At 47.6% G+C, this 57,671-nt stretch carries 48 protein-coding genes and 1 other RNA gene (1 of these 49 running past the window's edge); 28 read left to right on the top strand and 21 right to left on the bottom strand.

Annotated elements, in window-relative coordinates; all coding sequences use genetic code 11:
* Positions 1-506: the 3' portion of a DUF4862 family protein gene (locus JAO78_RS15005; protein ID WP_226752180.1), read on the top strand. 469 nt of this gene lie to the left of the window's left edge; only the last 506 of its 975 coding nucleotides appear in the window; its start codon lies beyond the left edge, outside the window; it ends in the stop codon at positions 504-506.
* 53 nt (positions 507-559) lie between these two features.
* Positions 560-1,579, top strand: coding sequence for a zinc-binding alcohol dehydrogenase family protein (locus JAO78_RS15000; protein WP_226752179.1), 1,020 nt, complete (start codon positions 560-562; stop codon positions 1,577-1,579).
* A 49-nt stretch (positions 1,580-1,628) separates the two neighbouring features.
* Here the strand turns inward: JAO78_RS15000 and JAO78_RS14995 are convergent, their stop codons facing one another.
* From JAO78_RS14995 to recQ, 3 genes are all read right to left on the bottom strand, one after another.
* On the bottom strand, positions 1,629-2,234 hold the full coding sequence (locus JAO78_RS14995; protein ID WP_226752178.1) for a YkgJ family cysteine cluster protein: 606 nt from the start codon (positions 2,232-2,234) through the stop codon (positions 1,629-1,631).
* Between the two features lie 111 nt (positions 2,235-2,345).
* Positions 2,346-3,539 carry a 7TM-DISM domain-containing protein gene (locus JAO78_RS14990; RefSeq protein WP_226752177.1) on the bottom strand — a complete coding sequence of 398 codons (1,194 nt, stop codon included), beginning with the start codon at positions 3,537-3,539 and terminating at the stop codon, positions 2,346-2,348.
* Between the two features lie 38 nt (positions 3,540-3,577).
* Positions 3,578-5,377 carry a DNA helicase RecQ gene (recQ, locus tag JAO78_RS14985; protein ID WP_226752189.1) on the bottom strand — a complete coding sequence of 600 codons (1,800 nt, stop codon included), beginning with the start codon at positions 5,375-5,377 and terminating at the stop codon, positions 3,578-3,580.
* A gap of 142 nt (positions 5,378-5,519) precedes the next feature.
* On the opposite strand from recQ, the gene JAO78_RS14980 reads away from it, so the two are divergent.
* Complete coding sequence (locus JAO78_RS14980) at positions 5,520-5,972, top strand: thioesterase family protein (RefSeq protein ID WP_226752176.1); 453 nt, start codon at positions 5,520-5,522, stop codon at positions 5,970-5,972.
* A gap of 100 nt (positions 5,973-6,072) precedes the next feature.
* Positions 6,073-6,750, top strand: a complete 678-nt coding sequence (locus tag JAO78_RS14975; RefSeq protein WP_226752175.1) for a DUF599 domain-containing protein — start codon at positions 6,073-6,075, stop codon at positions 6,748-6,750.
* A 62-nt stretch (positions 6,751-6,812) separates the two neighbouring features.
* Here the strand turns inward: JAO78_RS14975 and dolP are convergent, their stop codons facing one another.
* Genes dolP through JAO78_RS14955 form a run of 4 tightly spaced genes read right to left on the bottom strand, consistent with a single transcriptional unit; the run spans position 6,813 to position 10,208 of the window.
* Positions 6,813-7,379: a division/outer membrane stress-associated lipid-binding lipoprotein gene (gene dolP / locus JAO78_RS14970; RefSeq protein ID WP_226752174.1), complete on the bottom strand. Its 567-nt coding sequence runs from the start codon at positions 7,377-7,379 to the stop codon at positions 6,813-6,815.
* A gap of 1 nt (position 7,380) precedes the next feature.
* Positions 7,381-7,968, bottom strand: coding sequence for an SIS domain-containing protein (locus tag JAO78_RS14965; RefSeq protein WP_226752173.1), 588 nt, complete (start codon positions 7,966-7,968; stop codon positions 7,381-7,383).
* 11 nt (positions 7,969-7,979) lie between these two features.
* Positions 7,980-8,324 (bottom strand): YraN family protein, encoded by a 345-nt coding sequence (locus JAO78_RS14960; RefSeq protein ID WP_226752172.1) that lies wholly within the window; start codon positions 8,322-8,324, stop codon positions 7,980-7,982.
* A 6-nt stretch (positions 8,325-8,330) separates the two neighbouring features.
* The gene (locus JAO78_RS14955; RefSeq protein ID WP_226752171.1) at positions 8,331-10,208 is read right to left on the bottom strand and encodes a penicillin-binding protein activator; all 1,878 of its coding nucleotides are present in this window, start codon (positions 10,206-10,208) and stop codon (positions 8,331-8,333) included.
* Positions 10,209-10,268: 60 nt separating this feature from the next.
* Between JAO78_RS14955 and rsmI the strand changes: the two genes are divergently transcribed.
* Complete coding sequence (gene rsmI, locus JAO78_RS14950) at positions 10,269-11,120, top strand: 16S rRNA (cytidine(1402)-2'-O)-methyltransferase (protein WP_226752170.1); 852 nt, start codon at positions 10,269-10,271, stop codon at positions 11,118-11,120.
* A 7-nt stretch (positions 11,121-11,127) separates the two neighbouring features.
* Here rsmI and JAO78_RS14945 read toward each other — a convergent pair whose 3' ends face one another.
* Positions 11,128-12,201, bottom strand: a complete 1,074-nt coding sequence (locus JAO78_RS14945) for an alpha/beta hydrolase (RefSeq protein WP_226752169.1) — start codon at positions 12,199-12,201, stop codon at positions 11,128-11,130.
* Between the two features lie 184 nt (positions 12,202-12,385).
* Here JAO78_RS14945 and rnpB point away from each other — a divergent pair.
* An RNA gene (gene rnpB / locus JAO78_RS14940) (RNase P RNA component class A) lies at positions 12,386-12,766 on the top strand.
* A gap of 63 nt (positions 12,767-12,829) precedes the next feature.
* Here the strand turns inward: rnpB and JAO78_RS14935 are convergent.
* A complete protein-coding gene (locus tag JAO78_RS14935) occupies positions 12,830-15,673 on the bottom strand; it encodes a TonB-dependent receptor (RefSeq protein ID WP_226752168.1) in 2,844 nt (947 codons plus the stop codon).
* A gap of 197 nt (positions 15,674-15,870) precedes the next feature.
* On the opposite strand from JAO78_RS14935, the gene JAO78_RS14930 reads away from it, so the two are divergent.
* Together JAO78_RS14930 and JAO78_RS14925 are read left to right on the top strand one after the other, a co-directional pair.
* A complete protein-coding gene (locus JAO78_RS14930) occupies positions 15,871-17,265 on the top strand; it encodes an SH3 domain-containing protein (RefSeq protein ID WP_226752167.1) in 1,395 nt (464 codons plus the stop codon).
* A gap of 11 nt (positions 17,266-17,276) precedes the next feature.
* Positions 17,277-18,383 (top strand): dipeptide epimerase, encoded by a 1,107-nt coding sequence (locus JAO78_RS14925; protein ID WP_226752166.1) that lies wholly within the window; start codon positions 17,277-17,279, stop codon positions 18,381-18,383.
* A gap of 367 nt (positions 18,384-18,750) precedes the next feature.
* Here the strand turns inward: JAO78_RS14925 and JAO78_RS14920 are convergent, their stop codons facing one another.
* On the bottom strand, positions 18,751-19,596 hold the full coding sequence (locus JAO78_RS14920) for a MurR/RpiR family transcriptional regulator (RefSeq protein WP_226752165.1): 846 nt from the start codon (positions 19,594-19,596) through the stop codon (positions 18,751-18,753).
* Between the two features lie 359 nt (positions 19,597-19,955).
* Between JAO78_RS14920 and mraZ the strand changes: the two genes are divergently transcribed.
* From mraZ to lpxC, 16 genes are all read left to right on the top strand, one after another.
* Entirely contained in the window at positions 19,956-20,420 is a 465-nt protein-coding gene (mraZ, locus tag JAO78_RS14915) for a division/cell wall cluster transcriptional repressor MraZ (protein ID WP_226752164.1), read from the top strand.
* Entirely contained in the window at positions 20,421-21,362 is a 942-nt protein-coding gene (gene rsmH / locus JAO78_RS14910; RefSeq protein ID WP_226752163.1) for a 16S rRNA (cytosine(1402)-N(4))-methyltransferase RsmH, read from the top strand. It abuts the gene before it with no gap.
* Positions 21,359-21,667: a cell division protein FtsL gene (gene ftsL / locus JAO78_RS14905; protein WP_226752162.1), complete on the top strand. Its 309-nt coding sequence runs from the start codon at positions 21,359-21,361 to the stop codon at positions 21,665-21,667. The genes rsmH and ftsL overlap by 4 nt, the downstream gene beginning before the upstream one ends.
* Positions 21,664-23,415: a penicillin-binding transpeptidase domain-containing protein gene (locus tag JAO78_RS14900; RefSeq protein WP_226752161.1), complete on the top strand. Its 1,752-nt coding sequence runs from the start codon at positions 21,664-21,666 to the stop codon at positions 23,413-23,415. The genes ftsL and JAO78_RS14900 overlap by 4 nt, the downstream gene beginning before the upstream one ends.
* Positions 23,405-24,862 carry a UDP-N-acetylmuramoyl-L-alanyl-D-glutamate--2,6-diaminopimelate ligase gene (locus JAO78_RS14895; RefSeq protein ID WP_226752160.1) on the top strand — a complete coding sequence of 486 codons (1,458 nt, stop codon included), beginning with the start codon at positions 23,405-23,407 and terminating at the stop codon, positions 24,860-24,862. Before JAO78_RS14900 ends, JAO78_RS14895 begins: the two co-directional genes overlap by 11 nt.
* Positions 24,859-26,238 (top strand): UDP-N-acetylmuramoyl-tripeptide--D-alanyl-D-alanine ligase, encoded by a 1,380-nt coding sequence (locus tag JAO78_RS14890; RefSeq protein ID WP_226752159.1) that lies wholly within the window; start codon positions 24,859-24,861, stop codon positions 26,236-26,238. Before JAO78_RS14895 ends, JAO78_RS14890 begins: the two co-directional genes overlap by 4 nt.
* Positions 26,232-27,314 (top strand): phospho-N-acetylmuramoyl-pentapeptide-transferase, encoded by a 1,083-nt coding sequence (gene mraY / locus JAO78_RS14885; RefSeq protein WP_226752158.1) that lies wholly within the window; start codon positions 26,232-26,234, stop codon positions 27,312-27,314. Before JAO78_RS14890 ends, mraY begins: the two co-directional genes overlap by 7 nt.
* A 4-nt stretch (positions 27,315-27,318) precedes the next feature.
* Complete coding sequence (murD, locus tag JAO78_RS14880; protein ID WP_226752157.1) at positions 27,319-28,647, top strand: UDP-N-acetylmuramoyl-L-alanine--D-glutamate ligase; 1,329 nt, start codon at positions 27,319-27,321, stop codon at positions 28,645-28,647.
* Positions 28,644-29,846, top strand: coding sequence for a cell division protein FtsW (gene ftsW, locus JAO78_RS14875; RefSeq protein ID WP_236128900.1), 1,203 nt, complete (start codon positions 28,644-28,646; stop codon positions 29,844-29,846). Before murD ends, ftsW begins: the two co-directional genes overlap by 4 nt.
* Positions 29,839-30,924, top strand: coding sequence for an undecaprenyldiphospho-muramoylpentapeptide beta-N-acetylglucosaminyltransferase (gene murG / locus JAO78_RS14870; RefSeq protein WP_226752156.1), 1,086 nt, complete (start codon positions 29,839-29,841; stop codon positions 30,922-30,924). Before ftsW ends, murG begins: the two co-directional genes overlap by 8 nt.
* The gene (gene murC / locus JAO78_RS14865; RefSeq protein ID WP_226752155.1) at positions 30,921-32,375 is read left to right on the top strand and encodes a UDP-N-acetylmuramate--L-alanine ligase; all 1,455 of its coding nucleotides are present in this window, start codon (positions 30,921-30,923) and stop codon (positions 32,373-32,375) included. The genes murG and murC overlap by 4 nt, the downstream gene beginning before the upstream one ends.
* On the top strand, positions 32,372-33,283 hold the full coding sequence (locus tag JAO78_RS14860) for a D-alanine--D-alanine ligase (RefSeq protein WP_226752154.1): 912 nt from the start codon (positions 32,372-32,374) through the stop codon (positions 33,281-33,283). The genes murC and JAO78_RS14860 overlap by 4 nt, the downstream gene beginning before the upstream one ends.
* Before the next feature lies 1 nt (position 33,284).
* The gene (locus tag JAO78_RS14855; protein WP_226752153.1) at positions 33,285-34,043 is read left to right on the top strand and encodes a cell division protein FtsQ/DivIB; all 759 of its coding nucleotides are present in this window, start codon (positions 33,285-33,287) and stop codon (positions 34,041-34,043) included.
* Positions 34,040-35,275, top strand: a complete 1,236-nt coding sequence (gene ftsA / locus JAO78_RS14850) for a cell division protein FtsA (RefSeq protein WP_226752152.1) — start codon at positions 34,040-34,042, stop codon at positions 35,273-35,275. Before JAO78_RS14855 ends, ftsA begins: the two co-directional genes overlap by 4 nt.
* A gap of 26 nt (positions 35,276-35,301) precedes the next feature.
* Positions 35,302-36,465, top strand: a complete 1,164-nt coding sequence (ftsZ, locus tag JAO78_RS14845) for a cell division protein FtsZ (protein WP_226752151.1) — start codon at positions 35,302-35,304, stop codon at positions 36,463-36,465.
* Between the two features lie 146 nt (positions 36,466-36,611).
* Entirely contained in the window at positions 36,612-37,523 is a 912-nt protein-coding gene (gene lpxC, locus JAO78_RS14840) for a UDP-3-O-acyl-N-acetylglucosamine deacetylase (protein WP_226752150.1), read from the top strand.
* Between the two features lie 241 nt (positions 37,524-37,764).
* Here the strand turns inward: lpxC and JAO78_RS14835 are convergent, their stop codons facing one another.
* Positions 37,765-38,238 (bottom strand): DUF721 domain-containing protein, encoded by a 474-nt coding sequence (locus JAO78_RS14835; RefSeq protein ID WP_226752149.1) that lies wholly within the window; start codon positions 38,236-38,238, stop codon positions 37,765-37,767.
* A gap of 220 nt (positions 38,239-38,458) precedes the next feature.
* On the opposite strand from JAO78_RS14835, the gene secA reads away from it, so the two are divergent.
* A complete protein-coding gene (secA, locus tag JAO78_RS14830; protein ID WP_226752148.1) occupies positions 38,459-41,179 on the top strand; it encodes a preprotein translocase subunit SecA in 2,721 nt (906 codons plus the stop codon).
* Complete coding sequence (gene mutT / locus JAO78_RS14825) at positions 41,163-41,570, top strand: 8-oxo-dGTP diphosphatase MutT (protein WP_226752147.1); 408 nt, start codon at positions 41,163-41,165, stop codon at positions 41,568-41,570. Before secA ends, mutT begins: the two co-directional genes overlap by 17 nt.
* 186 nt (positions 41,571-41,756) lie before the next feature.
* On the opposite strand, the gene yacG is transcribed toward mutT, so the two are convergent.
* The 7 genes from yacG to JAO78_RS14790 all read right to left on the bottom strand — a co-directional run bounded on the left by yacG (position 41,757) and on the right by JAO78_RS14790 (position 48,537).
* Entirely contained in the window at positions 41,757-41,996 is a 240-nt protein-coding gene (gene yacG / locus JAO78_RS14820; protein WP_226752146.1) for a DNA gyrase inhibitor YacG, read from the bottom strand.
* 190 nt (positions 41,997-42,186) lie between these two features.
* The gene (gene zapD, locus JAO78_RS14815) at positions 42,187-42,939 is read right to left on the bottom strand and encodes a cell division protein ZapD (RefSeq protein WP_226752145.1); all 753 of its coding nucleotides are present in this window, start codon (positions 42,937-42,939) and stop codon (positions 42,187-42,189) included.
* Positions 42,936-43,574, bottom strand: coding sequence for a dephospho-CoA kinase (gene coaE / locus JAO78_RS14810; RefSeq protein ID WP_226752144.1), 639 nt, complete (start codon positions 43,572-43,574; stop codon positions 42,936-42,938). The genes zapD and coaE overlap by 4 nt, the downstream gene beginning before the upstream one ends.
* Positions 43,571-44,449 (bottom strand): prepilin peptidase, encoded by an 879-nt coding sequence (locus JAO78_RS14805; protein ID WP_226752143.1) that lies wholly within the window; start codon positions 44,447-44,449, stop codon positions 43,571-43,573. Before JAO78_RS14805 ends, coaE begins: the two co-directional genes overlap by 4 nt.
* Positions 44,446-45,678, bottom strand: a complete 1,233-nt coding sequence (locus JAO78_RS14800) for a type II secretion system F family protein (protein ID WP_226752142.1) — start codon at positions 45,676-45,678, stop codon at positions 44,446-44,448. Before JAO78_RS14800 ends, JAO78_RS14805 begins: the two co-directional genes overlap by 4 nt.
* A gap of 47 nt (positions 45,679-45,725) precedes the next feature.
* Entirely contained in the window at positions 45,726-47,426 is a 1,701-nt protein-coding gene (gene pilB, locus JAO78_RS14795; protein ID WP_226752141.1) for a type IV-A pilus assembly ATPase PilB, read from the bottom strand.
* 277 nt (positions 47,427-47,703) lie between these two features.
* A complete protein-coding gene (locus tag JAO78_RS14790; protein ID WP_226752140.1) occupies positions 47,704-48,537 on the bottom strand; it encodes a substrate-binding periplasmic protein in 834 nt (277 codons plus the stop codon).
* Positions 48,538-48,726: 189 nt separating this feature from the next.
* Here JAO78_RS14790 and JAO78_RS14785 point away from each other — a divergent pair, with 189 nt between their 5' ends.
* Entirely contained in the window at positions 48,727-49,539 is an 813-nt protein-coding gene (locus tag JAO78_RS14785) for an HDOD domain-containing protein (RefSeq protein ID WP_226752139.1), read from the top strand.
* Between the two features lie 308 nt (positions 49,540-49,847).
* Positions 49,848-51,776: an alpha-amylase family glycosyl hydrolase gene (locus tag JAO78_RS14780; RefSeq protein ID WP_226752138.1), complete on the top strand. Its 1,929-nt coding sequence runs from the start codon at positions 49,848-49,850 to the stop codon at positions 51,774-51,776.
* Positions 51,777-51,962: 186 nt separating this feature from the next.
* Here the strand turns inward: JAO78_RS14780 and JAO78_RS14775 are convergent, their stop codons facing one another.
* The 3 genes from JAO78_RS14775 to JAO78_RS14765 form a co-directional block, all read right to left on the bottom strand.
* A complete protein-coding gene (locus JAO78_RS14775; RefSeq protein ID WP_226752137.1) occupies positions 51,963-53,189 on the bottom strand; it encodes an MFS transporter in 1,227 nt (408 codons plus the stop codon).
* A gap of 195 nt (positions 53,190-53,384) precedes the next feature.
* Entirely contained in the window at positions 53,385-54,410 is a 1,026-nt protein-coding gene (locus JAO78_RS14770; RefSeq protein ID WP_226752136.1) for a LacI family DNA-binding transcriptional regulator, read from the bottom strand.
* 135 nt (positions 54,411-54,545) lie between these two features.
* The gene (locus JAO78_RS14765) at positions 54,546-56,978 is read right to left on the bottom strand and encodes a TonB-dependent receptor domain-containing protein (protein WP_226752135.1); all 2,433 of its coding nucleotides are present in this window, start codon (positions 56,976-56,978) and stop codon (positions 54,546-54,548) included.
* Between the last annotated feature and the right edge of the window lie 693 nt (positions 56,979-57,671).

Here is a 57,671-nt window from a genome sequence, read left to right as displayed (position 1 = left end):
TGGTAGAGCATTGTGATGCCTTAATCGACAGCCATGCGCCGTCTAAAGGGTTTTTAAGTTTAACCGATGAGTTAAGCGTGTTATCTGAACTGAATGCCACCCAAGCGCCAGAGCTACCGCTAGGCGTTGTGATTAACTGGGGCCGTTCAGTGTTAGAAACACGGCAGCCCGACGGCGCCTTACAGCATATCGCCGCAGCCAAAGCCCAGGGCTTGCTCGCCGGCGTGATGTTCTCGGGTATTTCTGATCAAGCCACCGAATATGGCGCTTGGCGAGACAGCCATCAACCGGCACAAACGAATGATTTAGTGGCGTTTGGTGAGCCGGGTTCTTGGTTAACTGAGCAAGCAGTGGCAGACACCTTACAAGCTTGCCAAGGGGTTAATTTAGCAGTACTGGGTTTAAAAATAGGCATTCGCCCACACAGCGCCGATTTAACCTTACGGCTGAATTATTTGCGGGCACAGCTTGGTATGCTGCAACGGCAGGTGGCGCTTTGTCGCTGAAGCTTGGCACACTGAATTTCAGTTACTCAATTTGATAAAAAGCAGAGGGATATATGAAAGCGATTGGCTATCAACACTCACTAGCAATTAGCGATGCGGCAGCATTATTGGATATTGAAGTACCGCAACCGGTGGCCAGCGGCCATGATGTATTGGTGAAGATCGCTGCGATCTCGGTTAATCCGGTAGATACAAAAATTCGGCAACGTGTCACACCGCCAGCCGGCGAATATAAAATTTTAGGTTGGGACGCAGCGGGTGAGGTTGTTGCTGTTGGCGAAAAAGTACAGCATTTTGTGCCGGGCGATAAAGTTTATTACGCCGGAGCGCTGCAGCGATCAGGCTCGAATGCAGAATATCAGCTAGTGGATGAACGTATTGTCGGCAAAATGCCGGCGAACCTCAGTTATGCAGAAGCGGCAGCTTTACCCTTAACGGCGCTAACGGCCTGGGAAATGTTGTTTGACCGCCTAGATATTGCTACGCCTAGCTTAAAGCATCCGAAACCGGTGTTACTGGTGGTAGGGGCTGCCGGTGGTGTCGGTTCGGTATTGTTGCAACTGGCGCGTCAATTAACCACGGTAACGATTGTCGCGACGGCTTCCAGAGCAGAAACACAAGCCTGGGTGCGAGAGATGGGCGCGCACTATGTAATTGATCACAGTAAGCCGTTGTTAGCGCAGTTGCTGGCGCTGGGTATTGATGCCGTCAGCCATGTGGCGAGTTTAACCCATACAGATGCCCACTATGCAGAGTTAGTGAAAGCGCTGGCACCTCAAGGTAAGCTGGCATTGATTGACGATCCGGTCGGTGGCTTGGATATTATGCCGTTGAAGCAAAAAAGTATTTCTCTGCATTGGGAGTTTATGTTTACCCGATCGTTATTTGCTACTGCCGATATGCAGGTACAACATCAGATATTAACCGATCTCGCCAAGCTGATTGAACAAGGCCAAGTCAAAAGCACATTACAGCAGCAGTTTGGCACCATCAACGCGGCTAACTTACGTAAAGCGCATGCCCTATTAGAAAGCGGTAAAGCCATGGGTAAGATTGTTTTAGCGGGGTTTTAAACGTCAGACCTGACACAGCACAAAGCTTTGTCAGGTCTGAATTAAGGCATTAGGCTATTTGTAAATCAGTACTGAAACTACTGTAATAGGATTTAAATAGCACTTTTTCTAGCGCCATAAACAAGGCTTGATTGATCGGATAATGCTTATTACCCAATTCATAATCTAGCTCGTTTACCTGCTCTTTGGCTGACATCATCATCGGTGGCGGATGCTCAGTCAGCATAATCAGGTGTTGTTGGTACTTTTCTGCTTTATCACTTTTGATCGTTTTACATACCGAAAGTGAGGTTTTGCCCATTTTGTCACGGTATCCTGCCGCACCAAAAACTCGGCAAATACTAGGCCGCTGCTGATATACAGTGCATTGCCCTTGCTTGCCATCAAACGATAGCCGCTGGTAAAAAAAGCAACCAGAAACTTCTGGTAACTCTTCGAGTTGTGTCAGTGTTTGCTCGGCTTTACCCTGATCAAACAGGTGTAATGCCAGCGGTAACATTTCTAGCACGGTCGCTTCAATAGTGGGTTGAGTGCAGCACTCACCACAGCTACTACGACAGCTTAAACCGCTGTCTTGCTGATAACTGGAAAATGTGTCCGCCATTTCGCCATACACAGCCTCAACACGACGCGATAACTCACGCAGTCGTTGCATTTAAGACTCCGAACGAAATAACTAAAGAATAGTCGATAGAAACGGCGATTTGCCGCGTCGTCATTCTAGGGTGCTATGGCCTCTGTCTGCAAGAGGTAGTTGAAAATATAGTCAAAGATCACGACGGGCAAACTGTAAACGTGCTTTGGGAATATGCAGTAATAAAAAAGTGGAGATGGTCAAAACAAACAATAAGCTAGTATTAAGCCACTGCACGAAGTTGGCCATGTAACTAAGTTGCAGAAGTAATAACTGCAAGGTAGCCGCCACCGCTAGTAAGGAAAACCGTGGCGTGTAGCGGACCTGCGTGGTCAAACTAATAAATAATGCCTGCAACAACGTGATACTTAACACTAAGGTCATACAGATAAACAAGAGTTTAAGCTTCATGGGGCCCGAGGCAAATAACGGGCTAAACAATAGTAACAAGGCCAGCAAGAAACTGCCGCTATTCAGCCATAAACCATAGCCTGAACTTTGTCGAAGTAAACTAAAACGGGCAAACAAGCTTAAGCAAGCTAAGCTCGCCCCAACACTAATGTAAATAAATACCGCGTTCATTTCCGGATGTAATGGCCATAAGCGACTAAAGGCTTGGCCATTAAGCGTAATTAGCACTAATAAAAAGGCCAGATAGAACCCCGCTAAGGCATACAGTGCCGGTTGATGTTGCTGTACACCCCGGCACAGTGCTAGCAAGACCAGTAACAGCAGGGCGCCATTAATCATACTGTCTTGTTGTAACTGCTGCAGGCTTGCTTCGAGCAGCGGTGCAAGCGAAGAAATGCTTAATTCGGTTCCTATCATGGCGGCATCTTCTAGCTTAATTAACACACTGGTTTGCTCTGCAATGTCAAAGCGCAGCGGTTGTGAAAAGCTGTAAAGCGGCAAGGGCCGCTCACTAAATGGAAATGCGCTACCGCTGCGCCCCAGAAATTGCACGCTAGGGATGTCGGTGGCTACTTTATAAAAACTGACTTTATCGACGGCGAGAAAATGATAGCTCAGCACCGCATCCCACGGTTCAGGGTATGGGTTTTTAATTTTGGCTAACAGCCAAACGGCTTGTTGTGCGGTGATCCTAAGGGTATTTTGTTGAGGGGTTAGCGCGGTAAAGTTATGAAATAACGCGGGGTCGGCGACCAGTTCATTGGCCGACAGTGACACATCGGTGATTTGATACTGTAGCTCGGTTAACCGATGCGGTTGTTGCTGAATAATATCCAAGGTACCGGCAGCATGAACGCTGCAACATAGGCTTAAGCATAACAAGGCGATGCGGGCTAAGGTCAGAAAAGGTGACAAGCTGTGAACCTCAGGTTAAAAAATAGGATATTTGCTTACTACTCTAGCAGAGGGTTACGGCTATCAGCCAGATAATCCCCAATTTCGGTCATAAAATCTTTGCCATACCGACTTAGCTTAGTAAAGCCGACGCCTGATACGGCGAGCATGGCGGCGTTATCGGTGGGTAGTTTGTGGCACATATCAATCAACGTTGCGTCGCTAAATACCACAAAAGGTGGCACGTCATCGCGCTCCGCTATGGCTTTGCGTAGTGTTCGCAGGCGGGCAAATAATACCTTGTCATGTTTTTGTTGGCCAAGCTTCGCCGGCGTTTTACTGCTGGCTTGAAGGCGAGGCACAGCCAGTTGCAGTGGGTGTTCACCTCGCAGCACTGGGCGTGCCGCGGGCAATAAACGTAATACCGAATGCTGAGTAATATCTTGCTGTAACAAGCCAAAGTGAATGAGTTGTCGAAAAATACTTAACCAATAATCATGGCTGAGTTGTTTACCGAGGCCCCAGGTAGAGAGTTTGTCGTGCCCAAGCTCCTGAATTTTATGATTTTGACTGCCGCGTAGCACTTCAATCACATGGTGCAGGCCATAGTTTTGGCCTACCCGATAAACACAAGACAACGCCTGTTGCGCGGTTTGGGTACCATCAAATTGCTGTGGCGGGTTTAAGCAAATATCACAGTTGCCACAGGGTTGTTGTCGCGCTTCGCCAAAGTAATTTAATAACACCAGTCGGCGGCACGTTTGCGCTTCGGCAAAAGCGGCCATTGATTGAAAGCGCTGCCACGCCACTTCTGCGCGTTGCGGGTTATCTTCGGCTTCCAACCAGCGTTTCATTCTGGCGATATCAGCCGGATCAAATAACAGCAGCGCTTCTGCTGCCACGCCATCTCGTCCTGCGCGCCCCGTTTCTTGGTAATAAGCTTCAATAGTGCGGGGGAGTTCAAAATGCACCACAAAGCGAATATTCGGTTTATTAACACCCATGCCAAAGGCCACGGTAGCCACAATAATGCTGATATCATCACGTTTAAAGGCGTCTTGTACCTGGTCACGTTGGGTTGCGTCATAACCTGCATGATAAGCGGCCACGCGAAAGCCCCGCTCGGCTAATTGCGCGGTTAACTCATCTACTTTACGCCGCGAACTACAGTAAATAATGCCGCTGTTATTTTCTTGTTGTTTCAGATAAGCCAGCAACTGTTCTAATGGCCGAAACTTCTCTTGTACCGTGTAGCGAATATTCGGACGATCAAAACTGCCGCGATAAATCAGTGGGTTGTTTAGATCGAGTTGTTGCAAGATATCTTGCTGAGTACCAGGATCAGCGGTAGCGGTTAAGGCCATCACCGGAGTATCAGGAAAACGCTGTTTTAATTGGGCTAAAGCCATGTAGTCAGGGCGGAAATCATGGCCCCACTGCGAAATACAGTGCGCTTCGTCAATAGCAAATAAGCTCACCCCTACTTCTTGTAAACGAGCAATGAAATTGGGTTGCAACAAGCGTTCGGGGGCGACATACAATAATTTCAAACGGCCGTCGTACAGCTGCGTAAAGACCTCTTGCACGGCGTCGCGGCTTAAACTGCTATTGATAAATTCGGCCGCAATACCATTGGCTTTTAACGCATCAACCTGATCTTTCATCAGAGACATTAACGGCGAAACGACTAACGTCACTTTAGGTAGGTGTAGAGCCGGTAATTGATAACAAAGTGATTTACCACCACCGGTTGGCAGTAATACAAAGCAATCACGTTGTTGCATCGCCGCACCAATAATTTCAGCCTGACCTTCACGCCAGGTGTCATAACCAAAGGTTTGTTTTAGGGCGGGTAGCATTTGCTCAAGCACGCGGTGTAGATCTCCGGTCAAAAAGAGGCGTATTGTAAGCAGAAATGCCGCAAAGTTATACCCCAGTGGGCTTTGCACTGAACAACAGAGGCAGTACACTGACAAAAACCTTTAAGAATAAGACGATTACATGACCCCTGAACAATTGGTGCCTTACATTGCTAGCGTTTTCAATGAAATGCCTTTTAATAAACTTATCGGTTTAACCGTAACACGCTTTGATGAGGAAGTGGCTGAAGTACGTTTTAATTGGGCAGAGCAACTTATTGGCAACCCGTTACAGCAAATTTTGCATGGCGGCGTGATTGCTTCGGTACTGGATGTGGCAGGGGGGCTGATGGCCGTATCCAGTGCCTTAGGTCGCGTGCAGCAAGTTGCGCCAGAGCAGTTGCACGAACGTTTCGGTAAAATGAGCACTATTGATATTCGCACCGATTACTTAAGGCCGGGCCGTGGCAACGTTTTTATTGCTAGCGCCAGAGTGATCCGTGCTGGCAATAAAGTGGCAGTTTGTCGTATGGAACTGCATAACGAGCTGGGTATTCATATCGCGTTGGGTACCGGTACTTATCTAGTGGGGTAGTTGCAAAGTTTGTTTACGCATAAGTCTTAATAAAACAGTCTTAAGGCACACTGTGCTTTCGTTATATTATGCACAAAGTTAAAACACGAAGGAGCGTCAAGTGCTGAGCTTATTAGATATTATCGCCTTAGTTTGGTTTAGTTTAGCTTGGGGAGGCTACACACTCTACGCGAAACGCCGCGCGAAAGTGGTGAGTTGTTTGTCATTTGAGCTGCGCCGTAAGCGAAACCATTGGATGCAGCAGATGTTACGGCGTGACAATAAGATGGCGGATGTCGGGCTTATTTCTACCCTTGAGCGCAACGTGACCTTTTTTGCTTCGAGTTGTTTGTTAATTATGGCCGGTTTGCTAACGGTGCTGACATCGAGTGAACGCTTAAAGACTATGCTGAGCGGGCTGATCCCGTGGAGCGCGCAAACCGAAACACAAATTCAAATTAAGATTTTGTTATTAGCACTGATTTATGTGTTCGCCTTTTTCCAATTTACCTGGTCATTACGCCAATACGGTTTTTGTGGGGTATTAATTGGTGCAGCGCCAGATGGACGCGAGATGGCGACAGAAGAACAAGATTTGTATACCAGCCGTACGGCCAAGGTGATTGATCAAGCCAACCACTCGTTTAACTATGGCTTGCGCGCCATCTATTTTTCGCTAGCGGCGCTGACCTGGTTTATTGATAGCAGTTTGTTTATGGGTGCAACTGTGGTGGTGGTATTGATCTTAAAACACCGAGAGTTTCATTCTAAGGTATTAAAAGCTCTGCAGCAGTGCTAAGGGGTTAAAGCAAACGCCATCGCTTATCATATAAATAAGCGGTGGCGAGTGATTAATTCCGCTTATTGCGGGCTTTCAAAGGCTTTAATAACCCGAACCACACCTTCGACATTACGGGCAATATCAACCGCTTTATCTGCTTCAGGCCCACCGACTAGCCCCATTAAAAACACTTCAGCGTTTTCGGTAACCACTTTGATGTTTAAACCACTAACATCATCATCGGCTAACAACTTACTTTTTACTTTAGTGCCAATCCAGCTATCGCGGGTGCGGGTGGTCAGTGAGGTATTGTTGCCAAGGCGAATTTGGTTATGCACCATTTTTACGCTGGCTATATCTTGCACTAAACGTTGTGCTTGCTCGCGAACTTGCTCGCTTTTGGCTTGGCCGGTGAGCAAAATCACGCCATTGTAGCTCGTCACATTCAGATTACTGCCTTTAGCGGTGATGTCGTTATCACCTAATGCCCGGCGTGCTTTTAGCACTATACCGTTATCATCAATTTGCGAACCTAAAGTGCGGCGATCATTAGCGGCGGTCACCGCGGTTGCGCCTCCGGCTACCACGGCTGCAGCACAACCTTGTAGTAATAGAATAGCAGCTAAAACACTGGCTAATTTCATCATATTAAAACTCTCCTTGCTGTGGAAACAGCGTCATATCGATCAATTCACAAAGGCAGTGTAGTAAAAAGGTGTAACATTCAATCACCCGTGCCGGACGGTGTGCCGGCACTTTTAATTCAACATCTTGTTGATTTAATAACCCGGATAAATCACTGCTGTTATCTACCGTGAGGGCAATTACTTTCATATCGTTGGTCAGTGCCGCTTCGGTTGCACGGATCAGACTTTGTTCTGCACCATTAAGTGAAATCACCACTAAAATATCCGCAGCTTGACCTAGCGCTTTCACTTGCCTCGCTAAGTAATCATGATTTTGTTGGTTAGCCGGTTGCAGGCTAGAGTGATCCGCTTGTAAAGCAAAAGCCGGTAAACACGGGCGCTCGGTTTCAAATTGATCCAATAACAGTTGGGCAAAATGGCTGGCTAAATTAGCGCTGGCCCCTTCGCCACAACAAATCACCTTACCGCCATTAATCAGCGTTTGCACTATCATTAGCGCACCGCTTTCAATAGGGCCAGCTAACGCTTCGCTGGTGGCGATCATGGTTTGGATATTTTCACTAAACAGGTGTCTGATATGTTCTTGCATCCGGGGTCCTGCTAACTAAAGGCATTTTGCAGCCAGTTATACTGATAGGGCGCTTGCCCTTCAATGGCTACTACATCTATGCGACAAGGCTGTTGGCTAAGTCGATGCTGCTGTTGATAATACTGTACGGCTTTTAATACTTTTTGTCGTTTGGCTGGCGTAATGGCGGCTAATGCCCCACCAAACGCTGTACTTGACCGATATTTTACCTCAACGAACACCCAGTAAGGGCCATGGCGCATAATTAAATCAATTTCACCGAGCTTACAGCTAAAGTTCTGTTGTACCAAGCTCAGGCCTTGTTGCTGCAAAAATTGCAGCGCCAAGGCTTCATATTGCTGACCAAGCTCGTTCATGCGGGCTTACGGCTCTTGCACTGCAACCAAACGGTTGCTGCGGTAACTGCCCCAGCTTAATTGCCGGCTAATACTGCCATCGGCGTTGACAGTAAGTCGGCCAGTAAAACCGGGATGGCTTAAACTGGGTAATTGTTGCTGTTGCTTTAGGCTGCCAATAATGTGATAGGCGTCATAGCCCATTGCGAATAATCGCTGCAGGGTTTCATCCTGCTCGCTAAATAATTCAAGGTATTGCTGCCGAACCTTTTGACTGTGCTGTTCGTTTAACAACCAAGGCGTTTCGGTAAACGTGAGGCCGTTGAGATCGCGTAAATCATTAGCATCACCGCCGGCGCTGTAGCTGCGAGAACTGGCGTAAATAGGCAGCTTTGGCGCGGTTTGCATCACCGAGACATCGACAAAAGGTTTAAACATTCTGGTTTGCACCGGATCGGCAAGTAAATAAATAGCATCAATATCTAAGCGGCTATGCGCTTCACTTTCCACACTGCCAGGAATTAAACCGGAGATCAGCCGAATACGCTCGCGGCTGCTGTCTGTTTCTAATAACCGGGTAATTAAAGCTTCTAATTCAGCTTTGGCTTCAAATTGGTAGCTCTCGGGTGCCTCATGGCCCAGAGCTTGCCATTGTCGGGTAAAGTGTTGCTGCATACGCTGACTAATGACATTACGTGAGCTGATGATCACAGGCCGCTTATAATTTTTTTGCGCAAACAATTGCACCATTTGCGCCGCTTCATCTTCCAAATTCAAAGCAAAGTAAAAACGGTCAGGTTGCGCCGGTAATTGACTGTCACGGCTGTTTAAAAACAAGGTTGGGTAAGTCCAATCGGCTTGTTTACTGACTTGTTCTACCTGATCTTTTAACAGTGGGCCAATCACAAAGTCGATTTGTTTCGCTGCTAATTGCTGTTGAATGTCGGCAACCGATTGCTGACTATCAATAAACAGCAATTCACGAGGTAAGCTGTTATCCGCGCTGGTAGCGGCCAGTAAGCCATATTGAATCGCTTTTGCATGTTGCTGAAATTGACCACTAAGCGGCAATAATACGGCGATACGCTGTGGTTGATAAGGCGTTAGGGCCAATTGCTGTTGTAAAGCCTTTGGTAATTGCGACAAGCTTGGTAACTGCGGATAACGTTGTTGCCATTCGGTTAGCGCATTGTTTAATTGCTCGGGGTTGCCCAGCTTATTGCGTACCACTTCTAATAAATTGAGCCAACCGCGCGCGCGCTGGCTTGCACCCACTTGTAAGTTGGTGAGTTCGCTATGACTTAAAGCACTGAGCTGCGGCCATAACTGTTCATGTAATTCAGCATAGCTGTCTAGTAGCGTAGGGTTGTTGCCGAGCATCTCATCTAGTTGCAATAAACTGCGGGCTGCAGCGTAAGCGCGCTGTTGCTGTTGATACAGTTTGGCACTGGACCATAAAAAGGCGGCTTGATCGCTCGGCGCGAGTTGTGTGCGGTTAGTTTGCTCAATCAGTTGTTCGGCTAACGCCAGCTCGTTATGTTGCAGATAAGCTTGTAACAACAGCACCTGATTACGCTGGCGGATCAGCGCACTGTCGCTTTGGCGTAAGGTATCGGTAATGGCTAAGGCCAATGCGCTGTTTTGCTCTAACAAGGCGGCTTCGGCGGCTTTTAATAAGCGAATTTGTTGCGCTTCGCCTTGATAAGTTGCGGCTTGGGCTAACAATTGCTCAGCCGAAAGCGTTGCCGGTTCGGGGGTTTCGTCTTTGGCTAGCTCGGTAATCAGCTCGCGCTCAGTCGTGCTACTTTGCTGCGGAATGGTTTGCGCACAGCTGCTGACTAAGGCGGCCAAGGTTAAAATAAATAGCGGCTTAAATTTGCTGGTTTTCACAATGCACAGTACCATAGAGTTTTCGTGGTGTTATCTTACTGACACAACCCGTTAAGCTCAAATAATTAGCGAAATATGACCAAACAAAGCGGTTCTCTTTATGTTGTGGCCACGCCGATAGGCAATCTGGCTGATATTAGCCAGCGGGCGATAGCTACCTTACAGCAGGTTAGCTGTATCGCAGCTGAAGATACTCGGCACAGCGGCAAGTTATTACAACACCTTGGTATCAGCAATCGATTGCTGGCTTTACATGATCACAATGAAAAACAACGCGCCGCCAGCATTATTGAAAAATGCCTTGCTGGTGAAGATGTTGCGTTAATTTCTGATGCCGGCACGCCATTGATCAGTGACCCTGGTTACAGCCTAGTGCGTTTATGCCGTGAAGCCGGTGTACCCGTAGTGCCGGTTCCAGGTCCTTGTGCCTTGATTACCGCCTTGTGTGCTGCCGGTTTACCGACCGATAAATTTCAATTTATTGGCTTTTTAGCCGCCAAATCGAGCCAACGGCAAAAGCAATTAGCCGATGTTCCGGCCAATGCTGGCACCATTATTTGTTACGATACGGCACGGCGTATTTTAGATACTTTAGATGACGTTGCTGCAGTACTAGGTGCTGAGCGGCAACTGGTGTTAGCGAAAGAGCTGACCAAAACCTTCGAGCATTTTGCCTATGGCAACGCCGCGCAAATTCAGCATTGGTTGCGCGAAGAACCACAGCGCTGCCAAGGTGAAATGGTGTTAATGATTGCCGCCGAAGCCGAAAAGCCGGCTTCAGAGATCAGCGCAGAGGCGCAGCGTACGCTGCAACTGTTGTTAGCAGAGTTACCGCTCAAGCAAGCCGCGGCGTTAACTGCGCAAATTCATAACGAAAAGAAAAATGTGTTATATCAATTTGCCCTAGGGCTGAAAAGCCCTGATTAAATGCGGCTCAAAAGTAGTAGAGGTTGCGTGCTGCGTCAAAGGTCAGGCTGTCTTCGGCAGTCTGGCCGTTAAAGGCTAACTGAAAAAAACTGCGCACTTGCGAATTCTCCAGTGGCTTACCTTCAAAGTAAGCATGCGAAGTACCGACATGGGCCTGCCCGGTAAAATTAATGTAGGTGGCGGTTTTAGATTCTAAGCAGCGTAGGTAATGCCCTAAACGCGCTTTTTGTTTCTCACCCATTTTCATGCGCGATGCCCGTAGCGCACTATCATGTTCATTCAACGTGATATACAAACGATTGCGGCACTGAATATTATCTACCCAGTTAGCGTGCCCCGCGTTGTTCGTATCTGCGGCCACCATCACAATATTATCGAAAATTAACTGATCACCGGCATAAACGCTGGAGCTTAACAAATGTTTGTACAGATAATTGCCCATACTGTGTAGCATCAAATTAATGGTAAAGGGGCAGCGCGCAGCGGCCGCGGCCGTAAAATAGCGATCCCACTTTTCAGCGTCATCACCAAATTTTGCCTCGGTAGTTTGTTCTAATTGTTCGACATAATCGGCATGCAGTTGCTGCACAATACTTTGTAAACGTTCTAGCACCCGGTTAAGTGCGCCAACTGAGGCCAGCGCATCGCGTTTGTCGCTCTTATAACTTAAAACACCTTGTACACCGCCACCATTCGCAGGCCAGCTAAAAATCACCACTTCCAAATTATAGTTTTGCTCAAGCTGTTCTGCGCGATCGAGCACCGAGGCTAAATCGTTATTAAAGCCATGCACATACAACATGAGGTGGCGCGAGGGGGTGTAGGTTTTCAGTTTACTGACCAATTGCTTGGCAACGTATTCACTGGCAAACATGCTGTCTTGCTCTTGGGCTTTTTTGGCGCTAACGGCTTGTCCTGTGGCATTCACTCGATCCGGAAAGACATTGATGTGCCATTTGCTATTCACGCGGCTGGCTTCAGCTAAACGTAATTCATTCGGGCCTTCTGCGGGTTTGTCGCCAAAGGCGGTTTTTACGGTGGTTTTGCCTACATTCACGCGCCGATTGGTAATAATAAACATGTTGGCTCCTTATTGAACTAAGGTAGCGAATAAGGCTGGGAGTCGCTGTTGAGGGGACGTTATCGGGTTAACTATAGTTGCCCATGGCGGCTTTGCCATCGAATGATGGCACTTAATGCGAGCATTTGTGTTGCAACAGGCAAATATGCTGTTGTCGGCGCGGCTTTTGCGTATAATGGTCAGCGGAGTGGGTCAAGGCAATCGCTGCTTGCGCAAGCAAGGGGAGGAAAGTCCGGGCTCCAAAGGGCAGGGTGCCAGGTAACGCCTGGGAGGCGCGAGCCTACGACTAGTGCAACAGAGAGCAAACCGCCGATGGCTCAGTCTTTCTTCGGAAAGCCTGAGATCAGGTAAGGGTGAAAGGGTGCGGTAAGAGCGCACCGCGCGACTGGCAACAGTTCGTGGCACGGTAAACTCCACCCGGAGCAAGATCAAATAGGCCCTCTATGGCGCGGCCCGCGTTGAGGGCGGGTAGATTGCTTGAGGCTTAGGGTGACCTAAGTCCTAGAGGAATGATTGCTACTCTGGCAACAGAGCACAAAACCCGGCTTAATGACCGACTCCCCTAATAAAGAAAACCGCACGTTGCTAAAACAACGTGCGGTTTTTTATTGCGGGGTGTTAACTCACCTTACATAAACTTGTAATCAAGCAGTAAGGTAAAGGAACGGCCACGTGGATCGGCAATACGCGGTTCCCATGCTGCACCGGCTGCAAAGTCGTTTTGGTGTGCAGTAAAAGGTGGATCGCGATCAAAGATGTTTTTAATGCCAAAGGTAAAGCTGACATTGTCGAAGCCGCTATAGCTCAAACTATAGTTATAGGTGGTATAGCTGCTGACTTCTGGGTTCCAATCGTCTGGAATGTAGCTGCCATTACGCACGCTAACCGGTAATTCATCCTTGTAACCGTCGCGGAATAACTGGCTTAACGTATGGCTCCAATCGCCTTTCACATAGCTTAGGTTCAGCGTATGTTTCCACTTGATCGGCAGGTTGTAATAACGAACGTATTCACCCACTAAGTTATCGCTGTAAGGTAGCGAATCTAAGCCTTTGCTCTTGAAGCTGTCGATATAACTACCGTTCATATTTAAGCGCCAATTACCGTCGGCAAACTCGCCGCTTAAATTAGCGTCTACTTCGATACCACGGGTTAGGGTGCCGCCTGAGTTGATATAACGACGGTCGATGGCGATCACTTGACCGCTACTATCACGGATCCAGTTTGCTTGGAACTGATCATAGTTTTCGATCAGTACATCACGAGGCGCGGAGCGGATCGTGTCGGTACGTTCAATTTCCCACCAGTCGACACTGAAGTTAAAATTGTCATAAGGCGCGGCCACAAAACCGATGCTCTTCTGCTCTGATTCTTCAGGTTGCAGATCTTCTTTACCACCGAAAATCTCTACCGGGCGAATAGAAGCACAACCGGCCACTGTTTCACTAGCGATACCGCTAGCACAGGTGGCAGGATCGGCTAAATCAAGACCGGTGTATTGCGATTCTGTGACGCCGTTAAACAACTGGTTAAAGGTGGGGACTTTAAAGCCCGTGCTATAAGCACCGCGCACTAAGAAGCCCTCTACTGGCCGCCAAGTAAAGCTCACTTTCGGGTTAGTTGTACTACCAAAACCATCATATTTGTCATAACGACCCGATAAGCTGACATCTAAACTATCGAAAATCGGTAGATAGAATTCAGCAAAGACCGCCTGAATATCTCTGCTGACTTTATCTAACACGTTGGCATTATCGAATGGCGCGTTAAAAATTGGCCGCATCTCAGCGCGTTCATCACCATTAAATTTAAACTCTTCACGGCGTAAATCGACACCGAACGCCGCTTGTAATTCACCGCCAGGTAAGTCAAAACCAAAACCGCCACTGATGGTGGCATCTAATTGCGTCATTAATGACTCGCCGCCGTACAATTTAACACCGGTGGCGGAAGCGGCCTCTAATGCTGCGATACCAGCGGCAGACTGGCTTTGACCAGGTAATAAGAAGGGGTTAATTAAACCGCTGCCTAATACTTGTTGCAGTTCAGCGGTGTAATGGTAACCACCGCCAAGGACAGATTCTGACTCACTTGATGCGCGTGATAAACCTGCGGTGTAGTCCCACTCAATACCAGGAATAATACCTTCAAATGCCGCCATCAAACGATAAGAATTAGTTTCAGTATCAATTTCACGACCACCACAGGCCATACAACGCCAGCGATAAGCTATGGGTTGGCCATAATTTAGCTGTGATGCGCCAAAGTAATTGGCTAAAGCATTATAAATGGTGTTGTAAGACGCACCAGTGCTAGGATACCAAGTGGCAGGACCAAAGGTCGAGCCGGGGGAAATTTGGTTCGGCTCAAAGGCCTTACTGACATCGACTTTGGAAGCAACCAATTCTAAATAAGCACTATGATTCTCGTTTAGTTTAAACGAGGCACGGCTAATAAAGTCCGTACTTTCTTGCGGCTGTTGAATACGTGCTGCCGCAGGATAGTCCCAAGCACAGGCATAACGTGAAGATTCCGAGCTCCATAACTTTTGATCGTAAGGGCCCATCATATCGCCGCCACTTTCACAGCCCGCCGCACCCGGTAAATCTAAAATGTTTACCGCAATGACTGATTGGCCATCACGTGGATCGACTAAACCGGTGCCAATTAAGTTGGGCTGGGAAGCACCACGGTTAAACACGGTAGCAAAAGGGGTGCCGCGTGTATCAGGCGATAAGCCGCGATTGGGTTGAAAGGTATTCGAGAAATCGCGATCTGAACCATCTAAAGTGGTATTACGTTTAAAAGACAGGGTACCAAACAGGTTCCAACCATCTTTATTAATATCACCTGCACCTAATAATAGGTTGGTGCGGTAAATGTTACCACCACCGGCTTCTGTCACATCCATGAAGGCAGAAGCTTCACCACCGGTGTAATCTTTCTTGGTAATAAAGTTAATGACACCGCCAATTGCATCAGTACCGTACATGGCAGAAGCGCCATCCCGAAGCACTTCAACGCGCTCTAGGGCAGCAAAGGGGATTGAGTTTAAATCCACTGCGCGGCCTTTTAAGCCGTGTGTGGCAACGCGGCGCCCGTTTAACAATACCAGGGTGGCATCTGCGCCTTGACCCCGTAAGTTCGCTCCTGAAACACCGTTATTACCGCGTTGTTCTTCAGAAACAATACCGCCGTTACTGGCGAGGTTATCTGAGGAGTTACCGGCAATGTTCAGTTGCATCAGTAATTGTTCAGCAGAGGTGATGCCTTGAGCATCAATGTCTGCCTTACTGAATACCGTGAGAGGTAATGAACCTTCAATATTGGTTCTTTTGATATTCGAGCCGGTAACTCTGATGCGTTCAACTTTTGCATCATCGGCTTCCGGGGTTACAGTATCTTGCGCCATGACGACCGTCGAGCTAAAGCCGGCAAGGGCAATAGACTGAATAAGCCTGTTCAACTTCATTGCAATCTCTCCTGGATGTTACACCCTTTATAGTTTTTTATAACGTTGCGCTGCTTAAGCCTTGCGGCGCTGTGCAGGGATGTTTGATTTCTGCACAAATTTAACATAGCAATCTTTTGTTGGTTTTGAAAATAATTTATGCTAAAAATTAATAATATCTGGAATATTTCATTCCTTGATGACCGAGAGTCAAGCAAATGCGTGGTTTTTTAGCTTTAAGATATGCTTTCGCGGGCGGCTTATTGCTGCTGATAAGTGGCTTAAGTAGTGCTGCGACAGAACATTTCACGTCAGATATTCCCCTGTTAAAAGTCGAGCATTTGTCGCCAGAATATTGGTTAGCGAAGCAGCCCAATGCTGCTGAATTGTTACTTACCCCCAGTCAAATTGTGCAGCAAAATGCCAAAACCTTTGCCCAGCAAGCTGAAATGACTCCGATAGCGGATATTCCGCTGCAGTTTAGTCGGGCTGAGCTGCTCAAGGTGATCGAACAGGTAAGTGCTATACCGCAGTCACCGCGTTTTTTTGCCGATGGCAAACCGCTGCAAGAAAACGATTGGGCGCCCATCCAGCAACAAGTGAATCGTGCCGGTGTTGCGGAAAACACCAGCACACAATTTGCCTTGGTAACGAAGCGCAGTGCTTTGTTAGCCATGCCAACCACGCTGCGGGTTTTTAACGACAGCATGTCGTTAGATTTAAATCGTTTACAAGAAACCGCCTTGTTTGTCGGTGAGCCGGTGGCGGTGTTACATCAAAGCGCCAACGGTCACTGGTCTTTAGTGCAAAACTACCACTATAGCGGTTGGGTGGCGACAGAGGCACTGGCGCTGGCGCCTCGACAACAGGTACTGGCTTATGTTGAGCAAGCGCCTTTTTTAGTGGTTACCGGCGCGCGTGCTTTTAGTAATTATGTACCGAATCAACCGCAGATCTCTGAATTACAGCTGGATATGGGCACCCGCTTGCCGCTATTATCCGCCGCTGCAGTGGGGCATAACCTCTATGGTCAAAATCCGCATGCGAGCTATATCGTGCAATTACCCACACGTAACGCCAAAGGGCAGTTACAGTTAGTGCCGGCGTTGCTGGCGCGCAGTCAAGATGTGCATATTGGATATTTGCCTTACAGCACCGAGCATATTGTGCGGCAAGCTTTTAAATACTTAGGTCAGCGCTATGGTTGGGGTTACGACTATAACGGCGTCGACTGCACCGGTTTTTTGGTGGATATTTTCCGCACCTTTGGCTTGCTGATGCCGCGTAACTCAGGTCAGCAAGGCTATGGTGAATTTGGTCAAAATGTGCGTTTTACTGAACAAAGCAGCCATAACACTAAGCTACAGGCGATTAAGCGGGCGCAAATAGGCGATTTTATTTATCGTCCTGGTCATGTCATGTTGTATTTAGGTGAAAGTGCGGGCGAACCCTTCGTGATCCATGCGGTATTTGATCTGGCTTATGTTAATGCCGCTGGCGAATTTTATCGTGGCACCTTAAACAGTGTATCCGTCACGCCCTTGGCACCGCTGTATCTCAGTGCTGAGCAGAGCTATCTGGATCGTATTTATGCTATTAAATCGTTGCGTTAACTGAGGTTATTATGAAAATTACCGATATCCGTTTGGGTATGCTGAAGGTGCCATTAAAGACACCTTTTAAAACCGCGTTGCGCACGGTGAATGAAATTGAAGATGTGATTGTCATTATCGAGACTGATACGGGGCATCGTGGTTATGGTGAAGCTCCGGCCACGGCCGTTATCACGGGTGATATTCATGATTCGATAATCGGGGCGATCCGCACGGTAATGAAGCCCAAATTGGTTGGCCAAGACATCAGTGATTTAAACCATCTGATCCGCATTATTCAAAACTGTATTATGAAAAACTACAGTGCGAAGGCGGCAGTGGAAATGGCCGTGTATGACTTATTTGCCCAGCAATATAAAACGCCGTTATACAAGTTACTAGGTGGCGGTGTACCTAAACTGACGACGGACATTACCATCAGTGTCGATTACATCGATAAAATGGTGGCCGATTCCTTGGATGCTGTCGCCCGAGGTTTTGAAACGCTGAAAGTGAAAGTGGGCAAAGATATTGGGGTCGATATCGAGCGGGTAAAAGCAATTTATAACGCTGTGGCAGGTAAGGCGTTGATCCGCTTAGATGCTAACCAAGGTTGGACCGCGAAAGAAGCAGTGTATGCCCTGCATAAGTTAGAAGATGCCGGTGTAAGGCTAGAGCTAATCGAACAGCCGGTGAAATACTATGATCTGGAAGGTCTAAAGTATATTACCGAGCGCGTACATACGCCGGTAATGGCCGATGAAAGCGGTTTTGGGCCACGTGAAGTGATTGAACTGATCAAAATGCGTGCGGCCGATATTATCAATATTAAGTTGATGAAAACGGGCGGTATTTCTAATGCCATCAAGATTGCTGATATCTGCTCGTTTTATGATATGCAATGTATGATTGGCTGTATGCTGGAATCGAGCATTAGTGTGGCGGCAGCGGTGCATGTGGCCGTAGCGAAAGCCGATGTGATCACCAAGATTGACCTAGATGGGCCGTCACTGTGTGCCTTTAACCCGGTCACCAGCAGTGTTACCTTTAATGAAGCGGATATTATTATTGGTGATGCCCCAGGCTTGGGCATCACGGATATTCAAGGCTTGCAGATGTTAGGGCTTGTTGACGTTTGAGGGTTGTTTTTGCAGCTGAGTGGCTGGTATTTATACAAGGCAGAGCTTGTGCCGTGTAGTTATTCTACATAAACAAGCGACCCGTTTGTATGGAACAAACGGGAACAGCTCTGCTGGCCGAAGGCGAAATATAGGATATATTTCGTATAACGCAGTCGAAATGCCAGCCACACGCTGCCCGAAGGGTTCGTCTGGCGATGTTTTGCTCTTTGTGGCCTACATGGATGTAGGTCAGGGGCGAGAGCAGGACGCGGTAGCTTCACTCGTCGTTTATTTAGAATAACTAAACTACACTCCTCGTTTCGCGAGCAAAGCACCGCCAAACGAACAAAATCTAAACCGCAAACGTCAACAAGCCCTATGAGCGTTAATGCTTTTCCAGTAAACCCATGACTTGGTTATGGTCCGCTAGCTGTTGCCGGTTAGCGGGCTGCTGACATAGCATTAAATACAATAAATGACAGAGGTGCTGCTGCGCTTGTTGTGTAATTAACTGTTGCAGCTGCTCGTCGGTTTCACTGCCCAGCGTGAATAATTGCAAATCCGCTCCCGCGCTTTGCGCACTGGTTTGATAACGTGTTAACGAGATAATCTTAAGTTTGCGCTGTCTGGCAAACACTTCTAACCGCAAAATATCCGCATTTTGACCACTGTCTGAGATTAACAGTAGCACGCTATTAGGTGTGAGGGTGCGTGCCAGTTGTAAAATTAATGCCGGATCGCTGTGATACAAGCCCAGTTTGCCCAGTTCAAGTAAGCGGCATTGCATATCGGCGGCGACAACGGCAGAGTGGCCGCAACCCGCTAATAAAATGCAATCGGCTTTATCTAATAACCGAGCGGCTTGTTTCAAGGTTTTTTCGCTATTAATACTCAGCAGATTGCGAAAGCTTTGTGTCAGCCCTAACTGCAATTGTTCGGCGAGCTGCGCTACGCTACCGAGTGCCGTATTTACGTCTTGTTGTTCACGTTGTAGGGTCGATGCGGTCACTACGGCTTCGGTGATGGCCAGTTTTAAATCGGGATAGCCTTTGTACCCTAATTTTTGACAAAACTTCACCACGCTAGACTGGCTAATGCCAACGGCGTCTGCCAATTGTTGAGATGAATAATCACGCATTAAATGCGAATTATCTAAAATAAAGTCAGCGAGTTTCCGCTCGCTAACGGACAACTGGTCCAACATTCCTTGAATTTTCAATAGACTTAGCATGGTTTTTGCCCTTAAACACCGGCAAAGACGCTGCCAGGGTGATAGCTAATGTAAATTTATATTGAATAAATTATTCCGCAATAGCAAGCACGCAGCTTCACTCTGCGCAAAAGGAATTTCCTACGAAAATCATCCACTTCGCTAGAGCGCTTATTTTAGCTCGATCTTATTCGATCTTTGCCGGTGTTTTTACCTTGACAGCAGCGGAAGCGGCACCCTAAACTGTCTCGTTGTGGGGATATGTGGGTAATTGTGGATCATTTTGGTAAATTTGTGGTGATAGTGGTAGCTGGCACCCCTTTTTGTCGTCTCTGATACTTTACTCGAGCAACGCAAACTCTTAAGGCGGGCAAACTAAGATGTTTCGTGGATCATTTACACTGACATTAGACGAAAAGGGCCGGTTAGCGCTTCCAGCGCGTTACCGTGAACGCCTTATGTCTGAATTTCAGGGCCAAATGATTTGCACCATCGATTTGCACGATCCCTGTTTGTTGCTATTTCCGCTAGCTGAGTGGGAAGAAATAGAAGAAAAACTGAAATCTCTCTCAAGCTTAAATCCTCAGGAACGCCGTTTACAGCGGTTATTACTGGGCAATGCCACCGACTGTGATATGGATAAAAGCAGCCGTATTTTGTTGCCAGCTTCATTGCGGCAACATGCTGGATTAACGAAAAACATCCGTTTGGTGGGCCAATTAAATAAATTTGAAATCTGGGATGAAGCAGCCTGGCAAGAGCGGCTTGCAGCGGATATTGAGCTGGAGCAAGCAGAAGCCGGTACTGTGGAGTTATCAGAACGATTACAGGATTTTGTACTGTAAATGACCACAAGTCCACATATCTCGGTACTGCTAGCGGAAACGTTAGCAGGCCTGGCAATCAAGGCTGATGGCATCTATTTAGATGGCACCTTCGGCCGTGGCGGTCACAGTAGAGAAATAATACAAGCGTTAGGGCCTAATGGCCGCTTATTCGCTATTGATCGCGATCCTTCCGCCATTGCTGCTGCAGCCCCACTGCTCGCTGATGCGCGTTTTCACATCACCCATAGCCCCTTCGCCGCCCTGGCAAATATCGCCGAACAACAAAACATTTTCGGCAAAATCGATGGCATTTTACTGGACCTTGGCGTGTCTTCCCCACAATTAGACGAAGCTGAACGAGGTTTTAGTTTTATGCGCGATGGTCCGCTGGATATGCGGATGGACCCTACAAATGGCTTATCTGCAGCTCAGTGGTTAGCCCATGCCGATGTCGAAGACATTACTTTTGTGCTGCGGGAATACGGTGAAGAGAAATCAGCGTGGCGTATTGCTAATGCCATCGTTGCCCACCGTGCTGAGCAACCCCTCACTCGCACCAGTGAGCTGGCTAATTTAATTAGCAATGTGGTGCCGAAAAGCCCGAAAGAGAAAAAGCACCCTGCAACCCGCAGTTTTCAGGCCATTCGTATTTACGTTAACAGTGAATTGGAGCAGGTGAATTTAGCGTTACAGGGCGCAATGGCGGCGTTAAAGCCTGGCGGCCGACTTTGTGTGATCAGCTTTCATTCGTTAGAAGATCGCCTAGTTAAACAATTTATGCGTCGCCATTCCAAACCTGAACCGGTGCCACGTGGCTTACCGTTAACGGATGCTCAGTTATACAAGGCGATCCCGCTGCGCTTAATTGGTAAAGCGATTATGCCCTCTGCCGCTGAGCTGGCTGCGAATCCGCGCTCACGAAGTGCGGTGTTGCGTATCGCGGAGAGGCAGGCGCTATGAAACAAGTCCAGCTGATCAAAATCATTGCCCAGGAACTGCAACAACGCAAGTTAGTTATCGCGTTGTTGTTGGCGTGTTTGCTGTCTGCCCTTGCGGTAGTGCAAATGTCGCATTTAAACCGGCAATTAACGATCCAGCAGGACTTAAATTATCAACAACGTGATCAGCTCGATACCGAATGGCGCAATTTGCTGTTAGAGCAACGCGCGTTAGCCGAACACAGCCGAGTAGAAGAGATTGCGCGGCAACAACTGAATATGCAACGCCCTACGGGCGATCGTGATATTACGGTGAAATTACAATGAAACGCCCGGTAAGAAAGGCCCAAGCAAAAACCAGAACGCAACCCGCCGTACTCTGCTGGCGTTTTGCTTTTGTGCTGGTCAGTATTAGCGCGGTGTTTGTAGCCCTGGTTGCGCGGGCCGCTTGGTTACAAGTGCTGGAGCCGGATATGCTGGTTACTCAAGGTGACTTGCGCAGTTTACGCGTGGAATCTGACAAAGTGATGCGCGGTATGATCCTCGATCGTCATGGCGAAGCATTAGCGGTCAGTGTTCCGGTAGAGGCCATTTGGGCAGATCCTAAAGAAGTACTGGAGCGCAACGCGCCAGGGGATGAGCGGCGTTGGCATGCGCTAGCAGAAATTCTGCAACTGAGCCCGCAGCAACTTCTTAGCCGCATCGGTGATAACCCGCAGCGGCGTTTTGTTTATTTACAGCGCCAAGTTAATCCGGCAGTGGTCGATTATGTGCGTAAGCTGCGCGTGCCCGGTATTCATTTTCGCCAAGAATCGCGTCGCTATTATCCTGCTGGTGAAGTCGCCGCGCAGTTAATCGGTTTTACCAATGTCGATGACGTTGGCGTAGAAGGTATTGAAAAACGTTTTAATGATTTACTCACCGGAACAGCGGGTCGCAAGGTTTATCGTAAAGACGCCAAAGGCCGTGAAATTGAAGTATTAGAGCGCGAGCAAGCGACCGAATCGGCCACCGTGGTGCTGAGCATCGATCAACGCATTCAAGCGGTAGCTTATCGTGAATTGAAAAAAGCGGTGTTATCCAATGGCGCTGCGTCTGGCTCTGCAGTGGTGGTTGACGTGCAAACCGGCGAAATTTTAGCCATGGTCAATAGCCCCTCATTTAACCCGAATAACCGCCGTAATACGCCTATCCATCGTTTTCGTAATAGGGCCATTACCGACACCTTTGAACCGGGTTCTACCATGAAGCCGTTAGCGGTCTTAAGCGCTTTAGAGTTTGGCTCGGCCAATTTAGATACGATAGTGGATGTTAGCCCTGGTTTTATGCGAATTGGTGGCAGTTGGGTGCGCGATCCCTCTAATTACAATCGCTTAGATCTCACCGGTATTATTCAAAAATCGAGCAACATGGGGGTAGCGCGCTTAGTTTTAGAAGTGCCGCATCAACATGTGATTGGTTTGTATCACAATATGGGGTTAGGCCAAGAGTCGGGCGCTTCCATTATTGGTGAAAGCACCGGTATTTTTAGTTTCCGCCAGCGTTGGTCTGACTTTGAACGCGCTACCTTTTCTTACGGCTATGGCTTATCGGTAACCGCTGTGCAACTGGCGCGTGCTTACGCCACCATGGCGAATGGCGGTATTAATCGGCCACTGAGTATCATTAAACAAACGGAACCAGAGCTGGGCGAACGGGTATTAAAAGAAGAGTTTGCGCTGGCTATGCTGGAAATGATGGAAGCCAATATCGGTCCTGGCGGCACGGCAACTCGTGCACAGGTGCCCGGTTATCGCGTAGGCGGTAAAACAGGTACGGCCCGTAAAGCGGTCGCCGGCGGTTATGGCGATGATTATATCGCTTCTTTTGCCGGTGTCGGCCCCATCAGTCAACCGCGGTTAGCCTGTGTGGTGGTGATTAACGAACCTGCCGGTGATTTTTACCATGGTGGCGAGATCGCTGCCCCAGTGTTTGCCAATATTATGGGAGCAGCGATGCAGCTGCTGAACTTGCCACCAGATGGACAGAGCCGCCCAAGGATCACCGCGGTTCGTGGAGGTCAAAATGCCGGTTAATAGTCAACGTTGGTTAGCGAATTACCTCAGTGAAGTGCCGTCTTTAGAGTTGCAGCACTTACGCATTGATAGCCGCGACGTGATGCCTGGCGATGTGTTTATTGCTTTACCCGGCACAACCACAGATGGCAGTTTATTTATTGATAAGGCCTTGGCTCAAGGCGCCGCCTTAGTACTGACGGAAAACGCCCATTCGAGTGATAGTCGGGTGTTGACCATACCACGGCTGAATATGGTGTTACCGAAATTGGCAGCTGACTTTTATGGCCAGCCACAACAGCAACTGACATTAATTGGCGTGACCGGCACCAATGGCAAATCGTCAGTAAGTAGCTTTATTGCCCAGCTTGCTGGCGAGCTTGGTGTCAAGAGCGCGGTAATTGGCACCCTAGGTTACGGCAACTGGCAACAGCTTACGCCCTTAAAAAACACCACGCCGCACTTTGTCGATATTCAACGCATTCTGGCGGAAATGGTCAGCAAAGGTGTGCGTTTAGTGGCAATGGAAGTGTCCTCGCATGCGTTAGTTCAAAAGCGCGTGGCCGGTTTGCATTTTGCGGCGGCAGTGTTTACCAATTTAAGTCGTGATCATTTAGATTACCACGGCAGTATGCCCGCTTATGCTGCGGCAAAAGCGCTTTTGTTCAAACCTGAGCAAAGCATGCTGGCCATTGTGAATTTATCGGATGAAACCGGTCGTCATTACGCCGAGCAAATGCAGATCCCTGTGCATGCTTATGGTGCCAGTATTGATTGTAAATCGGATGTGCAGGCATTGAGCTACCAACGTTTAAGCCCAAAAGCCCACGGTACTTATTGTCAGTTGAAGTATGCCGCTAAAAGCTACGAGTTAAATTTGCCGTTGCTGGGTGAATTTAATGTGCAAAACGCGCTGGCTGCCGTGAAGTGTTTACAGGCCTTGGGCCATTCCCTGTCTGACTTGATTGCGGTAGCCGCTTTATTGCAACCGGTGGCTGGGCGCATGGAACAATACAGCCTAAAAACCGGTGCGACGGTGGTAGTCGATTACGCTCACACACCTGATGCCTTGGATCAAACACTACGGGCCTTGCGTCAGCATTGTGATAATCATCTATGGGCGGTATTTGGCTGTGGTGGTGATCGTGACAAAGGTAAGCGGCCCATCATGGGGCAGCTGGCAGAACAATTAGCCGATCATATTATTCTCACGTCGGATAACCCACGTAGCGAAGATCCTTTACTGATTTTGCAAGATATTGCTGCGGGTATGCATCCGCAAAGCAACTATACCATCGAACCGGATCGCCGCGCCGCCATCAAGTTAGCCATTGCAGAAGCGCAACAGGGCGACATTATTTTGGTGGCGGGTAAAGGCCATGAAACAGAACAAATCATCGGTAACCAAGTACTGCATTACGATGAAAGAGCCTATGTTCAACAATTGGTGGCGGAGATGGCATCATGATCACGCTTAATTTATCAGAGATAGCTCAAATGCTGGGTACCACCTGGCAGGGTGCTGATGTGCAAATCGATTCAGTCAGTACGGATAGCCGAACATTAAGCGGTGCCGCGTTATTTATTGCTTTAAAAGGGGCGAACTTTGATGCCAATCACTTTTTAGCTGATGTCGTCAGTAAAGGTGCAGTGGCGTTAATTTGTAGTGAAGTACCGCCGGTGGATGTGCCTTATATTTTAGTCCCCGACGGGCGCATAGCCTTAGGCCAGTTTGCTGCCGCTTTAAAAGCACGCTTAGCGCCTAAAACCATCGCCGTGACGGGCAGTGCCGGTAAAACCACCGTAAAAGAAATGCTGGCGGCTATTTTAAGTGAGCAAGCCGAGGTGTTAGCAACCTCGGGTAATTTCAATAATGACATCGGTGTGCCGCTCACCTTATTACGCTTAACGGCAGCACATCGCTACGCGGTGATGGAGCTGGGCGCCAATCATCATGGCGAAATTGCGTATACCACGGCTTTGGTGAAACCCGATGTAGCGTTAATTACTAATGCTGCCGCTTCACATTTAGAAGGCTTTGGCGATATTGCCGGTGTTGCTCGCGCTAAAGCAGAAATTTATCAAGGTATTCCTGCGTCAGGTACGGCGGTCATCTCTTTAGATAGTGATTACAGTGATTTCTGGCTCACCCAGGTGGCACATTTACCCTGCCTGACCTTTAGCGTCGATAAGCCACAAGCCGATTTTTATGCTGCAGCAGTGCAATTAGACAGCCTCGGCTGTGCGCATTTTACGTTGCACACGCCAACAGAACAGCTGCCAATAAGTTTAACCGTGCCAGGGCGTCATAATGTTGCTAACGCCCTTGCCGCCGCGGCAGCTGCCATCGCTATTGGTATCAGTTCGCAGCAGGTACAGCAAGGTTTAGCAAAAATGCGTGCTGTGAAAGGGCGCACTAATCTGATCCAGGTTAGCTCAACGCTAAAAATTATCGATGACACCTACAACGCTAATGTCGAGTCGGTAAAAGCCGCCATTGACTTATTGGCCAGTTACAGTGGCTTTCGGGGGTTGATCCTCGGAGACATGGGTGAGCTTGGCACCAATGCGCGTTTATATCACGAAGAAATCGGTGAATATGCCAAAGCGGCTGGGATTAATCTGTTGTTCACTGTCGGTGTGTTATCACAGAGCGCCAGTGATGTGTTCAAACAGCAAGGAGCACATTTCAGCCAACGGCAAACGCTCATTACGCAATTGCTGCCCATTATTGCAGCCGAAACGGCAGTGACACTGCTGGTTAAAGGTTCGCGCAGTGCGAAGATGGAATTAGTAGTACAAGACTTGCTAGAACGTTGTCAGCAGGAGATCCCAGCATGTTAGTCTGGTTAGCAGAATATCTAACACAATATTACAGCGGTTTTAATGTCTTTAGTTATCTGACATTTCGCGCCATTTTAGGTGTGTTAACCTCTTTATTATTAAGCCTTTATTTAGGGCCTAAGCTGATTGCGGCGCTGCAGCGCATGCAAATTGGTCAAGTGGTTCGTAATGATGGCCCAGAGAGTCATTTCTCGAAAAAAGGCACGCCTACGATGGGCGGCATTTTGATCCTTGGTTCAGTGTTAATCTCTACGCTGCTGTGGGCTAATTTGGCCAACAAATACGTTTGGGTGGTGATATTTGTACTCGTCAGCTTTGGTGCTATCGGCTTTATCGATGATTATCGTAAGGTGATCCGAAAAGATCCCCGTGGTTTAATCGCGCGCTGGAAATACCTATGGCAATCCGTATTCGCCCTTATTACCGCCATTTTCTTGTATAGCACCGCAGAGCGGCCAGCTGAAACCGCACTGCTCGTGCCCTTTCTTAAAGATGTGATGCCGCAACTGGGTTTATTATTTATTGCTCTTAGTTACTTCGTCATTGTTGGCACCAGTAATGCCGTTAACCTAACTGACGGCTTAGATGGTTTAGCGATAGTGCCGACCATTATGGTAGCGGGCGCTTTTGCCATCATTGCTTATGCCAGTGGTAACGTAAACTTTGCCAGTTATTTAAATATTCCTTATTTACCCTATGCCGGTGAGTTAGTGGTGTTTTGTGCCGCGCTGATTGGTGCGGGTTTAGGTTTCTTGTGGTTTAACACTTATCCGGCTTTGGTTTTCATGGGCGATGTCGGCTCGTTGGCATTAGGTGCGGTGCTAGGTGTGATCGCCATTTTGGTGCGCCAAGAGATCGTGCTGTTTATCATGGGCGGAATTTTCGTAATGGAAACCCTGTCGGTGATCCTGCAGGTTGGCTCTTACAAACTGCGTAAACAACGCATTTTCCGTATGGCACCTATTCATCATCATTACGAATTAAAGGGCTGGCCAGAGCCGCGCGTTATTGTGCGTTTCTGGATCTTATCGATCATTTTTGTGCTGGTTGGCCTCGCCACCCTGAAACTGAGATAACAGCATGCAAAGTATCCTAACAGCAAAACGAATTGCAGTAGTGGGGCTCGGTCTTTCTGGCCTGGCGACCGTACGCTTTTTACTTGCACAAGGGATCAAGCCGGTATTGATGGATACCCGCAAACAACCCGCTGGCCTAGAGCAGATTCCGGTTGAGAAAGTAGACGGTATCTACTTAGGTGAGTTAGACGCCAATAGACTGGCGCAGATGGAACTGATTATCGTCAGCCCGGGTTTGTCGGTGAAGCATCCGGCCTTGCGTTTTGCTCGGTTACAAGGCGCTAAGATTATTGGTGATGTTGAGCTGTTTGCGCATTTCAACCACAAGCCGGTCTTGGCGATCACCGGCTCTAATGGCAAGTCGACTGTGACCATGTTGACTACGGCCATGTTGCAGCAAAGCGGTATTAAAGCAGTTGCGGCCGGCAATATCGGTTTACCGGTATTAGAAGCGATCAACCACAGTGATGCTGAAGTGTTTGTGTTGGAGTTATCCAGCTTTCAATTAGAAACTACCGATAGCTTAGCGGTCGTTGCCAGTGTGAATTTAAACATTAGCGCTGACCACTTGGATCGGTATAACACCATTGCCGAGTATGCGGCAGCCAAACAGCGTATTCATCGGCATAGCCAATTAGCTATTTACAATGCGGATGACCGCATGACGCAACCCGCTCAGTCGCAAGCTGGCTTGGCACTGAGTTTAAAACCAAACACCAGTGGTTATGGCATTGTGCAGCATCAGCAAGCGCCTTGGTTGCTAGTAGAGGGTGAGCCGTTATTGCCCGTCGCTGAGATGAGCCTGTTTGGCGAGCACAACCAATTTAATGCGCTAGCGGCTGCGGCTTTAGCCTTAGCGGCGGGGGCTTCTCGTGCAGCCTTAGCGGCCACTTTGCGTACTTTTAGCGGTTTAGCGCATCGTTGTGAGTTGGTGACCGAGCTTAATGGCGTGCGCTGGGTGAATGATTCAAAAGGCACCAACATTGGCGCAACCTTAGCGGCCTTAGCCGGTTTGCGGCCAGGGATCCGCGGTAAGCTTATTTTGATTGCCGGCGGTGATGCCAAAGGTGCCGACGTACAAGAGCTGCAAAGCGTGTTGCAACAAGACGTCGATCAGCTAATTACCTTAGGTCAAGACGGCCCGGCCATTGCAGCGTTAAAAGCCGATAGCGTGCAAGTTAAAACGTTACAACAGGCAGTGTCCGTGGCGGCTAGCATGGCCAAAGCCGGCGATATGGTGTTGTTGTCGCCAGCCTGCGCCAGTTTAGACATGTTTAAAAGCTACGTTGACCGCGGCGAACAGTTTGCCAGAGCAGTAAAGGAGCTGAAATGATTAAAGCCGCTTTACTGGGTGGTCGTTTTAATCCGTTACCTCGCTTTGATGCTTGGTGGCAGAGTAAAGATCAGGGTAATTACGACAGTATGTTTTTAACCGTACTGTTGTTAATCCTGACACTGGGGTTAGTGATGGTAACCAGTGCCTCTATTCCGGTGGCTGAACGTTTATTTGACAATCCGCTGCATTTCACGCTGCGCCATTTAGTGTATATGTTCATTGGTTTAGGCGCGACCTTGGTCGTGATGCGTTTACCCATCAGCTTTTGGCATAACTACAATATGCAGCTGTTATTTGCCGCCTTAGCGTTACTGGTGGCCGTGTTATTGTTTGGTAAAAATGTCAACGGTTCCACCCGTTGGTTAGCGTTAGGCCCCATCAACATTCAGGCGGCTGAACCGGCTAAATTGTATTTCTTTGTGTATTTAGCCAGTTATTTAGTACGGCGGCATGAAGAAGTACGTGAGAACTTAATGGGCTTTCTTAAGCCATTAATCATGCTATTTATTTTTGCAGTGCTGCTGTTAATGCAGCCTGACTTAGGCACCGTGATTGTGATGTTCGCCACTGCCGTGGTGCTATTGTTTTTAGCCGGTGCGCGCTTGTGGCAATTTATCGCGTTAATTCTTACCGGTATCGCCGCAGTGGGCGTGCTGATTTTTTACAGTGAATACCGCTGGCGTCGGGTCACGGCCTTCCTTGACCCTTGGGCAGATCCCTTTGGCAGTGGTTATCAGTTAACCCAGTCGTTAATGGCTTTTGGTCGCGGTGGCTGGTTTGGCCAAGGTTTGGGTAACAGTATTCAAAAATTAGAATATCTGCCCGAGGCGCACACCGACTTTATTATTGCTGTTATTGGCGAAGAAACCGGTTTTCTGGGGGTGGCAGCGTTACTAAGTTTGTTGTTCTTGCTCGTGTTTCGTGCGCTGATGATGGGTAATCGTGCTTTACAAAAAGGCATGAGTTTCCACGGTTTCTTAGCCTATGCCTTAGCCATTTGGATTGGTTTTCAAACCGCCGTAAACGCCGGTATGGCCAGCGGTATGTTACCAACCAAGGGGATGACTTTACCTTTTGTCAGTTACGGTGGCAGTAGCTTAATCATCATGTTAATGGCTGCCGCTTTATTGCTGCGCATTGACTTTGAAGTACGGATGCAAGGCAAGCAGGCCGTTAGCGGGGGTAAGCATGACTAAACCGCTAGCGTTGATTATGGCCGGTGGCACGGGTGGCCACATTTTCCCAGCACAGGCAGTAGCTAAAGCGTTGCATGCTGAAGGCTGGGAGATTGCTTGGCTTGGCACCGCAGATCGGATGGAAGCGCGTTTAGTGCCGAGTTTTGGCTGGGCATTTCATGCCATCCAAGTGGCGGGTTTACGTGGTAAAGGCTGGCGCAGCATTGTGCATGCGCCGTTGATGGTGTGGCGGGCGATCCGACAGGCACGGCAAGTGGTCCAGCAGGTAAAACCGAGCTTAGTGATTGGCTTTGGTGGTTATGCGAGTGGCCCCGGTGGCGTGGCTGCTTGGTTAGCCGGTGTGCCTTTATTGATCCATGAACAAAATGCCGTTGCTGGTAGCACTAATAAATTACTGGCGCGTTTAGCCAAGCAGGTGTTAGTGGCGTTTCCGGCCGCGTTTGCCAACTCAGCTAAACAACAGGTGGTGGGCAATCCGGTGCGGGCAGAACTGATTGCTTGTCGCCAGCCGCGTACAAGTGAGCCGCCGCTCAATATTTTAGTGGTCGGCGGCAGTTTAGGCGCGAAAGCCTTAAACGAGCAGTTACCAGAGCAATTTAGCATGCTGGCCGCACAAGGTGAGATCGCGATTTGGCATCAAACGGGCGAAGCCATGCTGGCGCAAGTGCAAGCCGCTTACCAGCCATTACAAGCAAAGGGTGTGTCGGTGCAGGTCAGTGCCTTTATCGACAGTATGTTAGCGGCTTATCGTTGGGCTGATGTGGTGATTTGTCGTGCCGGTGCCTTGACTGTCAGCGAAGTGGCCGCCGTTGGCGTTGCCGCAATCTTTGTACCGCTGCCCAGCGCGATTGATGATCACCAAACCGCCAATGCCCGCAGTTTAACCAGTGCTGACGCGGGCTGGTTATTACCGCAGTCGGAACTCATCAAAACAGGCATAGTGCCATTATTGACGCCGTGTTTAACAGATAAAAGTGTGCTGCAGCAGTTTGCGCAAAATGCCAGGCTGCAGGCACGAGACAATGCGACTACCGCAGTAGTAGCAGTATGTCGGCAAGTAACAGGACAAGCAGTATGATTACCACGCCACAACAGAAAAAACTGGCGATGCGCCGGGTTGAACGCATTCACTTTGTAGGCATTGGCGGTGCCGGCATGGGCGGTATTGCCGAAGTATTAGTCAATGAAGGTTATAAGGTTTCCGGCTCGGATATCGCGCCGAACACCGTCACCGACAGATTGCGCAGCCTAGGTGCAGAATTATTTTTTGGCCACAGCGCTGAAAATATTCAAGGCGCCAGTGTTGTCGTTGTTTCTAGCGCCATTAAAAACGACAATGCTGAAGTGCAAGCCGCGCGCGAGTTACGCATTCCTGTGGTGCGCCGTGCCGAAATGCTCGGTGAATTAATGCGGTTTCGCCATGGTATTGCTATTGCGGGCACGCATGGCAAAACCACGACGACCAGCTTACTCGCCTCAATTTTTGCTGAAGCCGGTGCCGATCCCACTTTCGTAATTGGCGGCTTGTTAAATTCTGCCGGTTCCAATGCGCGCTTAGGGGCGGGGCGTTATTTAATTGCCGAAGCCGATGAAAGCGATGCCTCGTTTTTACATTTGCAACCGATGGCAACGGTGATCACCAATATTGAAGCGGATCACATGGACACCTATCAAGGTGACTTTGAAAAGCTAAAAGCCACCTATTTAGAGTTTTTACATAATCTGCCGTTTTATGGCATGGCGGTAATTTGTTTAGATGACCCCGTATTACGTGACTTGATCCCGCGCATAGGTCGCACGGTGCTGACCTATGGTTTTAGTGAAGATGCCGACTTTCAAATCAGCGATTTTCAGCAGTCTGGCACACGCACGCAGTTCAGTATTCGTGATGCTCAAGGTCAAACCCGGCAAGTGATCCTAAATTTGCCAGGCAAGCACAATGCGTTAAATGCCACCGCTGCTTTTGCTTTAGCGCAAGACGAAGGCATAGCGGAACCGGCGATTTTAGCGGCGTTAAGTAAATTTGAAGGCATTGGTCGGCGTTTTCAACAGTATGGTGAATTTGACACCGGTCGTGGCAAAGCTATCTTGCTCGACGATTACGGTCATCACCCAACCGAAGTTGCCGCTACCGTTGCGGCGGTGCGCAATGCTTGGCCAGAACGACGTTTGGTGATGTGTTATCAGCCACATCGTTATACCCGTACCCGTGATCTGTATGATGATTTTGCTCGGGTACTGTCTGAAGTTGACACCTTATTATTATTGGAAGTCTATGCTGCAGGCGAAGCGCCAATTGCCGGGGCCGATAGCCGTAGTTTAGCGCGTTCTATTCGAGCGCGAGGCCAGTTAGAACCCATCTATGTGGCGCAGCCAAGCGATTTAGCCGCTTGTTTAGCCGATGTGCTGCAAGACGGGGATGTGGTGTTAACGCAGGGCGCGGGCAATATCGGCACCTTAGTAAAACAACTGAGTGCTTTGGGATTAAATATCGAACAATTAAAAGCGACTAAGGGAGCTGCGGTATGAGCCAAAACGCAAAAGTAGCGGTGATGTTTGGCGGTTCTTCAGCTGAGCGTGAAGTGTCGTTACGTTCTGGCAAAGCGGTGTTAGCGTCATTATTAGATGCTGGCGTTAATGCCTTTGCATTTGACCCACAACAAGAAGATTTAAGCAGCCTCGACGCCGATAAAGTGTTTATTGTGTTACACGGGCGCGGCGGCGAAGACGGCGTGATGCAAGGCGCTTTAGAGCAGCGCGGCTTGCCTTATACCGGTAGCGGTGTGCTGGGTTCTGCCTTAGCGATGGATAAAATTCGCTGTAAATGGTTGTTTCAAGCCCAAGGATTACCAACAGCAGCTTTTGCTGTAGCCAGGCCAGGCACTGAAGATTACGCCGCGATGCTAGCGGAACTTGGTGGCAAAGTGATGGTTAAGCCTGCCAATGAAGGCTCAAGCATTGGCATGAGCGTGGCAGTCACGGCTGAAGAGTTAGCGCAAGCTATTGCAACAGCCCATCAATATGACGAAGAGGTCTTAGTCGAGCGCTGGATTGAAGGGCGTGAATTTACTATTGCTATCTTAAATGGTGCGGTATTGCCGATTGTTGAGATGCGCACCCCACGCTCCTTTTATGATTACGAAGCGAAGTATCAGGCCAATAGCACCGAATATTTATGCCCTGCGCCATTAACGGCAGAGCTGACACAAGCAATACAAAAAACCGCTTTAGCGGCTTTTCAAGCCGTGGGCGCGTCAGGTTGGGGCCGGGTTGATTTAATGCTGGACCAGCAAGGTCAATTTTATTTATTAGAAGTGAACACCGTACCGGGCATGACAGAAAAGTCGTTAGTGCCTATGGCAGCGAAAGCCGCCGGTTACAGTTTTCAACAGTTAGTGCTGGCGATTTTAACGCAAGCTGAGTCGGCGCGCCGCTAGTATGACGAACACTGCGACCGTCCCAGCTACACCTAGCCGAGCCGCTTTTATCGCGGGGCTGGTGTTTTTTGGCTGCTCGTTAGTGTTTTTAGGTTATTTAACGGTGAAGTTAGTGCAATGGGTACAAGATCAACAAAGTGTACCGATTTCACAAGTGAAGTTGTATGGCAATTTTCAACATTTGGATGCCAAAGCGTTACAGCAGCGCATTCAACAGGAATATGTCGGTAACTTTTTTAGAGTGAACGTGGATCAGGTGCAGCAGTTCCTGCAACAACAACATTGGGTTTATCAGGTCGCCGTGCGCAAACAATGGCCTGATACCTTGGTGGTGGTGGTGACAGAGCAGCAACCGGTCGCGGTGTGGAATTCAGAGCAGCTGATCAACAACAAAGGGGTGGTGTTTGATGCCCCACTCGAACAGCTGACCACTTCGCTACCCCTATTGCATGGGCCAGAAGGCTCAGCGCAGGATGCCCTGAACATGTTTACTAATATGCAGCAATTGCTGCAGTTACATGAGTTTAGTGTGCGGCAAATTTGGTTAACCGAGCGTTTTGCTTGGCGCCTAGAATTAGCCGATGGCTTACAGCTGCAACTGGGCAGGGAAGAATCATTAAAGCGGCTTCAGCGGTTTGTTGAGTTGTATCCCACCATGCAGCAACACAAGATAAACGCCGCCATGGTGGAAGTAGATTTACGTTATGACACGGGTATTGCCGTGCGCTATGGTGCAACAGAGACAAAGAGAAAAACATGACAAAGTCATTAGAGCGGGATTTGATTGTAGGCTTGGATATCGGTACTGCCCAGATTAAGGCGGTTGTGGGCGAAATTACCGCAGACAATCAGCTGAGCATCGTGGGTGTTGGCACCCACGTTTCGCGTGGCATGGATAAAGGCGGCGTTAACGACTTGAACTTGGTGGTGCAGGCAGTACAGCGCGCGATCAATGAAGCCGAGTTAATGGCGGATTGCCAAGTATCGTCAGTGTATTTAGGTATTACCGGTAAGCATATTCGTTGCCAAAACGAGAGTGGCATGGTGCCGATTAACGATACCGAAGTGACCAACGAAGACGTGGCCAATGTGATCCATGCAGCGAAATCGGTACCCATTTCCGCCGAGCGTCGCATGTTGCATGTCTTACCTCAAGAGTTTTCAGTCGACATGCAAGAGGGCATTAAAAGCCCAGTAGGTATGTCAGGCGTTCGGATGGAAGCGCGGGCACACATTATTACTTGTGCAAACGATATGGCGAAGAATATTGAGAAGTGTGTCGAGCGTTGTGGCTTACATGTTGATCAGCTTATTTTCTCGTCGCTGGCATCAAGTTATGCCGTGTTAACCGACGACGAAAAAGAGTTAGGGGTCTGCGTGGTGGATATCGGCGGTGGCACTATCGATATTTCGATCTTCACCAATGGCGCCTTACGCCACACGGCAGTCATCCCGGTAGCGGGCAATCAGGTAACCAGTGATATCGCGAAAATTTTCCGTACACCAATTAGTCATGCGGAAGAGATCAAAGTGCAGTATGCTTGCGCGCTGCGCAGCATGGTGGGTAAAGAAGAAAGCATCGAAGTACCCAGTGTGGGGGGGCGAGCTGCGCGATCTATGTCGCGTCATACCTTAGCGGAAGTGGTCGAACCGCGTTACCAAGAATTATTTGAACTGGTGCAAGAAGAAATTCGCTCCAGTGGTTTAGAAGAGCAAATTGCTGCCGGTTTAGTGTTAACCGGAGGCACCTCCAAAATGGAAGGTGCGGTCGAATTTGCCGAAGATATTTTCCAGATGCCGGTGCGGATCGGTTATCCGATGCACATCACTGGTTTAAAAGAATATGTTAATGACCCGGCCTACGCCAGCGTCATTGGCTTGTTACTCTATGGCAAGGACGTGCGCAGCCAAAACAAGGCAGCCAGTCAAAGCCGTGATTCAGTCAGCAGCTTTTTTAAAAAAATTAGCAGCTGGTTCAATGGTCAGTTTTAAGTAAGCGTAAAAACGGAGAGAGAGCTATGTTTGAGTTAATGGAAAACCACAACCAAGAAGCGGTCATTAAAGTTATTGGTGTTGGTGGTGGCGGTGGTAACGCCGTGGAATATATGGTTGCTAGCAATATTGAAGGCGTAGAGTTTGTGGCGGCGAATACCGATGCCCAAGCACTACGTAATTCCTCTGCCAACGTCACCTTACAACTGGGTGCCAGTGTAACCAAAGGTTTAGGTGCGGGTGCGAATCCAGAAATTGGTCGTCGTTCGGCAGAAGAAGATCGTGAAACTATCAAGAAAACCCTACAAGGCGCGGATATGATCTTTATCGCAGCCGGCATGGGCGGTGGTACGGGTACAGGTGCTGCACCTATCGTTGCGGAAGTGGCGCGTGAGTTGGGTATTCTGACTGTTGCGGTTGTGACGAAACCTTTCCCATTCGAAGGTAAAAAGCGTACGGCTTATGCTGATGAAGGTATTTTAGAGTTAAGCAAACATGTTGACTCGTTAATTACTATTCCTAACGATAAGTTATTAAAAGTATTAGGTAAAGGCACTAGCTTACTGGATGCCTTTAAAGCCGCTAATAACGTGTTACTGGGTGCCGTGCAGGGCATTGCTGAACTTATTACGCGTCCAGGTTTGATCAACGTTGACTTCGCCGACGTACGTACTGTGATGTCAGAAATGGGCACTGCCATGATGGGTACTGGCCGCGCCAGTGGTCCTGACCGTGCTGAAGAAGCCGCTGAACAAGCGATTTCTAGCCCACTGTTAGAAGATATCGATTTATCAGGTGCGAAGGGTATTTTGGTAAACATTACCGCCGGTTTAGATATCAGCATTGAAGAGTTTGAAATTGTCGGTAATGCCGTCAAAGCTTTCGCTTCTGAAAATGCAACCGTGGTAGTGGGTGCCGTGATTGACCCAGAAATGCATGACGAATTACGTGTTACTGTGGTGGCTACCGGTATCGGTGCGGATCGTCGCCCAGATATCAGCTTAGTGCCAACGCATCGCGCTGAACCTGTTACTACCAGTTATGTTCAACACGGTAATGCTGTGCGTCAACCGGCTCCTGCGGTTGCGGCACAACGTGAAGAGTTGCCACAAACTAAGCCACAGGCAGAAGCAAAAGGCGGCATCGATATTTTCGATATCCCAGCGTTTTTAAGAAAACAGGCTGATTAATCGCTGTCGCTTTGCGACAGTGTAAAGTGGACATAGTCAAGCAGATGAGATTCATCCGCTGTTAAGCTAATAATTGGCATACTATTAGTGATGTGCTATGCTGCGCGCCCGTTTATGATTGCTTACTAATTGAGCAGGAAAAACTTATGATTAAACAACGTACCATTCAACAGACTGTTAGCTCTGTCGGTGTGGGTTTACACAAAGGTGAAAAGGTTACGCTTACTCTCCGACCTGCACCTGACAATACCGGTATTGTATTCCGGCGTGTAGACTTGTCTCCGGTAGTCGATTTCAAAATCACCCCTTCGTTAGTGGGCGATACTGTAATGTGTACCTGTTTGATTAACGAACAGGGTGTGCGGTTATCTACCACTGAGCATTTAATGGCCGCGATTGCTGGCCTGGGCATTGATAACTTAGTTATTGATGTTGATTCAGCAGAAATCCCTATTATGGACGGCAGCGCCAACCCATTTGTCTATTTGTTATTAGAAGCGGGTATTGCCGAGCAGCGTTTAGCGAAGAAGTTTATTCGCATTAAACAAACGGTTCGGGTAGAAGACGGTGATAAATGGGCAGAATTTAAGCCCCACAATGGCTTTAAGTTAGATTTTGCCATTAACTTTAATCACCCGATCATTTCAGAAACCACGCAACACGTGGTGATGGAGTTTTCAGCCGCCAGCTTTATTAAAGAAATCAGCCGTGCGCGTACTTTCGGCTTCCTGCACGAAGTTGAATTTTTACGTGCTAACAATTTAGCGCTGGGTGGCAGCATGGATAACGCGGTGGTGCTCGATGAGTTCCGCGTGTTAAACCAAGATGGCCTGCGTTATGACGATGAGTTTATTAAGCACAAGATGTTAGATGCCATCGGCGATCTTTACATGGCTGGCCACAGTATTTTAGGTGAGTTCCGTTCGTATAAAACAGGTCATGGTTTAAATAACCAACTGTTATCAGCGGTATTGGCCAAGCAAGAAAACTGGGAATTTGTGACCTTCGAAGATAAAGCAGAAATGCCGATATCGTTCTTGGCACCACAACTTGCCTAGGGCTACTAAGCCCTAAGAAAGCCGCTAAACGCAATGCAAGTCAGTTAACATGACCTGTTTGCTCTAAATCAACCGTTGAAGGCCATGGATGGCCGGAAAGGAGCCTCAGGGATGATTCTTGGCGTGTTGATGTGAGCAAACCGCGTCATGGTAAATACTTAACTGATCGGCATTACCGCTTAGCGGCTTTTTTTTCGTCTGCAATTTAGTTATCTGACTTGATGGGTTGTAAGCGTTGCCTTTAGCGCGGTGTGTTATCGGGCATATTGCGCAACAGGCGTTGTAAGGCTTGTTGCACTGGCCCATCGGTTTGCGCAGCAGCCTGTTGTAACTGCAATCGGGTATCGTCACTTAATGTCGCACAATACGGTTTTACCGGCTGCTCTTGCACCTGTAATGGCTTTGTTTGGCCTACCGGCGACACGTCGATATCAATCCCTGCTAATTCAGGCAAGATTTTTTTGCGGAAATTGTCTAGAATGGCGACGCGTTGCATTTTTAGTCGCGTAGCCCAGGCTGCCGAACTACATAAAATAATCGCTCGCCCCTCTTTAATGGTTGCGACCTGACAAGAGGTGAGTTGTGTTAATTGCAGGATCTGACACAATTCTTCATTAAGTTTACCGATTAATTGAAACTGCTGTTGCACGCCAGCCAGAGTGCTATGACTAAAAAGTTTAGTTAAATCTTCTGGTTTATGGCTATAACGTTTCATTTGCAGCAGCCTGTTTGGAATAGTAAAACAACGCACAAAGTGTAACAGTTTTTAGGCTGCGGCAGTAGCAGTAGCCACTGCCCTTGAAAGCAGGATAAACCATCACCATATCCTGTTTACTTTGGCCCATGTCTGAGCATTAAGCCAGACCTCACACTGACGATAATACTGGCATGGCCAGGGCTGCATTGCAGCTTTAACTTAAAATGGTATCTGGATAATGTTTGGAAAATTTTTTGCCAAATTAATTGGTAGCCGTAATGACCGTTTCTTAAAAAAATTAAAAAAACAGGTACAGCAAATCAATGCGCTGGAAGCGGAATACGAAAAGCTGAGTGATGAACAATTAAAAACGAAAACCAGCGAATTTAAACAGCGCGTACAAGACGGCGCGACCTTAGACGACATTCTGCCTGAAGCCTTCGCCACCGTGCGCGAAGCCAGTAAGCGCGTGTTTGACATGCGTCACTTTGATGTGCAACTGGTCGGTGGTATGGTGCTGCATCAAGGTAAAATCTCGGAAATGCGTACCGGTGAAGGTAAAACCTTAACGGCCACTTTGCCTGCTTACCTAAATGCTCTGAGTGGCAAGTCGGTACATGTTATTACCGTTAACGATTACCTGGCAAAACGCGATGCGCAAACTAACGAGCCGCTGTTTACCTTCTTAGGCTTAACTGTGGGTGTTAACGTGCCCGGCATGGCACACCCAGAAAAGCAAAAAGCCTATGCCGCCGATATCACTTACGGCACCAATAATGAATTCGGTTTCGACTATCTACGTGACAACATGGCGTTCTCGCCACAAGAACGTGTACAGCGCGATCTGGCCTTTGCCATTATCGATGAGGTGGATTCAATCCTGATCGATGAAGCGCGGACACCACTGATTATCTCCGGTCCCGCCGAAGACAGCTCTGAGCTGTATAAAAAGATTAACGTGCTAGTGCCCGAGTTAGTGCGCCAAGAAAAAGAAGACGAAGAAGATAAACACGGTGATGGCCACTTTACTGTGGATGAAAAAGCGCGTCAGGTGTACTTAACGGAAGCGGGTCAAATTCAAGTCGAAAACATGTTGCGAGAGCGCGGCATGATTGGCGAACATGACACCTTATTCTCTGCTGCAAATATTACGCTACTGCACCATGTGTATGCTGCTTTACGTGCGCACCAGTTGTTTAAACGCGATGTTGATTACGTTGTAAAAGATGGCGATATTGTTATTGTCGATGAGCACACGGGCCGGACAATGGAAGGCCGCCGTTGGTCTGAAGGCTTACACCAAGCGGTAGAAGCTAAAGAAGGCGTGCGCATTCAAAACGAAAACCAAACGCTGGCCTCTATTACTTTCCAAAATTATTTCCGCTTATATGACAAATTAGGCGGTATGACCGGTACTGCTGATACCGAAGCGTTTGAGTTCCAACAAATTTATGGTTTAGAAACCATAGTGGTACCGACCAACAAGCCGATGGTACGCCAAGATCTGGCCGATTTAGTGTATTTAACGGCTGAAGATAAATACAACGCCATTATCGAAGATGTGAAAACCGCTCGCGATACTGGCCGCCCTGTGTTGGTAGGTACGGCGTCAATTGAAAGCTCAGAATACTTATCAACGTTACTGAACAAAGCCAAAATTACCCACCAAGTATTAAACGCTAAGTTTCACGCTAACGAAGCACAAATTATTGCTGATGCCGGTCGTCCAGGCACGGTCACTATCGCCACAAACATGGCGGGTCGTGGTACCGATATCGTGTTAGGCGGCAGTTGGCAAAGTGAATTACAAGCCTTAGGTGCCGATGCGGATGCCGAAGTGGTTGCGGCAGCGAAAGCAGAATGGCAGAAACGCCATGATGCCGTGATTGCAGCCGGTGGTTTGCATATCATTGGTACTGAGCGTCACGAATCGCGTCGTATTGATAACCAGTTACGTGGTCGTGCCGGTCGTCAAGGTGACCCAGGCATTTCCCGTTTTTACTTATCGCTAGAAGATGCCTTGATGCGGATTTTCGCCTCAGATCGGATGGCGGCAATGATGCGCCGTATTGGTATGGCGCCAGGTGAAGCTATCGAGCACCCTTGGGTCAGTCGTGCCATTGAAAACGCACAACGTAAAGTGGAAGCGCGTAACTTTGATATTCGTAAGCAGTTACTGGAGTTTGATGACGTAGCTAATGACCAACGTAAAGTGGTGTATGAGCAACGTAATGACTTGTTAGATGCCGACGATATTAGCGAAACCATTCATGCCATTCGTGATGACGTTGTTAACAGCATGATTAATGACTATATCCCGCCACAGTCTATGGACGAAATGTGGGATATCCCTGGTTTAGAGCAGCGTCTGCAAGCCGACTTTGGCGTGGCATTGCCGATTAGCCAATGGTTAGCGGATGACAAAAAGCTGTTTGAAGAGAAGCTACGTGAGCGTATTCAAGCAGAAGTGAGCGCGTCTTACAATTCAAAAGAACAGATGGTTGGCCCACAAGTGCTACGTCAGTTTGAAAAAGCCATTATGTTACAAAGTTTAGATACACACTGGAAAGAGCATTTGGCGGCGATGGATCACTTGCGTCAAGCGATCAACCTACGTGGTTATGCGCAGAAGAATCCGAAGCAAGAATATAAGCGCGAATCTTTTGAGTTATTCACCAACATGTTGGAAGCACTGAAACTGGATGTGATTGGTATTCTTAGTCGCGTGCAAGTGAAAGCGGCAGAAGATGTTGAAGCAGTTGAAGAGCAACGCCGTCAAGCTGACAACGTACCGCACAACTATCAACATGCGGATGCCGAGTCGTTAGCAAGTGATTTACCAGAAGGTATGCAAAACGCTGCCCCAGTGATACGTGACGGCGCTAAAGTAGGTCGTAATGACGCCTGTCCTTGTGGTTCAGGTAAAAAATACAAGCACTGTCATGGCCAACTTAGCTAAGTCGGTGTTGCATGTGGCTGTTGGCGTGATTGTACGCCAACAGCAGGTGTTGCTTGCCTTGCGCAAAGCATCACAGCATCAAGGGGGTAAATGGGAGTTTCCAGGCGGAAAGCTGGAACAAGGTGAGTTAACAGAGCACGCCTTGGTTCGCGAATTAGCCGAAGAAATTGGTATTACAGTGCAGGCCAGTTCCCCTTTGCTGCAATTGCGTTATCAATATCCAGAGCGTGAAGTGTTTTTGGATATTCGTTTAGTTACTGAGTTTAGTGGTGAGCCGCAAGGCTTAGAAGGGCAAGCAGTAAAGTGGTTTGCTATCAGTGAGCTTGATACTATTGCACTGCCCGATGCCAATCAGCCAATTGTTGAACATCTGCAACAACACTTTCTCTAATATCTCAAAACTCAAAACTCAAAACTCAAAACTCAAAACTCAAAACTCAAAACTCAAAACTCAACACTCAACACTCAACACTCAACACTCAACACTCAACACTCAACACTCAACACTCAAAACTCAAAACTCAACACGCACAGCTAAGCTACTGCTTCACTGTGCACTGAGTTAAGCGCATTTTCATTAATCTGTATTTTTAAAAAACTGATTATCCTGCGCCATCATCTCTTGTTCTAATTCTGCTAAATACGCTTCTGATAACGCTGCATCAATCGGCATTTTATCGGGAATACGATGATTTTCTGCGGCCCAATCACCTAAGTCGATTAACTTACAGCGTTCGCTACAAAAAGGGCGAAATACCGATTCAGGTTGCCAAATAACCGGCGTTTTACAGGTAGGACATTGAATTGTAGTGGTCATGCAGGGCTCCTCTAACGGCGGCTGCTGCGAGATCTGTAGCAGCAACAATAAACACACGTGGATTGTAACAGATCAGCTCTATATGCGTTAGGCTCAGCCAGAAAACTTATCTGCAGGCCAGATTAAAAAATGACGGCGGCAAGTAAAAGCTTGCGATATTAGTTGTATTAAAACAGCAGACTTGTCAGTGCTAACAGCATGCCAATTGAAAACTTACCGCTTCAGCACACACACTGCGGCCGGCTTGCTCGGTTAATTGCATAAAGCGGATGGCGTAGCGATAACGATTACCGCTCACCGTAGGAAAAGATCCACCCGACTGCTGATATTTAATGCGCAGCAGTTCAAACTGTTCAGCATTTTGTTGGTAAAAACCGTTATCGCTGCTGATCGTTTGAAAATGGCCACGCTCACGCACAAAACTGAGTACAAATTGAATCGCTTGCTCCGTTTGTTGCAAGGCGTTATGCCATTCTGCGCGCTGCTGTTGTCGCTCTGCTTGTGGTAAGGCTAGCCAGTATTGTAGCTGTGGCATATCAAAGTAACAGCAACCACCGGGTAAGCCAAACCGTTGGCGCAGCGGCGCTAAAAACACATCATCTTTGATCGGGCTACTTAATTTGCCACTGCGTAATAAGTCACTTTGTAAACGCAGCGCTTGTTGCAGCATCACTTGCAGCTTTTTATCAGACACCGATGGATGGCGTGACCATTGCACTAATTGATTTTCACAGCGTTCAATATCTTTGAGTAAATCGGGGCGGATATCATGCCGATCTAACACATCAATCAGTGTAAATAACGCACTAAAGTAACTGAGCTGCTGTGCTTCATTTTCAAGATCGGCAAGGCTGTTAAGTTGGGTAAATAAATGCTCAACCCGTAAATAAGTGCGGATTTTTTCGTTAAGTGGATGTTCGTAAATTAATTCGGCAGTCGTCACTGCGATTTTTCACCTATTTTTTGGCTCATGGCAAGATACGCTTGATGTAAGCGGCTAATTTGCGGCAACAACTCTGCGGCAGTGCCATTGTTATCGATAACATCATCCGCAGCGGCTAAGCGAGCGGCTCTGTCGATTTGTGCTGCCATAATGGCACGAACCTGGTTTTCACTGTTGTTATCTCGCGTGGTCGTGCGGGCTAACTGCGTTTGTTCGCTCACATCCACAACCAGCACTCGAGACACCAATTTATCTAAGCCATTTTCAAGTAATAATGGCGCTACCAGAAGTGTATACGGTGTTGTGCTGGCCGCCAGTTGGCTAAGTAACTCGCTGCGGATCGCTGGGTGGAGTAAGTGTTCTAACCAGCGTTTGGCGGCGCTATCGGCAAAGATGGTCTTGCGTAATGCTGCACGATCCAACTGACCATCTGCTAATAAAATACCCGGGCCAAAGTGTTGCACAATAGCCGCTAAACAAGGGCTGCCCGGCATAACCACTTCGCGTGCAACGATATCCGCATCAACATAGTGAGCACCCAGCGCTTTAAAATGTTCTGCTACCGTGCTTTTACCGCTCCCTATGCCGCCGGTCAGGCCAATCAGCAGTGATGTTATTGCAGCAGGCTGCTTCATAGGCCGAGATAACGCAGATAGGCGCCCGTCATTTGCTCACCCCAGAGCATGGCAATCCAGCCTGCTGCGGCAATATAGGGGCCAAATGGGATAGGTGTCGCTTTATCTTTACCTTGAATGCTGAGCAAAGTCACACCAATTACCGCACCAACTACAGACGACAGTAAAATGATCAGGGGTAATTGCTGCCAGCCTAACAGTGCACCAAAAATCGCTAACAGTTTAAAATCACCATAACCCATACCTTCTTTGCCGGTCAGTAACTTAAAAGCCCAGTACACCGACCACAGGCTTAAATAACCGGCTGCGGCACCAAGCAAGGCTTGTTCTGGATTAACTATGGCACTGCTAGTGATGCTAAATAACAACATCAACCAGAGCAGGGGTAAAGTCAGCTGATCCGGCAACAGCATTTTATCAATATCAATAAAGCTCAGCGCCACTAAGCCCCAGGTTAAAAAAATCAGTACTGCACTGGTCAGAGTCGGGCCATATTGCCAAGCCACTAAAGTAGACAGTACGGCTGTTAACAACTCTACCGCAGGATAACGTGCACTAATGGCGGTTTTACACTGCCGGCAACGGCCTTTTAAGCATAGCCAACTTAACAGCGGGATATTATCGTAAGCGGCAATCGGTTGTTGGCACTTGGGGCAAGCTGAACGCGGTACAGCTAAGTTAAAAGGGGTTGCCGCTTTATGTTGCTGGTTAGGCTGAAAATATTCTTGAAATTCCGCCTGCCATGCACGCTCCATCATAATCGGCAGCCGATAAATCAGCACATTTAAAAAGCTGCCAATCACTAAGCTAAGTAACGCCACTAGGCTTAAAAAAAGCCAAGGATAAGTGCTAAAAACTAAACTTAACTCATTCATCCCACAACACTGCCCATTTGGAAGATCGGTAAATACATGGCAACTATCAGACCACCGATAACCACACCTAACACGGCCATAATCATCGGCTCTAACAAGGCAGTAAGGCCGTCTACCGCATCATCGACTTCTTGCTCGTAAATGTTAGCTACTTTCGCAAGCATACTATCTAAGGCACCGGATTCTTCACCGATAGACACCATTTGAATAACCATTTCTGGGAAGCGTTCGGTTTGCTTCATGGAGTTATGCATTTGATTACCGGAAGAGACTTCATCGCGTATTTCCATTATGGCATTGCGATAAATTTCATTGCCTGAGGCGCCCGCAGCCGACTCTAAAGCCTCAATCAGTGGCACACCGGCTGCAAAGGTAGTGGATAGGGTGCGAGCAAAACGTGCGACCGCCGCTTTGTTCAGAATATTGCCAATTACTGGCGCTTTTAAAATAAATAAATCTGAAGCCGTGCGAAATTGTAGGTTATTTTTATACGCTTTGCTTATAAGGTAACCAGTTAGTAAAATGATGCCTAATACGACCCACCAATAGCTTTGCATTAGCTCAGAAATACCTAAAACAAATAAGGTAAACGCGGGCAATTCAGCACCAAAGCTGCCAAAAATTTCGGCAAATTGTGGCACGACAAAAATAAGTAAGATTGAAGTGACAATAAGAGCAACGACTAGTACTGCAATGGGATAAAACATGGCTTTTTTGATTTTTGATTTTAACGCTTCGGCTTTTTCTTTATAAATGGCAATGCGATCAAAAATTCGATCTAAGGCACCCGATTGCTCTCCGGATTTCACTAAATCACAATACAGCTCATCAAAATACTTCGGGTGTTCGCGCAGCGTCTCAGAAAGCGGTAAACCCGCTTGAATTTTCACTGAGATTTTTTGCATTAGAACGCGTAGGCTTTTGTTATCTGAGCCATTGGCAATGAGATCAATTGATTGCACCAAAGGCACACCTGCACCCAGCATAGTGGCGATTTGTCTCGTAACAATAGAAATGTCTGCTGCGGTAATTTTGGTTTGATCACCAAATAATGACTTGGGCTTTTTTCTAACGGTGATTGGTGTTAAACCTTGTTGCCTTAATAGTGCCTTACCTTCAGCAATACTGCCCGCTTTAATTTCCCCCGATTTTTTTTCACCTTTGCGGTTGAGTGCTTTGTAAGTATGGGTATGCAGCTCTTTGATTTTGAAATTATTGTTCTGCGCCATCTGCGATTGTCCTTTTGCGGCTCTTAAAGCGTTGGTCTAGGGCTTGTTTAGCCTTTGGTGACCCGATTGACTTCAGCTAAACTGGTGACACCCGCCGCTGCTTTTAGCAAGCCTGAGCGGCGCAAGTTATTAATGCCATCCAGTTTTGCCTGATTAGCGATATCAATGGAGTTGCCGTTTTGCATAATAATATCTGCCATTTTTGGGCTGATCGGCATTACTTCATAGATACCCACGCGGCCTTTATAGCCATTGGTGCAATGCTCACAGCCAACTGGTTTAAATATTTTAATGTTATGCACTTCATCTTCTTCATAACCTTGGCGCAGTAATTCGGCTTGGGGAATGTCTTCTTGCACTTTGCAATTCGGGCAAAGCCGCCGGGCTAGGCGCTGGGCAATAATCAACGAAACCGAACTGGCCACGTTATAAGCCGGTACGCCCATGTTAAGCAAGCGTGTCAGTGTTTCCGGGGCGGAGTTGGTGTGTAATGTCGATAACACCAAGTGACCGGTTTGCGCCGCTTTAATGGCGATTTCGGCCGTTTCTAAATCGCGGATTTCACCCACCATCACCACATCCGGGTCTTGCCGTAAAAAAGCGCGTAAAGCCGTGGCAAAAGTTAACCCAGCACGCGCATTAACTTGCACTTGGTTAATGCCAGGCAAGTTAATTTCGACCGGGTCTTCTGCGGTAGATATATTGGTTTCTTCGGTATTCAGAATCGCTAAGCCGGTATACAGCGACACGGTTTTACCGCTACCAGTAGGGCCGGTTACTAAGATCATGCCTTGTGGCTGGGCTAAGGCATTTAAATACAATTGTTTTTGTGCGTCCTCATAACCCAAGATATCGATACCGAGCATAGCGCTGTCTGAGTCGAGGATCCGCATTACGATTTTTTCGCCATACAATGTCGGCAGGGTGCTGACCCGAAAATCGATAGATTTTTTTGCGGAGAGTTTCAGTTTAATGCGGCCATCTTGCGGTACACGTTTTTCGGCGATGTCCAGCCGTGACATCACTTTTAAACGGGCACATAGCCGTGTGGACAGCGCAACCGGTGGGCTGGCCACCTCAGTTAAAATGCCATCAATCCGAAAGCGGATCCGAAACATTTTTTCATAGGGCTCAAAGTGTAAATCTGAGGCGCCTTTACGAATAGCATCTAATAAAATTTTGTTGATAAAGGTAATGATCGGCTGATCTTCTTTATCGCTTTGTATGGCAGGCGTATCATCGGTTTCTTCTTCGACCACACCCATGGCCGTCAAATCCCACTCGCCATCACCTGAGCCCAAACTGGCATAAGCATTTTCAAACAGGCGTTCGATCAGCTTGGCTAATTTGTCGTACTGCACGATGACGATTTCAGCATTTAAGCCGGCATTAAATTCGAAATCTTCAATGGCGGCCATATTGGTCGGATCCACCACCGCCAGATACATGGTTCGGCCTTTTTTGGCCAACGGCAGCATATCGCTTTTACGTGTCAGTTTTTCATTGCGTAAGTCTTCGGGAATAGAGCTGACATCAAAAAAATCCAGATCCAGCATGATGTGCTGGCTAATGCTATTCGCCACTTCGGCTAACTTAACTGAATCGAGTAGCTTTTCGGTGATTAATAGTTCAGGCAAAGTACGATACTGTTTACCCTTTTCGGTAATCAGTTTCGTCACTTTATCGCCATCAATAATGCTCTGCTGGATCAATTTCTTGAGCAGGGTGGAATTACTCGTCACCGCCATAGTGGCCGTTTACTCCGGTAGCTTGAAGTTAAACAATTAGTTAAGAGTATGCCAGTATCCTTTAACTATTCAAGATTTACTGTCAATTATCCGGCAGATAGTCTATTCGCAAAGCCTGAGCGCAGCACGATATGACTTTGCCAGTTCTGTTTATGAAAATACGGCCAAGTAAACCATACTTGGCAGTGAGTTTTCTGAGCAAAATAACCGCAACATTGCGCTTTTATTCTGCTGGGTTTACGAGGCAGCATTTTTTAAGGCGTAGTAGCTAAATGTGTTATTGCTGATAGCGGCTGATTAATTCAGCCAAGCTACCATTTTGCTGCAAGGCGCTAATAGCTTGATTAAATTCGGCTAGTTGTGATTCTGATATACTTTTTTTACTGAGCATAAAGTACACCTCAGATGGCGCCAAGCTTAGTGAGAGTGGCTGTATTTGTTGGCTCAATCCTTTACGGCGAATAATCGCGGCAGCGACAAAGCTATCTTCTAGGGCACCACTGATCTCTTCATCTTGTAAGCGCGCTAAATTAAGTTCGCTGATCTGGGCGTTAACAAAGGCTTGCGGTTTTTCGCCATACAATTGATTAATTAAGTCACCATAATAATAACCACTCACCACACCGATAGTATGGCCTGCCTCGATGAACGCTGGAAAATCGGCATAATCCATTTCCACCTCGGTTCTGGTCAGTAACACAAATTGTTCTTGTCGATAGGCATTAGAAAACCAAGCATAACGTTCACGTTCAGCATTCTTTGAGGCGCTGGGTAATACATCGAGTTCACCGGCTTGTAGCTGGCTTAATAAATGCGCCCAGTCACCCGGCACCAGTTGTAACTCACAATTGAGTTCGCGGGTCAGCGCTTGCAAAATGTCGATATCTAAACCCTGTGGTTGTGCGGCTTGCCCTAAATAATGGTAGGGCTCCCAAGCATCAAAGCCAACTTTTAACAGACAGGTGTCGGGGGGCACCGGTTCGGTGGTCACTGCAACTTCTGCTATCGGATTCATAGTCGGGGTGGCTGGCGTATTCGGTTTACAGCCCACGAGCAGCATGCTAGTGAATATCAGCGTAATCGGATAAAGAAACATAGGAACACTGCGCATAGCAAAACTCCTTAGATTAAATTGACTTAATAAGTGTAGGTGTTTTTGCTTGCTTTACCAGTAAGGCTATTTGGTAGGGCTCTATTGCAAAAAAATGCAGAAAAGTTAGGTAAAGCAATAGCTAATCAAGGCAAAAATGCACTATGCTGATAATTAAAACCATTTAATCGTTATGGGATTACGTTATTTATGCGTCAACTTATCGAAAAAGCGACTACTCTGCCATCCATTCCAAAAGTGTTACAAGAACTGATTGCTAGTTTTCAGAGTGATACCGTGAGCAGCGAACACATTGCCAGCATTTTAAGCAATGACCAAGCGTTAACAGCAAAAGTATTGCGTTTGGCCAACTCAGCCAAATACGGCGGTCATCGGAAAATTGGCTCCGTCAAAGATGCGGTGTTAGTACTTGGCACCAGTACCCTGCGTACCCTAGTGTTATCGGTTGGCTTAGCTGGCAGTTTTAAGGCTATTCCAGGTTTCGATTTACCTGCTTACTGGCGCTATTCGTTTCGGATGGCGAACCGGGCAAAGTATTTAGCCAAGCTGATTAAAGCTGATGCTGAAATGGCCTACACGTGCGGTTTATTACACGGCGTGGGGGAATATTTAATTCACATCGTTAAACCCGAAATGGCGGTGTTAATTGATCAAGAAGTGGCTGCGGGTAATCGCCGCCGCGAAATTGAGATGAAACATTTAGGTTTTGATTTTACCCAAGCCGGTGCCGAGCTGGCACGGCATTGGCATTTTCCGGAAGAGATTGCTCAAGCTATTCAACATCAATACACACCCGCGAAGAGCGGCACCTTAGATCCTTATGCCTCTTTACTGGTACTAAGCCGCTATTTAATTGAGCATGAGCAGGATATACAAAAAGAACAATTTGAGTTATTCCCAGCAAAATTAGCGCATGCTCTCCATTTGCAATTAGACGACGTTTATAAGCATATTCTAGCCATGCCAGATGTTGATGCTGATATTGAAATGTTAATGGGTTAAGCCATTCGCAAAGGCCTGCTCGTTTGTTACCGGGTAGGCCTGATACAACCTCCTGTTTCCCCAAGCCCGCTTTGACATTACTCAAGTTCATTTTCGGTTATGATTCATTATGACATTCGTATGCCAACACCCTCTTAAGCCCTCTTGCAAAATATCAAAACTTAATTGATTAAGATGTGATTTTTAGTCTCTACAGTTTGCTGGCATTTAGCTGGAAATAAATTGCTTATTTTTTAGCTTTTACTTGAATTATCCCAAGATAAAAGCAAATATACAGAGTTAAGACAAGAAGACAAAGGTAGATCGCCATGCAAAAAACAGCGACATCATTATTAGAAAATTCGAGCCAATTACAATTAGAATGTGCAATCATTCTTAAACGTTATAGTTCGACACTTAAAGCCAGTGCGAAAAGTCGTTGGCCCATACTCGAAGCGCGTTTGCAGCAGCTGTTACCACAGTTGCTGCCACTGTATCTAGAGCTGTATGGTGAGCGTTACGATTGCCATTACCATTTAGAACAATTACTGAAGGTGTTAGCCAAAGCGCTGGCACAACGGCCGGATTATTTGCTGCAAGAAGATGAAGATCCACAGCAGTGGCATAAAGCGCCAACGGCGCTGGGCTCTGCTTGTTATGTCGATTTATTTGCGGGCGATTTTAAAGGTCTTGAGCAGCGTATTCCTTACCTTCAGCAAACCGGCATCAATTACTTGCATTTGATGCCACTGTTTAAAGCACCTGAGCCAAACAGCGATGGCGGTTATGCGGTATCCGATTATCGCAAAACCATGCCACATCTCGGCTCAATGCCGCAACTGGCTGAGCTGATGCAAAAATTGCATAGTGCAGGGATTAGGCCTGTACTCGATTTTGTGTTCAATCATACCTCTGATGAGCACCGCTGGGCCGAAAAAGCTAAAGCCGGTGAGCAGCAATTCCAAGATTATTACTTTTTTTTCGATGAGCAAGAACGCGATCAGTATGCGCCCTGGCTACGAGAGATTTTCCCAGAAATTCGTCGGGGTTGTTTTACCTTTGAACCCCATGCCGAGCGCTGGGTTTGGACGACCTTTAACAGCTTCCAGTGGGATTTAAACTACGCTAACCCGGAAGTGTTTAGTGCTATGGCTGAAGAAATGTTGTTTCTGGCCAATCAGGGCGCTGCAGTGTTGCGGCTGGATGCTTTAGCCTTTGTTTGGAAAGAAGCCGGCACCTCTTGTGAAAACCTGCCAAAAGCGCATACCTTGATCCGTGCCTTTAATGCGGTAGCAGCGATAGCAGCACCGGCTTTACAATTTAAATCAGAAGCTATAGTGCATCCAGATGAAGTCGTGAAGTACATTGCGCCGCAAGAGTGCCAGTTATCTTATAACCCACTGTTAATGGCCTTACTATGGAATAGCCTAGCGACCCGTAAAACACGCTTGTTAACCGAGTCATTGCAACGACGTTTTGCGATTGATCCACAGTGCAGTTGGGTCAACTACATTCGCTGCCATGATGATATTGGCTGGACTTTTGATGATAACATCGCCTGGCAGTTAGGCATTAACCCTGAACATCATCGGCAATTTTTAAATCAGTTCTATACTGGGCAGTTTGCAGGCAGCTTTGCCACGGGCGTTCCTTTTCAGCAAAACCCAGTAACCGGTGATTGTCGGGTGGCGGGCATGCTAGCGTCATTAACGGGCGTCGAGCAGGCTGTGCAAAGTGGTAACGCCACGCATTTACAATTCGCCTTAGCGCGTATTTATCTCCTGAACAGTATTATTCTCAGTATTGGTGGCTTGCCGTTACTTTATATGGGCGACGAGCTGGGTTTACTCAATGATTATGCTTATCAGGATGATCCGCACAAACGCGACGATAGCCGCTGGGTCAACCGCGTTGCCGTTAGCGAGCAACAGTTAGCTGAAGCCCACAACCCAGACAGTCTCTCAGGTAAAATCTATGCTCAGTTGCAACAGCTTATTCGCACCCGTAGCCGTTTAACGGTATTGGGGGCGGGGCAAACCGAGATCCTACAAAGCGGTAATCCGCATTTGTTCGCTTATCGGCGGCAATTAGATCAACAAAGCATGTTATGTGTGGTCAATTTTAGTGAAGAGCCGCAAGTTTTTGTGGGTGCCCCTGGTAGTCAGTGGCGCGAAGAGCTAAGCGGTGAGTTGTTGCATGGTCGCAGCTTACATTTGGCGCCTTATCAAGTGCTATGGTTAAGCGCAACGGTGAGTTAAAGGCGGTTATTGATTTACGGCTTAGTCTACTAAGCCGTAATCCTTTCAGCCTTGTATAGATTTAATTTTGATAAAAAAAAGCCCCGCAAGCGGGGCAAACTACAGAGAAAACGTTCAGAGCTAGTAGGTAATATTATTCAGTTTGCTACTCAGCATGGCGCGGTTTGCTTAACTGATTGTATAAGTCTAATGTGTGGCTTTTTGCAGTTGCTGCTCTGCCGGGTTAAACAAGAAGTTCCACCACAAACCGATACACAGCAGTACGGCAAAGCTGGTGGCCAGATAAAAGCCATAGCGCACATCACCAAACATATCGCCAACAATGCCCATCAATAAAGGCCCTAAAGCAGCGGCCAAAGCGGTAAAGGCCAAAATTAAGCCTGCGGCAGCGCCGTGCTGATTGCGCGGAAAGCAGCTAATGCCTTTAGAGTTTAAGGTGGGATACATCATCGACATAAAGAGCCCCGACAGCGGCATGAGCCATAGTGCCCAAGCAATACCTTGCCACATACTGACGATAAAACAGGCTGCGATAGCAGTACTAAACCAAGCCAATAAACTCGTCCAACAAAAACGGGTTAACAGCCATTCAGCTAAGAAGCGGCCCAGCGTGCGTAAAATAAAAAATACCGTGATGGCATGTGCTGCCATGGTGGTCCATTGGCCATCATATTGTTGCAGTAAGGTCGGTAGCCAAACAAAGATCGCCACTTCGGTTGCCACATAACAGGCGATTGCTAGCGAAAAGCCCAGCGCGTAGCGATTTTTAACTAAGGCTAAACAATCCCAAATCGAGCTTTGCGCTTGCGTAACATAACCGGGGTAATCCATGCGCCAAGCAATCAGCAGTAGTACTGCGCAAATAAAGCCGGCTAACAAGTAAAGCTGCTCCCAAGCTAGGTCATAACTCAGTAGCAGTGCCACTAAAGCGGGGCCAGCAATGGCACCGAGGCCAAAGAAACCTTCTACCCGATTCATTAAACGGGTATGACCTTGCGCATTGTTACTGATATCACCAATTAGCGCCAAGGCACCGGTTTTAAATAAACCGATACTTAAACCGCACAGGCCCAGTAGCAACAAATAAAAGTTAAAGCTTTGGCCAAGTGCAAAGGCAACACAGGCTAACGTATAAATAAATAAGCCAAATAAGATGATCTTTTTGCGGCCCAAACGATCGGCCAGTTGCCCTAGGAATAACCCAGATAAGCCAATAAAGATCATCGGTACATAATGAAAGGCGGCGGCTTGCGTCAGTGTTAGATTAAACTGAGCCACCACTTCTGGAATAATAACGCCAACGGCATCTGTGGTCATAGCGAACACAAAAAACATTAGGCAGGTCATCCATTTAACCTGATTATGGGTGTGGTTATCCACCACGACAGCAGCGTGCGGTTGAGAGTTTTGCATGTTTCTACCTTGTTAAGATCAGCCTGAGGCTAACGTTATTTTTATCAGGTGATCGCTGTAGTGACTACATGTCGTCGCCTGTTTTTAATTAACTTAAAATTACACCTTAAACGATTAAGTTGCAAGGCTTCTGCACGATATTTAAACAAAATGCTGTTAGATTAACACAAGAGGATAGTCGGTAAGTCAGGCACCTTAGCAGCTGTCGCGTAAACGCAACTCACAATCAAGCAAAACATGTTGTTGCTGTTGGCCGCTCAGTAACAAACGGGCGGCAGTGCGGCCTTTCTCATCACTATGCTGGGCAATCGTGGTCAGTGCAGGGTAGGCACGCTCGGCCTCTTCAATGCCATCAAAACCGACAATGCGTAGATCTTCTGGAATGCTTAAGCCCAGTTGGCGGGCGACAGCGATGGCTCCTAAGGCGATGCGATCACTCATACAAAGTAATAACTGCGGCCTGGGATGTTGAGTAAGGGCTTCACGTGCTGCGGTTTCGGCATAATGATGCGTATTAACAGGGATATGCCACACTTGTTCGGCTGGCAAGGCTCGATTTTGCGCTTGCATCGCCGCTAAATAACCATCGAGGCGCCGCCGCGCGATGGATTCTTCTTGCTGATACAACTCGTTCGGTTGCATCCGACAGACACGGTCTGAATCGAGTAAACGTAAGCCCAATACTGCCACCTTGCCGGCTTGTTGGTGCAAGGCATACTCTGCAATGTCATAGGCATAACGGTAATTATCGATATTGACAGAACCCACATCGGGGAGGTTACAGTCGACGGTGATCATCGGCTTTCCACTGGCCAATACACGGTCGAGTTGCTCGGGGTTTTTCGAGCGGCCATAAATAATAAAGCCATCCGGCATGGCTTCGGCCGTGCTGTGCACCGCTTTGCTACCAGAGAGCAATAACATATCTTTACCCTGCTGCTGTAGTACTTCGGCAATACCTTTAATCAATTGGCTCGCTACCGGATCGCTAATGGCATAATCGAGCGAGTCGGCGAGTAAGATGGCAATCATATCTGAACGGCCGGTGCGTAAGCTGCGCGCCGTGGCATTCGGGCCGTTAAAACCAAGCTTTTCACTTTCGGCCAAGATATGGCGGCGCAAATCAGTAGACAGTTGGTCTGGCCGATTAAAAGCATTTGAAACCGTTGCCACGGACACCCCTAGGTGCTTAGCCAGTGATTTCAATGTAATTTTTGCCATACTGTACTATCCTTAAACTTCTTTTAGACTTGCACTACCGACGCAGATTAGATTTTCTAAAAAGAAAAAGCTGCACGTTAATGCAGCTTTACATATCTCTTTTCACATTGCTAGTTAGAAAAGCGCTCAACTCACTTAGAATTGGTAACGTATGCCTAACGAAGCGGTGCGACCGTTAATGGTTCTGGCCGTAATAATCCCGTTTGCTGGAACACTGCCTTGTTCAGCTTCAGTAATACCCACAGTATCGAACAGGTTATTTACATTCAGTGAAAGCGTTAAGTTTTGAGCTAACTCATAGTTAGCAAACGCATTAAACTGTGTATAAGCATCAAACTTCAGATCATTGTTATCTTGCGCATAGGCACCGGTCGTTCCGACTACAGTGAAACCGACCTGTGCGTTATCCATCGTATAACGTGCTAATAAGTTATAGATAAAGTCGGCTTGACGACGTGGCGTATTACCTACTACCGCTGGATTAAGTGCATCTTGGCTGATTTCAGCATCCGTCCAAGTCACCGAACCGCGGAAATCGAAATCACCAATCCGATAGCTACTCTCTAACTCAACACCTTTGGCTTCATATACGCGGTCAAAAAACTGTTGAGTTGTGGCTTCAAAGTTTTGTTCATCGGTTTCAGCAAAAAACACTGTGGCGAACAGGTTTAAATTACCATGACGGCTCTTGCTACCAAACTCGTACTGTTTTACTTGATCTACCGCATCTTGAGCTGCTACTGAACCATCAGCATTGACTTTGCCAAACAGTAAACGGTCGGCATTAGCACGGCCACCTTTACTGATGCGACCAAACACTGCCCAATCATTACTGTATTGGTAGTTAGCACCAACTGAGTAAGAATTGTAGCTCCAGTCATAATTCACTAACTGTGGGTTAGCTAAGTCGATACCTGAAACACTTTGTTCAACTTGGCTAATCACGCCATCGCCATTCATATCACGGCTGCTTTGTACAGCACCTGCGTAGGTACCTGTCGCATCACCCATATCACGACGAATACTGGCTTCGAATGACCAATCGCCAAAGCCCCAGCTTGCAGAAGCATAAGGTGCTTTGATGCTGTAATCGGTGTTGTAATTCCGTTGACAACAATTGCCCCAGAATGGCACGCCATAAGCTAATAAACCCTTCTCAGAAAACGCTGTGCCATTTGCAGCGGTAACATCAAGTAGTTCTGCGTTATCGCCTTTTAAGGCCATAAAATAGGAGTTCCACAGCCAAGACATATCAATAGTCTGATCGGCGATGTAATAGCCTAAAGTCACATCCACTTCACCAATGCTACGGGACAGTTTTAAGTCGTTAACCATTGAACCGAAATCGTTGATCTCAACATCAAAGGTATGAATACGCATCGCATTGGCACTGGCATCATAACGCTCGCCAGCCTGAGGTCCTACGGCGTAACGAACGACCGCACCTGGCCCTGCAATACTGTCGGCAATACTTTGACTATTATCCACTTCGGCTGGGAAGGGGGTAATAAAATTGCCGCTAACACTGCTAATGCGGAAGCGGTTATCCAGTGTCCAGTTATCATCTAAATCAAAAACGGCTTCTACACCGAAGCTATTCACTTCAGGATTCATCCCGTTACGAATATCACCGCGCGAGATCTGATTGGCACCATTTAAGCGCACGGTCTCGGTTAAATACACGGATTGTAAGGTGTCTTGTTGCGAATCGTAGCCCGCTACTGAGCTGCCATCGGCACGCATTGGCATTGGCATATAGCTGGCAACACGGTCATTTAAGTGTTTGGCATAAAGCCGTACATAGCCAGTATCAAATTCTTTAGTGAGATTGGCTTTTATTTGATAACCACGTTCACCTTGGTAACCAGGATCACGAATGCCTTCGCCTTGACGGACAAAACCACCCAAATGGAAGCGGGTATCTGCATTAATATCGCCACCGTATTCAAAGTCAGTACGGAACTGGTCGTAATTTAAACCAGTTGTCATGGCGATACTGCCACCATTATCGGCGCCTGTTTTACTTAAAAAGTTAATCACACCGCCAGGTGAATTACTGGCAAGCGTACTGGCTGAGCCACCACGGATCACTTCTAACCGCGAGAGGGTAGCATCGGCACGCACAAAGATATCGGCGTTACCAAAGGCAATATCACCAAACTGTACTACGGGTAAGCCATCTTCTTGTAAAGTTAAAAATTTAGCACCGCCTGCGGCAACCGGTAAACCACGAACAGCGATGTTAGCGTTACCTTCACCACCGGTTGATTCACTGCGTACACCGGGCAGCATACGGAAGATTTCGGCAGTTGATCTTGGCGCACTCGCATCAATATCTTCTAGTGTCAAAGCACTCACTGACACACTAGATTGCATCACGGTTTGATTACGTGAGACAGAACCTGTAACGATAATACGTTCAAAGCCCAAACCGGTGGGCTCAGCAGCTTGTTCAGCATTTGCGGTTTCAGTCTCGGTGTTGTCTTGTTGCGCCTGCGCAGCATTAGCAGTTAAAGCTAAGCTAATAGCCAGCGCCAAATAAGAACGGCGATTTGGTGTTGTTTTCATCTGGTGTCTCCCTTGTCGGTCTTGAAAAAATATTATTATCATACGGTGATTAAGACTACTTTTTGACTCTTTCTAAATCGTTTCAGATGAGAGGCGAAAAATAGCTTTTGTATAATTTCATTATCAAGTGTGCTTTTGCAGCATTCTTTGATTTATAGTAGCAGTCTAAGCTAATTTTGCTTGTTTTAACCAAAAACAGCAAAGTTAGCTAAGCGCTTTCAAACATAAACTTGGTTGTTTCTTCGAATTGATATGCTACGTTAAAGTTATCTTAAACGTTTTACCTCTAAAATTTGCAGTCGTCAAGAGTGGTTAATAACTAAACAGGTTTTTTTTTTGAAAAAAATGACATGACTACTGAGGTTCGGTATTGGCATCGTTGCTTTCTGGTTAATTTAAAAGGTCATTCGTTAGTGTGAGAATTTAGAGGGCGTAATTAAACGCAACGCCATCTTATCAACACCCATATCTACGGCGACAAGTTATAAGGGCTGTATTCGGTATCTGTAACATCGCCTACTGCCTGAGCCATCAAGGGGTTGGTTTCAAGCCATGATTCTGTCGCAGCAAAGCGGCATCACTTGGACAAGCAAGAGAACAGAGGGTTTTCTGGGGCGACAAGTAGCCAGGGGCAGGGCGCAGTGAGTCCAGAGCCTTGATCTTGATGGATGACGGGTGCGCTACACGCACAAC

The organism is Alishewanella maricola, assembly GCF_016343785.1.
Classification (GTDB): domain Bacteria; phylum Pseudomonadota; class Gammaproteobacteria; order Enterobacterales; family Alteromonadaceae; genus Alishewanella; species Alishewanella maricola.
Note: the sequence above shows the minus strand (reverse complement) of the source record. Positions and strands in the feature narration are given on the sequence as shown.

What these genes read in the sequence shown, in the direction of transcription:
- JAO78_RS15000 (WP_226752179.1), top strand. Translation starts at nt 560, where the DNA reads ATGAAAGCGATTGGCTATCAACACTCACTAGCAATTAGCGATGCGGCA.
- JAO78_RS14995 (WP_226752178.1), bottom strand. Translation starts at nt 2,234, where the DNA reads ATGCAACGACTGCGTGAGTTATCGCGTCGTGTTGAGGCTGTGTATGGC.
- recQ (WP_226752189.1), bottom strand. Translation starts at nt 5,377, where the DNA reads ATGCTACCCGCCCTAAAACAAACCTTTGGTTATGACACCTGGCGTGAA.
- JAO78_RS14980 (WP_226752176.1), top strand. Translation starts at nt 5,520, where the DNA reads ATGACCCCTGAACAATTGGTGCCTTACATTGCTAGCGTTTTCAATGAA.
- dolP (WP_226752174.1), bottom strand. Translation starts at nt 7,379, where the DNA reads ATGATGAAATTAGCCAGTGTTTTAGCTGCTATTCTATTACTACAAGGT.
- JAO78_RS14965 (WP_226752173.1), bottom strand. Translation starts at nt 7,968, where the DNA reads ATGCAAGAACATATCAGACACCTGTTTAGTGAAAATATCCAAACCATG.
- JAO78_RS14960 (WP_226752172.1), bottom strand. Translation starts at nt 8,324, where the DNA reads ATGAACGAGCTTGGTCAGCAATATGAAGCCTTGGCGCTGCAATTTTTG.
- JAO78_RS14955 (WP_226752171.1), bottom strand. Translation starts at nt 10,208, where the DNA reads ATGGTACTGTGCATTGTGAAAACCAGCAAATTTAAGCCGCTATTTATT.
- rsmI (WP_226752170.1), top strand. Translation starts at nt 10,269, where the DNA reads ATGACCAAACAAAGCGGTTCTCTTTATGTTGTGGCCACGCCGATAGGC.
- JAO78_RS14945 (WP_226752169.1), bottom strand. Translation starts at nt 12,201, where the DNA reads ATGTTTATTATTACCAATCGGCGCGTGAATGTAGGCAAAACCACCGTA.
- JAO78_RS14935 (WP_226752168.1), bottom strand. Translation starts at nt 15,673, where the DNA reads ATGAAGTTGAACAGGCTTATTCAGTCTATTGCCCTTGCCGGCTTTAGC.
- JAO78_RS14930 (WP_226752167.1), top strand. Translation starts at nt 15,871, where the DNA reads ATGCGTGGTTTTTTAGCTTTAAGATATGCTTTCGCGGGCGGCTTATTG.
- JAO78_RS14925 (WP_226752166.1), top strand. Translation starts at nt 17,277, where the DNA reads ATGAAAATTACCGATATCCGTTTGGGTATGCTGAAGGTGCCATTAAAG.
- JAO78_RS14920 (WP_226752165.1), bottom strand. Translation starts at nt 19,596, where the DNA reads ATGCTAAGTCTATTGAAAATTCAAGGAATGTTGGACCAGTTGTCCGTT.
- mraZ (WP_226752164.1), top strand. Translation starts at nt 19,956, where the DNA reads ATGTTTCGTGGATCATTTACACTGACATTAGACGAAAAGGGCCGGTTA.
- rsmH (WP_226752163.1), top strand. Translation starts at nt 20,421, where the DNA reads ATGACCACAAGTCCACATATCTCGGTACTGCTAGCGGAAACGTTAGCA.
- ftsL (WP_226752162.1), top strand. Translation starts at nt 21,359, where the DNA reads ATGAAACAAGTCCAGCTGATCAAAATCATTGCCCAGGAACTGCAACAA.
- JAO78_RS14900 (WP_226752161.1), top strand. Translation starts at nt 21,664, where the DNA reads ATGAAACGCCCGGTAAGAAAGGCCCAAGCAAAAACCAGAACGCAACCC.
- JAO78_RS14895 (WP_226752160.1), top strand. Translation starts at nt 23,405, where the DNA reads ATGCCGGTTAATAGTCAACGTTGGTTAGCGAATTACCTCAGTGAAGTG.
- JAO78_RS14890 (WP_226752159.1), top strand. Translation starts at nt 24,859, where the DNA reads ATGATCACGCTTAATTTATCAGAGATAGCTCAAATGCTGGGTACCACC.
- mraY (WP_226752158.1), top strand. Translation starts at nt 26,232, where the DNA reads ATGTTAGTCTGGTTAGCAGAATATCTAACACAATATTACAGCGGTTTT.
- murD (WP_226752157.1), top strand. Translation starts at nt 27,319, where the DNA reads ATGCAAAGTATCCTAACAGCAAAACGAATTGCAGTAGTGGGGCTCGGT.
- ftsW (WP_236128900.1), top strand. Translation starts at nt 28,644, where the DNA reads ATGATTAAAGCCGCTTTACTGGGTGGTCGTTTTAATCCGTTACCTCGC.
- murG (WP_226752156.1), top strand. Translation starts at nt 29,839, where the DNA reads ATGACTAAACCGCTAGCGTTGATTATGGCCGGTGGCACGGGTGGCCAC.
- murC (WP_226752155.1), top strand. Translation starts at nt 30,921, where the DNA reads ATGATTACCACGCCACAACAGAAAAAACTGGCGATGCGCCGGGTTGAA.
- JAO78_RS14860 (WP_226752154.1), top strand. Translation starts at nt 32,372, where the DNA reads ATGAGCCAAAACGCAAAAGTAGCGGTGATGTTTGGCGGTTCTTCAGCT.
- JAO78_RS14855 (WP_226752153.1), top strand. Translation starts at nt 33,285, where the DNA reads ATGACGAACACTGCGACCGTCCCAGCTACACCTAGCCGAGCCGCTTTT.
- ftsA (WP_226752152.1), top strand. Translation starts at nt 34,040, where the DNA reads ATGACAAAGTCATTAGAGCGGGATTTGATTGTAGGCTTGGATATCGGT.
- ftsZ (WP_226752151.1), top strand. Translation starts at nt 35,302, where the DNA reads ATGTTTGAGTTAATGGAAAACCACAACCAAGAAGCGGTCATTAAAGTT.
- lpxC (WP_226752150.1), top strand. Translation starts at nt 36,612, where the DNA reads ATGATTAAACAACGTACCATTCAACAGACTGTTAGCTCTGTCGGTGTG.
- JAO78_RS14835 (WP_226752149.1), bottom strand. Translation starts at nt 38,238, where the DNA reads ATGAAACGTTATAGCCATAAACCAGAAGATTTAACTAAACTTTTTAGT.
- secA (WP_226752148.1), top strand. Translation starts at nt 38,459, where the DNA reads ATGTTTGGAAAATTTTTTGCCAAATTAATTGGTAGCCGTAATGACCGT.
- mutT (WP_226752147.1), top strand. Translation starts at nt 41,163, where the DNA reads ATGGCCAACTTAGCTAAGTCGGTGTTGCATGTGGCTGTTGGCGTGATT.
- yacG (WP_226752146.1), bottom strand. Translation starts at nt 41,996, where the DNA reads ATGACCACTACAATTCAATGTCCTACCTGTAAAACGCCGGTTATTTGG.
- coaE (WP_226752144.1), bottom strand. Translation starts at nt 43,574, where the DNA reads ATGAAGCAGCCTGCTGCAATAACATCACTGCTGATTGGCCTGACCGGC.
- JAO78_RS14805 (WP_226752143.1), bottom strand. Translation starts at nt 44,449, where the DNA reads ATGAATGAGTTAAGTTTAGTTTTTAGCACTTATCCTTGGCTTTTTTTA.
- JAO78_RS14800 (WP_226752142.1), bottom strand. Translation starts at nt 45,678, where the DNA reads ATGGCGCAGAACAATAATTTCAAAATCAAAGAGCTGCATACCCATACT.
- pilB (WP_226752141.1), bottom strand. Translation starts at nt 47,426, where the DNA reads ATGGCGGTGACGAGTAATTCCACCCTGCTCAAGAAATTGATCCAGCAG.
- JAO78_RS14790 (WP_226752140.1), bottom strand. Translation starts at nt 48,537, where the DNA reads ATGCGCAGTGTTCCTATGTTTCTTTATCCGATTACGCTGATATTCACT.
- JAO78_RS14785 (WP_226752139.1), top strand. Translation starts at nt 48,727, where the DNA reads ATGCGTCAACTTATCGAAAAAGCGACTACTCTGCCATCCATTCCAAAA.
- JAO78_RS14780 (WP_226752138.1), top strand. Translation starts at nt 49,848, where the DNA reads ATGCAAAAAACAGCGACATCATTATTAGAAAATTCGAGCCAATTACAA.
- JAO78_RS14775 (WP_226752137.1), bottom strand. Translation starts at nt 53,189, where the DNA reads ATGCAAAACTCTCAACCGCACGCTGCTGTCGTGGTGGATAACCACACC.
- JAO78_RS14770 (WP_226752136.1), bottom strand. Translation starts at nt 54,410, where the DNA reads ATGGCAAAAATTACATTGAAATCACTGGCTAAGCACCTAGGGGTGTCC.
- JAO78_RS14765 (WP_226752135.1), bottom strand. Translation starts at nt 56,978, where the DNA reads ATGAAAACAACACCAAATCGCCGTTCTTATTTGGCGCTGGCTATTAGC.